Here is a 54759-nt window from a genome sequence, read left to right on the forward strand (position 1 = left end):
TGCTGCGCGACCAGCCGGACCTCTCCGGGCTGCCGGTGGAGCTGGTCGACCTGGTCCGGGCCTGCATGCGGCCCGCCCCCGAGCACCGGCCGACGACCGACAAGGGGAGGAAACACCATGCAGAACTTCACCGACTTCGAGACCGACCTCGCGGCCCTGCAGGAGCTGCCGGAGACCGAGTCCGTCGAGCTGACCGGCCAGGGTGGCGGCTGCCAGTACACCTGCCTGATCCTGACCTGCCTGCTCTTCACGATCGCCTAGTAGGTCTCCGATCGGCCGTGCCGCTCCCCTGCGGGGGTGGCACGGCCGATCACGTGTATCCGGGCCCAGGGCTCTTGGCGCGTGCTGTCGGCGTGCGACAGGGAGGCCCTCGTGGCGGAGCTGCTCGGGCCCCGCGAAGGAGGGCGCGTCCCGAGGGGGCACCTCCCGGCCGAAGGCTGGGGGAGGCAGGGACCCGGTGGGAAGTGTCGGACAAGCCCGGAAGGGGAAGTGAGCGGCGTGCGGGGCTGGCGGGTGGCTTTGGGGGTGGCGGTGCCGGTGGAGGCTGCGGCCACGCTGGCCGTGCCCGGCGTGGTGGCCGGGGCGATCGACGGTGGCAGGGGGGTCTGGGCCGTGGCCGGGGTGCTGGTGGCGGGGGCGGTGGCGAGTGCGGTCGCGGCGGCCGCCGGTCCGGCCTGCGGGGCGGCGGCCACGGTGGAGCTGCGCAGCCGGCTGCTCGGGCACGTGCTCGCGCTCGGCCCGGCGCAGGGCCGGGCACCCGGCGATCTGACGGCCCGGCTGGTGGGCGCCGCCGCCGACGCCGGCGGCGGCTTCGCGGCCCGGCTCGGCGCGGTGGCCGCGCTGCTCACCTCACTGGGGGCGGTGGTCGGCCTCGGGGTGCTCTCGCCCTGGCTGGCGCTGGCCTTCTTCGCCGGGGTCGTCCCCGGGGTGGTGGTGATCCGGCTCTTCCTGGTCCAGGCCGGTACGGCTTTCCAGCGTTACCAGGAGGTGCAGTCCCGGCTGGCCGCCGGACTGACTCAGGCGCTCGGCGGTCTGCGCAGCATCCGCGCCGCCGGGGCCGAACAGCGGGAGACCGCACGGGTGTTGCGACCCCTGCCCGAACTCTCCGCCGCCGGGCACGCGTTGTGGGCCACCCAGCGGCGGACCGTCTGGCAGGCCACCGCGCTGGTGGCCGTGGTGGAGCTGGCGGTGCTGGGCACGGCCGGGCTGCTGGTCGCACACGGCACCCTGCCGCCGGGGGCGCTGGCGGCAGCGGCCGGGTGGACGGCGCTCGGGGTCGGCTTCTTCGAGCAGGTCGAGGCGCTGGCCGGGGTGGCCCACGCGCGGGCCGGGCAGGCCCGGGTGGACGAGGTGCTGGCCGATCCTCTGCCATCGCTCGGTTCCAGAGAACTTCCGGACGGGCCTGGCGAGTTGGTCTTCGAGGAAGTGGTGGTCCGGGAGGGCGGGCAGGTGCTGCTCGGGCCGCTCTCGCTGACCGTGCCGGGCGGGCGGACGGTCGCCCTGGTGGGGCGGTCGGGCTCGGGCAAGTCGCTGCTGACCGAGCTGGCCGGGCGGCTGCGGGAGCCGAGCGAGGGGCGGGTGCTGATCGACGGCGCGCCGGTGGACGGCCTCTCCGTCGAGGCGCTGCGGCGGGCCGTCGGGTACGCCTTCGAGCGGCCGGTGCTGGTCGGGGCCACCGTGGCGGAGGCCCTGGAGGGGGCGGGCGCCGAGCAGCTCCGGGCCGCCCGGGCCGACGGCTTCCTGGCCCGCCTCCCGGCCGGGCGCCGCACTCCCCCGCACGAACTCCGACTCTCCGGCGGCGAGTTGCAGCGCCTCGGCCTGGCCCGGCTGCTCGGGCAGGGCCCGCGCGTGATGGTCCTCGACGACGCGACCTCCAGCCTCGACCTCGCCACCGAGCACCAGGTCTCCCAGGCCCTGGCCGAGACCACCCGGGGCCGCACCCGCCTGATCGTCGCCCACCGCGCCCGCGCCGCCGCCGAAGCCGACCTGGTCGCCTGGCTCGACCACGGCCGCCTCCGCGCCCTGGCCCCGCACGCCACCCTGCTCACCGACCCCGCCTACCGCGCCACCCTCGCGGGCGCCCACCTCGAACAGGAACTCTCGTGACGCACGCCACCGGCCGGAGCCCGGGCCACCTCCGCAAGTTGCACTCTCCAGGGGCGCGGGGAACTGCGCGAGTGCGGAAGACGACAGGTCTCTGCCTTCCGCCCTCGCGCAGTTCCCCGCGCCCCTTGCAAAGTGCAACTGGCTCTCTGCGGAAGCGAACTGCCACGCCTCTTCCGGCTTCGCGCAGTTCCTCGCGCCCATGGAGAGTGCAACTCGCGGAGGTGGCCCGGTGAAGGTCTCTCCTGGTTGGGCGCTGCTCGGGCGGCAACTGCGCAGTACCCGGCCCGCCGTGGTGCGGGTGCTGGTGTGGTCCGGGGTGGAGGCGCTGCCCGCGCTGCTGGGCGGGTTGTTGGTGTCGGGGGCGGTGGACCAGGGGTTCCTGGCCGGACGGCCGGTGGTGGGGTGCGGGTGGCTGGCCGGGCTCGGGGTGGCGTACGGGGTGCGGGCGTACGCGACCCGCGCGGCGTTCCCGTACGTGGCGGCCGTGGTGGAGCCGCTGCGGGACGCGCTGGTGGCCAGGGTGGTCGGCAGTGCGCTCACCCGGCCGGAGCCGGACCCGGCGGCCGTCGCCCGGCTGACCGAACAGGTCGAGTCGGTCCGGCAGTTGACCGCCACCCTGCTGCGCACCCTGCGCGGGGTGGGCATGACACTGGCCGCCGCCCTGCTCGGCCTCGCCCTGCTGGCTCCGGTCACCATGCCGCTGGTCCTGCCGCCGCTGCTGCTCGGCGGGCTGCTCTTCGCCAGGCTGCTGCGCCCGCTGCTGGCCCGCCGCCGGGCGGTCGTGCTGGCGGACGAGCGGGTGGCGGCGGAGACCACCCGGGCCTTCGAGGGCCTGCGGGACATCGCCGCCTGCGGCGCACAGCAGCGCGTCGGGGCAGCCCTGACCGCCGCTGTCCGCGAACAGGGCGCAGCCGTGCGGGCGTTGGGCCGGGCCACGGCACTGCGCACGCTCGCCGTGGCGCTGGCCGGCCGGGCCCCGGTGCTGGCCGTCGTGCTGGCCGCCCCCTGGCTGGTCCACTCCGGCCGGCTCACCCTCGGCCAGGCGCTCGGCGTGGCCGCCTACCTGCTGCAGCAACTGGAGCCGGCGGTGCGGACCTTGGCGGGCACGGTCGGCGGCTGGGTGCTGGAGCTGGCCGTCACCCTGGACCGCCTGGCCACCCTGCCGGGGGCCGCCGCCCAGCCCCCGGCAGCCGTACCAGCCGTACCAGCCGTACCAGCCGCATCTGACGCGACCGTCCGGGTGCGCGGGCTCGGGCATGCGTACGGGCCCGCCGCGCAGCCCGTGCTCGACGATTTCGAGCTGGAGTTGGCGCCCGGGGAGCACCTGGCGGTGGTCGGGCCGAGCGGTACCGGCAAGTCGACCCTGGCGGCGCTGCTGGCCGGGCTGTTGGTGCCGCAGCGGGGAGAGGTGCTGGTCGGCGGCGTCCGGCCGCACGAGGTGACCGGGCCGGAGCGGGCCGGGCTGCTGGCGCTGGTGCCGCAGGAGGCGTACGTCTTCACCGGGACGGTGCGGGAGAACCTGTGCTGGCCGGCCCCGGTGGCGCCGGAGCTGCTGGCGGAGGTGGTCGAGCTGCTCGGCGCGGGTGAACTGGTGGCACGGCTGGGCGGGTTGGACGCGGAGCTGGGCGAGGGGCTGTCCGCCGGGGAGCGCCAGCTGCTCGCCCTGGTGCGCACCTACCTCTCCCCCGCGCCGGTGGTGATCCTGGACGAGGCGACCAGCCGGCTCGACGCGGCCGCCGAGGCCCGGGTGGAGGCGGCCTTCGCGGCCCGCCCGGGCACCCTGGTGGTGATCGCCCACCGGCTCGGCTCGGCGCTGCGCGCCGATCGCGTCCTGATCCTCGACGCCGGCCGCGGCGTCACCGCCCGCCACGGCGACCTGCAGGTGCTCTCCCCCCGCTACCGCGACCTGGTCGGCCACTGGCGCAGCCAGGACACGGCCACCGCCTGCTGACCGCGGAACCCCTACCCGCCCCGGACACGTCAGCGGGCAGGCGATTCGGGCCGCTATGGTGGCCCACGTACCAGGACCCTTTGCACGGAGAAGACGAACGACGATGTCCGAGACCCTCACCGACACCCCCGAGCACGAGACCACGGCTCCCGGCACCGACGAGGCCTCCACCCCGGACGCCCCGCACGGCCGCCACCGCGGCTCCACCGCACCCGACGACACCGCCGAGGCGGACCCGCACGGCCGCCACCGCCGCTGACCAACAAATCCGGCCCCTACCGGGGCCGTTCGCCTGCCAACTGGTCTCCCGCCGCCGTGCGGCGGTAGACCACGCGGCGGCCCACCCGGGCGTTGGTGACCAGTTCGGCATCCCGCAGCACCGCCAGGTGACCGCCGATCGTGCCCAGCGACACACCGAGCTGGGCGGCCAGTTCGCTGCTGGTCGCCGGGCGCTCCAGCTCACGCAGCACCGCGGCCCGGCCACGCCCGATCAGCCGGTCCAGTGCCCCCGGCGGGCGCTCCGCAGGCAGGGCCGCCTGCTCGGCGCCCGTCCCCCGCGCGGGGTACACCAGCGCGTACCGGCCGGACGGCGCCTCCCCCAGCCAGGTGCCGCTGCAGGCGCTGACCGGGACGAAGAGCAGGCCGGCCTCCCCCACCTCCCGGACCGGCCCCGGCCGGGTCGTGAAGCGGATCTGGTCGGCGCCCACCCAGGCGCTGAACTTGTTCATCCGCTCCAGCGCCCTGGGCCAGCCGTACGCGGCCAGCAGACCCGCCCGGTAGGTGACGTCCCGTTCGAGCAGGGCCCGGCGGCGGGGCCAGTCCGCGGCGATGTGCCGCCGCCAGACCTCGCCGAGCAGCTCGGCGGTGCGCGGCGCCAGGTCACGGCCGGTCAGCCAACCGAGGTCGTGGCGCTGCCAGCTGTGCTCCACCGACCGCGCGAGATCCTCCCGCACCCGCTCGTCCGGCACCGCCGCCAGCCGCGCCAGCTCCCCGGCCAGCGCGGTCCGCATGCCGCCCTCCGGTGGGAAGGTGACATACGTGGGCAGCCACTTGGTGGAGCCGACCAGGGCGACCAGACCGCGGGCGAACGGGTCGGCCGCGAGCAGCTCCAGATAGGCGGCGTGGTGCCGGGCGTGCCAGGGCGCGATCCAGGGGTCCACACAGGCGCGGCTGAGCAGGATGGCCGAGGCCAGCGTCTCGGCCATCGGGGAGAGCGCGAACCGGGAGTGCGCGAGCGCCGTGGGGGTCAGCCGCAGCAGTGACACCGACTCCCCCCCTTTCTTTCGCCTGGGGGCGAAAGAATAGTGCTCGCCGGACCAGGCCCACCAGACTCGGCCCGGTGACCACTCCACTCCCTTCACCCCTGCGCAGCCCTGCCTTCCGCCGGTTCTTCGCCGGGCGGCTGGTCTCGCTGCTCGGCAGCGCGATGGCCCCCGTGGCGCTGGCCTTCGCCGTGCTGGACGCCGCGCCCGGCATCACCGATCTCGGGATCGTGCTCGCCACCCGGACGGTGCCGATGCTGGCCTTCCTGCTGCTCGGCGGCGCGGCCGCCGACCGCTTCTCCCGCCGCACCGTGCTGCTGGTGGCCCATCTCGGCTCGGGGCTCACCCAAGGCGCCTTCGCCGTACTGCTGTTGACCCACCACTACACCCTCCTCTCGGCCTCCGCGCTCGCCCTGCTGAACGGCGTCCTGGCGGCCTTCACCTCCCCGGCGCTGCGCGGGGTGGTGCCGCAGCTGGTCGACCGGGAGCAGCTGCGGCAGGCCAATGCGCTGCTCGGCTCGCTGGCCAACGCCGCCAAGATCCTCGGCCCGAGCGCGGCCGGTCTGCTGGTCGCCGCCAGCAACGGAGGGGTGGCGGTGGCGGCCGACGCGGCCAGCTACCTGCTCGCCGCCGTCTTCCTGGCCCGCCTGCCCATCGCCGGCACCGCCGAACGCCCGAAGTCCCGGCTGCTGGCCGAACTCCGTTCGGGCTGGGCCGAGTTCACCCGGCAGGGCTGGGTGTGGCGGGTGACGACGGCATTCTTCCTGATGAACCTGGTGCAGACCGGCACCTGGCAGATCCTCGGCCCGCAGCTGACCAGGGAGGTCAGCTCGACCGCCGGCTGGGGGCTGCTGCTCAGCGTCCGGGGCGCCGGGATGCTGCTGGCCAGCGCGCTGGCCTACCGGCTGGCGGTGCGGCACCTGCTGCGGACGGGCGTGGCGGTGAGCGTGCTCGGCGCACTGCCGCTGCTCGCCCTCGGCGCCGGGCTGTCGCTGCCCGCCCTGTTGGCCGCCGCGTTCGCCGGCGGCTGCGGCTCGGGCCTGGCCGCCGTCAGCTGGGACACCTCCCTGCAGGAGCACGTGCCCGGCGAGGCCCTCTCCCGGGTCTCCTCCTACGACGACCTGCTCTCCTATCTCGCCATCCCCGTCGGCCAGTTGAGTGTCGGCCCGCTCGCGGCGGCGATCGGCGGCAGGGAGCTGGCCACGGTGACCGCCCTGCTCTACGCCGTCGCGGCACTGTCCCCGCTGGTCTTCACCAGCGTCCGCACCCTCCCGCACGCCGCCGCCCGTACCGCCTGAGCGGCACCCACCTGGCCGGTCGGCGGCTGCTCGGCCCCGAGCTCGACCGGCTGCCGACCGGCGGTGTCGCCGTCACCCGGGCCTGCGCCGCCCAGGGCCTCGGCCTGGCCCTGCTCCCCGAGTTCGCCGTCCACGACGACCTCGCCGCCGGCGTCCTGACCCGCCTCGCGCTGGCCGCTCCGGCGCTGCGCCTGCGCCTGGTCTGGCGCGCCGGCCGGGAGGCCGCCCCGGGCCTGCGGGAGCTGCTCTACGCAGCGGCCGCCTGACTCACCCGGCGGAGGCGGCCGCGCGGGCGAAGCGGGCCGACCAGTCGGCGAGGTGGCTGCGCAGCTCCGGCGGGGCGAGGACGCGGAACTCCGCGCCCAGGCTGCCGAGGGCCATCATCGGCCAGTCGAGGGAGTCGGCGGTCATCCGCAGCCGGCAGTGGCCGGGGGTGTCGCTCTCCTCGATCTCGCCCCAGCGGCCGACCTGGGCGCGGACGGTCTCGGCCGGGGCGGCGACCAGTGCCTCCACCAGGTACGGGCGCGGCACGCCCTCGATCCGGGCCCGGACGAACTCGGCGGCGTCGGCGGCCGGGAGCGCCCGGGGCCGGAAGCGGGCCCCGCCGCCCTGCGGCGTGCTGATCCGGTCGACCCGGAAGGTGCGCCAGTCCTGCCGGGTGAGGTCGTAGGCGACCAGGTACCAGCGGCGGTGCAGGCAGACCAGCCGGTGCGGCTCGACCAGCCGGTCGCTGCGGCGGCCGTCGGCGGTGGCGTAGCCGAAGCCGAGCTGCTCGCTGTCGCGGCAGGCCAGTGCGAGCACCGTGAGTCCGTCCGGGTCGACCGCCGCACCGGCCCCGCCGAACCGGTCGGCCACCGGCACCGTCATCGCCCGCAGCGCCTCCACCCGCCGCCGCAGCCGCCCGGGCATCACCTGCACCACCTTGGCGAGCACCCGTACCGAGGCCTCCGCGATGCCCTCCACCGCCCCCTCGGCCGCCGCCTGCAGCCCGACCGCGAGGGCCACCGCCTCCTCGTCGTCGATCACCAGCGGCGGCAGCGCGGCCCCGGCGGCCAGCTGGTACCCGCCGTCCACGCCGCGCTGCGCCTCGACGGGGTAGCCGAGCTCGCGCAGCCGGTCCACGTCCCGCCGCAGCGTCCGGACGGAGACGCCGAGCCGGTCGGCCAGCTCCTCCCCCGGCCAGTACCGGTGGGTCTGGAGCAGGGAGAGCAGCCGCAGCGTCCGTGCGGAGGTGTTCGCCATGGCGCCGATTCTCCTCGCAATTCAGGACAGGAACTGACCGGAGGTCTCCGTACCGTAGTTCTCGAAGGCAGACAGCGAACGAGCCGACGGAGGCCACCATGACCACGACCACCCCTGCCCAGCTGACCGGTGAGCGCGCCGACCTGCTGGTGGCCCTGGCCAAGCAGCGCAAGTTCCTCCGCCTGACCACCCGTGACCTGACGGACGAGCAGGCGGGGGCCCGCACCACGGTGAGCGAGCTCTGCCTGGGCGGCCTGGTCAAGCACGTGACCAACGTCGAGCGGCTCTGGGCGGAGTTCGTCGTGACCGGCCCCTCGGCGATGCCGGACTTCACCACCTGGACGGAGGAGGACTTCGCCCGCCGGGCCGACGAGTTCCGCCTGCTGCCCGGCGAGACGCTGGCGGGCGTGCTCGCCGCCTACGAGGAAGTGGCCGCCCGCACGGACGAGTTGGTCGCCACCCTGCCCGACCTGGACGCCACCCAGCCGCTGCCGAAGGCTCCGTGGTTCGAGGCCGACGCGAGCTGGTCGGCCCGCCGGGTGCTGATGCACATCGTGGCCGAGACGGCCCAGCACGCGGGCCACGCCGACATCATCCGTGAGGCGATCGACGGCGCGAAGAGCATGGGCTGACGGCTCAGCCCGGCTGCCTCGCCGTCCGCCGGGCCGTGCGGACGGCGAGGGCGGCGAGCAGCACCGTCAGCGGCACCTCCGCGACCAGGGCGAAGGTCCAGGCGGCGTACCAGTCGGCGCCGGCCAGGGCCGTCATGGTGTCGAACCAGGCGTCGATGCCGAAGAGCGTGGCCGAGGCGGCGGCGACGGGGGCCAGGTAGGCCGGGTGCTTCGGATATAGCAGGGCGGTGGCCAGCAGGCCGAGCAGTTCGAGGATGTCGAGCCCGATCCAGGAGCTGGACCAGTTGCGCACCTCCGCGTGCCCCTGCGGGTGCGCGCCCAGCAGGAAGATCCACACTCCCAGGGCCACCGCCAGCGCGACCAGCCCCAGGCGCAGCCGCCCCTCGTACCGCTGCTCGAAGATCTTCAACCGGCCCGCCCCCGTGATCCGTCCGGGCGCCCCCGTGCGCCCGCTCATGATCATCGTACGGGCGTCCGACCCGGGGAGGTCAGTCCAAGGTGAGCACCGTGCGCAGCGCCTCGCCGGTGCGCATCTGGGTGACGGCCTCGTTGACCTCGGCGAGCGGGAGGCGGTGGGTGATCATGCCCGCGAGGTCGAGGCGGCCGGCGCGCCAGAGGTCGACCACCAGTGCGGCGGTGCGGCGGACGTCGCCGCCGCCGTACATCGAGGTCAGCATCCGCTTCTCGTTGAAGAACAACTCGCCCATGCTGAAGGAGACCTGGTCGTCCTTGGCCCCGGCGCCGATCACCACCACGGCGCCGCCGCGCCGGGCCGCGTCGTAGCCCGCGCGGACGGTGGCGCCGCGGCCGACGGCCTCGAAGACGTAGTCGTAGCCGCCGGCCGCCTGGCTCTTCGCGGCGGCCTTGAGCCCTTCCGGCGCCACGGCGTCGGTCGCGCCGAAGGCCAGCGCCCGCTCCCGGCGGGACTCGACCGGGTCGACCACGGTGATCCGGGCCGCGCCGCAGATCCGCGCCCCCTGGACGGCGGCGATGCCGACCCCGCCCGCGCCGATCACCGCGACCGAGGAGCCGGGCTCGACCCGCGCGGTGTTGACCGCGGCGCCGACCCCGGTGGTGACCCCGCAGCCGATCAACGCAGCCAGGTCGTAGGGGAGTTCGTCGGTCACCTTGATCACGCTGTCCGCCGTGACCACCACCTCCTGCGCGAAGGTGCCGGTGCCGTAGAAGCCTGCGGCCGTCCGGCCGTCGCCGAAGGCGAAGCCCGGTGCGCCGAGCCGGCGCAGGCTGCTGACGCACAGGTGGGTGGCGCCCCGGCGGCAGAGCTCGCACACCCCGCAGGACGGCATCCAGCAGAGCACCACCCGGTCGCCCACGGCGACCCCGGTGACTCCCTCGCCGACCTCGACCACATCCCCCGCACCCTCGTGCCCCGGCACGAACGGCGCGGGCTGCGGCAGCACCCCGCTCATCGCGGAGAGGTCCGAGTGGCACAGACTGGTGGCGCGCAGCCGCACCCGCACCCGGCCGGGCCCGAAGCCCACCGCCTCGACGTCGTCGCGGACCTCGAGCTTCTCCTGGCCGGTCTCGTGCAGGACGGCAGCGCGCATGGTGACTCCCCGGACGTCGGCGGAACGCGCCAGCCGCACCTGCTAGAACGCGTTCTAGAAAGGCCGACCTTACCCACCCGTCCGCCGCCGCGCCACGGTGCCCCGCCCCGGCCCGCCGACCTGGGGAAAATCCCTCCACCGGATCTTCGCCGCTCTGGCATGATCGCTCACCATGTCGACCCCTGTCCTCCACGGCACCCGCGCCTGCCCCAGCTGCGGCACCGACCTCCCCGACTCGGGGAACCACGTCTCCTGGTGCCCCGCCTGCGAGTGGAACCTCTCCCCCGCCCCCATCGAGGCCACCCCGCACCGCACCCGCCGCCAGCAGCGCAAGGCGGCCCGCGCCGAGCGCCGCGAGGAGGCCCGGAAGAAGGCCGTCCGGGCCCGGGTCGAGCAGCTGTACGACGCCCTGGCCGCCGACCCGGCCGGCCGAGGCGGCTCGGCCGGGCTCGCCGCCCTGACCCTGGCGACCCTGATCCACCTGGCCAGCCTGGTCGCGTTCGCCGGCTGTGCGGCCCTGCTGGCGCTCGGCACCCTGCCGCTGCGGGCGGTCGGCCTGCTCGGGCTCGCCGTCCTCGCCGTCGGCACCCGCCCCTCCCTCGGGCGGGCCCCGGAGCGCGGCACCGTCCTCGCCCGGGACAAGGCCCCGGCGCTGTACGGCCTGGCCGACCGGGTGGCCCAGGTGCTCGGGGCGCAGCCCGTCCACCTGATCCGCACCAACGGCAGGTTCAACGCCTCCTTCGGCCGGGTCGGGCTGCGCCGCCGCAGCGTACTGACCATCGGCATACCGCTCTGGCAGGCGCTCACCCCCCAGCAGCGGGTCGCGCTGCTGGCCCACGAGCTCGGCCACTCCGTCAACGGCGACACCCGCCGGGGCCTGTGGCTCGGCTCCGCCCTGGCCACCCTGGACTCCTGGTACCGCATCCTGCGCCCGGCGCGGGTCCGTCGGGCCTCCACCCTCGACGTGCTCTCCAAGGCGCTGCTGCGCCCGGGCGCCTGGCTGGTGGAGCGACTGCTGCTCCTGCTCGACCGGCTGACCACCCGCTCCGGCCAGGCGGCCGAGTACCGGGCGGACGCCCTCGCCGCCACCACCGCCTCCACCGAGGCCGCCCGCGGCATGCTGGAGACCCTGCTGCTCGGCACCAGCGCCCGCACCGTGCTCGACCGCTTCCGCAACTCCGCCGTGGGCCGCGCCGGTTCGCGCCAGCGCCAGCAGCAGCCCGCCGACCTCTGGACGGCACTGGGCGACCACCTCGCCGCCGTGCCGCGGCTGGAGCGGGAGCGGCTGCTGCGGGTCTCGATCCGCGAGCTGGGCGCGGTGGACGTCAGCCACCCGCCGACCTACCTGCGGCTGCGGATGCTCGACCACCGGCCGGTCACCGAGGCCGCCGTGGTGCTGGGCACCGCCGAGGGCAGGGCCGTCGAGGCCGAGCTGGCCCCGGCCCGGGCCCGGGTCGCCGCCAACCTGCTCGGCTAGGGTCTGCCCCTACCGTCCAGTAGGGTCCCAGGGACCGTCCGCCGCCAGCGCCGCAGGGAGCAGCACCATGACCGACAGCCCGCGCCCCACCCCGGAGGTGCTCGCCGCCTTCGAACAGGCCACCGGCTTCATGCCGCTGGACGAGGGGCTCGCCCTGTACGCGGCGGCGGCCGAGGCGGCCGGCCGGACGGGCCTGCCGGTGCTGGAGATCGGCACCTACTGCGGGCGCTCGGCGATCCTGCTGGCGGACGCGGCCCGGGCGGCGGGCACCGTCGCCCTCACCGTGGACCACCACCGCGGTTCGGAGGAGCAGCAGCCGGGCTGGGAGTACCACGACCCGGGCCTGGTCGACCCCGAGGTCGGGCTGATGGACACGCTGCCGTTCTTCCGCCGCACCCTGCACCGGGCCGGCCTGGAGGACCACGTGATCGCCCTGGTCGGCCGCTCCCCGCAGATCGCGGCCGTCTGGGGCGGCCAGCTCGCCCTGGTCTTCATCGACGGCGGCCACACCGACGAGCACGCCACCGGCGACTACGAGAGCTGGACCCCGCACCTGGCCGACGGCGGCCTGCTGGTGATCCACGACGTCTTCCCGGACCCGGCGGACGGCGGCCAGGCGCCGTACCGGGTCTACCTCCGCGCCCTCGCCGAGGGCTTCGAGGAGCTCTCCGTCACGGGCTCCCTGCGGGTGCTGCGCCGCAGGTAGCCCGCTCGGCGGCCCTCGGAGCTCACCGGGCCGCGGTCGAGACCAGCACGCCGTGCCAGACCCGCCGGTAGCCCGCCGAGAGCGGGCCGCCGACCAGGTCGAGCACCGCCGCGGCGGCCGCGGCCAGCGGGGCCGGGTCGCCGGCTCCGCACAGGGTCAGGTGCCCGGCCAGCAGCGCGCCGCCCAGCTCGGCGTCGGCGGCCAGCAGCCGGCGGGGGAACCACTTGCCGCTGCCCGTCCAGGCCCGGCGGTGGTCGCAGAGCAGGTCGGCCGCCAGGGCGAGCACGTCGGCGCCGATGGCCAGGGCCTCGACCCGGTCGGTGGCGTCGACGAGGTCGGCCAGCAGATCGGTCAGCCCGTACCGGCGGGCCTGGACCACCTCGGCCGTGAACGGCGCCGGCCCGGCGGCCAGTTCGGCCACCGCCCGGGCCCGCGCGGCGGCGGCGTGGCCGTGCGGGTCGAACAGCGGCAGCCCGGTCGCGTACATGCTCTGCATGACGCCGCGCCGGCCGGCCAGATCGGCCGCCAGCAGCTCGACGAGACCCTCCCGGGTGTGGACGAACAACTCGGCCGTCCGCCCCTCGAACCGCACCGTCTCGCGGTAGGTCTCCCCGTCCGCGACCAGCACCGCCAGGTCGAGGTCGCTGCTCGCGGTCGCCCGCCCCGAAGCGGCCGAACCGGCCAGCACCACCGCGAGCGCCTCGGGGAAGCGCTCGGTCACCAACCGTCGGGCCTGGGCTACGAAGTCCGTGTTCACGACGGACACGTTCGCACACTTGCGCAGACTGCCGACAGGGGATTAGCTGCGCGGCTGATCGCCGATGGCCTACCGTCGACCGGGTGCCGACGTACCGGCGACCGGCTCCGGCCGGTACGGTGTCGGCGAACAACCCGGACGGTACGGCCGTGAACGACGCGACACGACAGCGGGGGCGAGCCAGGCATGAGCGACCAGGAGAACACCGCTCCGGCGGTCTGGGATCCGACCGCGCGCGGCGGTGCGGGCGGCTGGGTCCGCCGCCCGGGCCAGCAGCCCCCGGCGCCCACCGCCCCGATCGCCCGCCCGTACATCCCCCCGGCCCAGAACCCCGGCCCCCCGCCGCCAAGCGCCCCGCAGTACCCCGGCTACGGCTTCCCGCCCGCCGCCGGCGCCCCGACCGGCCCGGGCCCCGGCGGGCCGGCCCCGCAGGCTGCCCGGCCCGCCGCCAACGGCTTCCCGCCCGGCCCCGGGCAGCCGCCCGTCCAGGCCGGGTACGGCTTCCCCCCGGCCGCCGGCGCCCCGGCGGCCCCGGGCGGTGGCTACGGCTTCCCGCCGGCCGACCCGGCCGGTGACTTCCCGCTCGCCGCCCCCAACTCCGCCGCCGCGCCGACCAGCGTGCTCCCGCCCGTCCCGGGCGGACCGCAGGGGCCCGGCCAGGGCGGACGCCCCCCGTACCCCGGCTTCCAGCCGCCCGGCGCCCCGGCGCCCCGGTTCGGGCAGCAGCAGTTCCCGAACCAGCCCGGCGGCCAGTTCCCGTCCTACGCCCAGCAGCAGCCGGGCTCCTACGGCCAGTACAGCCAGTACGAGGACCTGAGCACCGACCCCGAGCCCCGCGGCGGCGGCAACCGCAAGGTGCTGCTGGCCGCGCTCGGCGCCGTCGTGGTGCTGCTCGCCGGGGCGGGTGCGGTGTGGGCGATGCAGGGCGACGACAAGAACGCGGCGGCCGCCGCGCCCGCGCACAGCTCCGCCCCCGCGCCGGCCCCGCAGAGCGCGAGCTCCGCCCCGGCCGGCCAGGCCCCCGCCGACCCGGGCTCCGGCCCGCCCACCGCCGCCTCCACCGCGCCGGGCGCCGGCCCCGACGCCGCCGCCCAGGCCAAGGCCCTGGACGACCTGCTCGCCCAGGGCGAGAACGCCAAGGCCCCGATCGGCAACGCCGTGGCCCAGGTCCGCTCCTGCACCGCCGGCTCCGCGGCGGCCGCCGTGAAGGTGCTGGACGCGGGCGCCACCCAGCGCGACCAGCTGGTCGCCTCCCTCGCGAAGCTCAGCGTGAGCGACCTCCCGGGCGGCGCCGACCTCAGCCAGCTGCTCAAGACGGCCTGGCAGCGCTCGGCCGAGGTGGATCGTGCGTATGCTGCCTGGGCACGTACGGTCGCCTCGCAGGGCTGCGCCAACGGCAAGGCGCCGGTCACGGCCGACCTGCAGCGGACCACCGACCTCAACCCGCAGGCGACCCAGGCCAAGCAGGCCTTCGTCGCCAAGTGGAACCCACTGGCCGGCAGTCTGGGCCTGACGCCCCGCACCGACGACAGGATCTGACCACCTCGTGAACAGCACCACCCCGCACCGCCCCGGACGCTCGGCCGCTTTCCGGCTCACCGTGCTGGCCTGCGTCCTGCTTCCGCTGTGCTTCGCGGGGTGGCTCGGCTGGCAGGCCGTGGCCGGGGGCGGCTCCGAGCACCCGCCGGCCCTGCCGGCCGCACTGCCCCCGGCGGTCACGCCCACGCTCGGCCCGCTCGATCCGGACACCCCGAGCGCCACGCCGAGCACGCCCGGCGCCTCGGCGACCGCCCCGGACCAGCACCAGCAGCCCCTCAGCGGCCGCACGATCCTGCTCGACCCGGGCCACAACACCGCCAACGGCCGGCACAGCGCCGAGATCAACCGCCAGGTCGACATCGGCAACGGCCACAAGGAGTGCGACACCACCGGCACCGAGACCGACGCCGGGTACACCGAGGCCGAGTACACCTTGGACGTGGTCCACCGGGCCCGCGCCATCCTCCAGGGCCTCGGCGCGAAGGTGGTGCTCACCCAGGACGGCGACCGCCCGTGGGGCCCCTGCGTGGACGAGCGGGCCCGGATCGGCAACGAGGCGCACGCCGACGCGGCGGTCTCGGTGCACGGCGACGGCGCCCCGGCCTCCGGCAGCGGCTTCCACGTGATCATGCCCGCCAGGGTCACGGCCGGGAAGGCGGACACCTCCGCGATCGTCGCGCCCTCCCGCCGCCTGGGCCTGCTGCTCCGTCAGGACTTCAAGGCGGCCACCGGCGAGCCCTACGCCGACTACATCGCCGAACAGGGCCTGGACACCCGTTCGGATCTGGGCGGACTCAACCTCTCGACCGTGCCGAAGGTGTTCATCGAGTGCGGCAACATGCGAAACTCGGGCGATGCCAAGCGGATGACGGACCCACAGTGGCGCCAGCGGGCCGCCCAGGGGATCGCCGATGCCCTGACGGCCTATCTGACCACCACCGGCACGCCGGTCGCAGGCTGAGACCAGGCCGGTCTCCGGCATGATCGCGGAGGGCGCTGTGCGGGCTGAAGTGGCAAGCCTCTAGGCTTTTGCCCCGAATACCGACGTCCATGACAGACCAACGAGGGGAACGTACGTGAATCTGCGCGCTCTCACCAGGGGAGACGCCGCCGTCGCAGGTGCGGCGCTCCTGCTGCTCATCGCCTCCTTCCTGCCGTACCGTTCCTTCAGCATCTGCTTCGGGAAGACCTGCAGCACGACCTCCAGCAATGCCTGGTCGACGGACTCCTTCCCGATCTTCACCTCGGTCTTCCTGCTCGGCCTGGTCTCGGCCGCGCTGGTGCTGCTGCACCGCTTCCAGGGCGAGGCGGTGGCCGGGCGCCAGGTGTTCGGCCTGCGGCTCGACCAGTGGGGCACCGCGCTCTCGGTCGCCGCGCTGTGGACCGGCCTGACCGCGCTGGCCGGTGGCGGCTCGGCCACCAGCAACGGGTTCGGCGCCTGGCTCTCCGTGCTCGCGCTGCTGGTGCTCTCCGGCGCCGCCGCGGCCGGCCCGCTCATCCCCGCCCTGAAGGCTCCGCTGCTGACCGACAAGCCTGCCCCCGCGCCGCAGGCCTACCCGGGCGCGCCGCTCGGCTTCCAGGGCCCCGGCGCCGGCCAGCCCGGCCAGCCCGGCGCTCCGGGTGCTCCCGGCCAGCCCGGCCAGTTCGACTACGGCTTCCAGCCTGGCGCCCAGCAGCAGCCCCCGGCCTTCGGCGGCCAGCCGCAGCCTCAGGCCGGCGGCTACGGCTACCCGACCGGCGGCCACGACCCGGCCCCGCCGACCCAGGCGCTGCCCCCGATCGCCGCGACCACCCCGCTGCCGAACCCGAACGCCCCGGCTCCGGCGCCCGCCCCGGCCGCCGACTTCGCGCCGTTCTGGTTCGCCGTCCCGGTCCCCCGCCAGCTGACCCCGAAGGACAGCCCGGCCGGCCCCCCGATCGGCGAGCTCCTCCCCGGCACCTGGTACCTCGCCGTCGAGCAGCGCGGCACCGCCCTGGTCGCCCAGCTCCCCGACGGCACCCACGGCCTCCTGTCGGACACCTCCGGCATCCAGCGAGGCTGACCACCTCAGGGGTGCGAGGAACCGCGCGGCCAACCACCGACTCGGCCACGCCGCTCGGCGCTCTCAGTCGGTTGCACTACCCAGGGGCGCGGGGAACTGCGCGGAGTCGGAAGGCGACAGGTCCGCTGTCTTCCGCTCTCGCGCAGTTCCCCGCGCCCCTTGGGTAGTGCAACCGACTCTCTGCGGGAAAAGCTCTCAGCAGCAGTCGCTGACGACCAGCCCGCTCGGCAGCTGCTCCCCGCCGAACACCGCGACCGTCGCCGGGTCGCCCCCGAGCGCCGCCACGGCGAGCAGCAGTGCCCCCGCCGTCCACGTCGTCCGCTCCTCCGGCCAGATCGCATCGTCCTCGAACACGTACCCGGTCCAGTACGACCCGTCCGCGTGCCGCAGATGCTGGATCCACCGCAGGATCTCGACGGCCCGGTCCGACTGCCCGACGGCCCAGAGCGCGAGCGCGAGTTCGGCGCTCTCGCCGCCCGTCACCCACGGCCGGTCGCTGACACACCGCACGCCGAGCCCGGGCACGACGAACTTCTCCCACGCCCCGGCGATCCGCTCCGCCGCCTCGGCCCCGCGCAGCGCCGTCCCGAGCACGGGGTAGTACCAGTCCATCGAGTAGCGGTCCTTGTCGAGGAACCGCTCCGGGTGCCGCGCGATCGCGTGCTGCAGCCGGCCGGCGGCCAACTCCCAGTCGGGCTGCGGCTCTTCGAGGTAGTCCGCGATGGCAAGACCGCACCGCAACGCGTGCAGGATGCTGCACGAACCGGTGAGCAGCGCCTCCTGCACGGCGGTGCCGTCCTCGTCGAGGCGCCAGGCGATCGGACCGCCCGGCAGCCGCAGGCCGACGGTGAAGTCCAGCGCCCGCCGGACGGCCGGCCAGAGCAGCTCGAGGAACGCGTCGTCCCCCGTGCTGAGGTGGTGGTGCCAGGCGCCGACCGCGATGTACGCGCAGAAGTTGGTCTCCTTGGACGCGTTGGAGACCTCGCCGTCCGTGTAGCCGGCGTACCAGGAGCCGTCGGCGTTCTGGGTGGCCATCAGCCAGCGGTAGGCGGCCTCGGCGGCGGCGTGCTCGCCGGCCGTGTCGAGGGCCATCGCGGCCTCGGTGTGGTCCCACGGGTCGAGGTGGCCGCCCTGGAACCACGGCACGGCGCCGTCGGCCTGCTGGTCGGCGAGGATGCTCCGCACCGTCGCGGCGGCCTGCTCGGCGTCCAGCACACCGTCGAGCAGCAGCACCTCGGGGACGGCGGCGGTCACGCGCCGGGCCGGTTCGGCTTGGTGGCGTACGCGACGAAGCTCTTGCCGATCGCCGGGTTGAGCGCCTTCTCGGCCGCCTTGGTGAGCTTGCCGATCACCGGGGTGCCGACGATGTCCCACACCAGCAGCTGGTGGTACGCGCGGACCGGCAGCGCCTTGTCGTTGTTGACGCCCACCGCGCACTTGATCCACCAGTACGGCGAGTGCAGCGCGTGCGCGTGGTGGGTGCCGTACGGCTCGAGACCGGCCTCGCGGAGCTTGCCGAGCAGCTCGTCGCCCCGGTAGATCCGGATGTGGCCGCCCTCGTTCGCGTGGTACTCGTCGGAGAGCGCCCAGCAGATCTTCTCGGGCAGCCAGCGCGGCACCGTGACGGCGAGCACGCCGCCCGGCTTCAGCACGCGCACCATCTCGGCGAGCACGCCCTTGTCGTCCGGGATGTGCTCCATCACCTCGGAGATGATGATCTTGTCAAAGCTCTCGTCCTCGAAGGGCAGCTCCAGCGCGTTGCCCTCCATCGCCACCGCCGAGGCGCCGGCCGGGGCCTCCCCGGCCTGCTCCATGGCGGCGAACCACTTGCGGACCTCGGCGATCTCCTCGGCGTTCTGGTCCAGCGCCACCACGTTGGCCCCGCGCCGGTAGCACTCGAACGCGTGCCGGCCTCCACCGCAGCCGAGGTCGAGCACCCGGTCGCCGGGGGCGAGCGGGAAGCGGGAGAAATCGACGGTCAGCACTGTGGGGCTCCCAATCTCAGTGGCTGGACAAGCAGTTGGCGATGCGTCAGAGGTAGTGGTCGGTCAGGCGACGTAGCGCCAGCCGGCGCCCGAGCGGGCCCGCTGCCCGACGCCGGTGGCGATCGCCGCCCGGTAGCGCTCGACGGTCAGCTCGGCCGCCCGCTCCCAGGTGAAGCCGGCCAGCACCCGCTCCCGCCCGGCCGCGCCGAGGGCGGCCCGCAGCTCGGGGTCGTCGAGGAGCCGGCCCAGGGCCGCCGCGAGCGCACCCGCGTCGCCCGGCGGCACGGCCAGGCAGGTCTCGCCGTCGGGGCCGGCCACCTCGGGGATCGCCCCGCCGGTGGTGGCGACCAGCGGCGTACCGGTGGCCATCGCCTCCGCGGCCGGCAGCGAGAAGCCTTCGTACAGCGAGGGCACGCAGGCCACCTCGGCCGAGCGGTAGAGGTCCACCAGCTCCTGGTCGGTCAGCCCGCTGCGGAACTCGATCGCCGACTCGAGCCCGAAGCGGCGCACCGCCTCGGCGACCGGACCGTCCGCCTTCTGCTTGCAGACCACCACCAGGTGCGCGTCCCGCTCGGTGCGGACCTTGGCGAGCGCCTCGACCAAGTGCACCAGCCCCTTGAGCGGCACGTCCGCGCTGGAGGTGGCCACGATCCGGCCGGGCACCACCGGGATCTCGTCGTTCGGCGACCAGAGCCTGGTGTCGGCGCCGATCGGCACCACCGAGATCGCGCCCGGGGCCGCGCCCAGGTGCTCGGCGATCTCCGCCTTCGAGCTGCCCGAGACGGTGATGATGTGCTCGAGCCGCCGGGCCACCCGGCGCTGCATCCGGGTGAAGGCGTACCAGCGGCGCAGGCTCAGCTTCTTGACCCGGGTGGTCGCGGCGTCCAGCTCCAGCTGCCGGTCCACCGTGATCGGGTGGTGCACGGTGGTGACCAGCGGGAAGCCGTGCCGGGCCAGGCCCAGCAGGCCGTAGCCGAGGGTCTGGTTGTCGTGCACCACGTCGTAGCGGCCCTTGTGCGCGGCCAGGTACTGCCGGGCGCGCAGCGAGAAGGTGAGCGGCTCGGGGAAGCCGCCGGTGCGCATGGTGGCGACCTCGAGCACGTCCACCGGGCCGCGGTACTCGCTCAGGGCCGGGGTGCGGAAGGGGTCGTCGGCCCGGTAGAGGTCCAGGCTGGGCAGCTCCACCAGCCGGACCGAGCCGGGGCCCTCGACCTCGTCCAGCACCGGGAAGGGCTGGGCGCCGATCACGTCCACGTGGTGCCCGAGCCGGGCCAGCTCACGGGAGAGGTGGCGCACGTAGACGCCCTGGCCGCCGCAGAACGGGTCACCCCGGTAGGAGAGCAGGGCGATCCGCAGCGGTGGCGGCAGCGCGGTCATCCTGGGCCCCTATTCCCTACCTCACAGCGCCGGGTGCGCAGCGGTAAAGTAGATCACGTTTCATGTGCGGTGCGGAGATCGTCGTCGGGCTGGTGAACGACGAGAGACCTCGAAGATACCGGCCCGTAGCGTGCTCCTCGGAGCCAGGGCTGGTGATTCACGCCACGCTGCGCAGCACTCCGCCCGGCCCTCGCACCGACTGGAGCTCCCTTGACCACCGCCACCCCTCCAGGGCTCCCGCTCACGCCCCGTCAGGCCGAGCGGCGACGGCGCATCCTGCGCGCGTCCACCGCGCTGGCCGCCCGGGGCGGGTACGAAGCGGTGCAGATGCGGGAGGTCGCGGAGGGCGCGGAGGTCGCCCTCGGCACGCTGTACCGCTACTTCCCCTCCAAGGTGCACCTGCTGGTCGCGGTGATGCGCGAGCAGCTGGAACAGCTCCACGAGCAGGTCCGGCGCCGTCCGCCGGCCGGCGAGACCTCCGCCGCGCGGGTCGCCGAGACGCTCACGCTCGCCTTCCAGGCGCTCCAGCGCGAGCCCCGGCTGGCCGAGGCGATGGTCCGCGCGCTCTCCTTCGCCGACCGCTCGGTCAGCACCGAGGTCGACCAGGTGAGCTCGCTCACCGCCGCCATCGTGCTCGACGCCGCCCGGCTGCCGGCCCCGCCCTCCGCCGACCAGCAGGCCGCGCTGCGCGTGATCGCCCACACCTGGCACGCCACCCTGCTCGGCTGGCTCTCCGGCCGCGCCTCGCTGGCCGAAGTCCGCTCCGACCTCCACACGGCGGCCCGGCTGCTCACTCTGGGCGCCTAGAACTGGTACCGGTTCTACTCTCCCGATTTGCCGCCTGCCACCGCCGCCCCTCGCGGCGTCGCCGTCCGGCGTGGGGCGGCCGGATAGAGTCGGGCCGCACCGCTCTTCGAAAGGCTCCGCGCGCATGCAGACGACCACCGGCCCGGCCGCTGCGGGCTCCCTGGCGGCCCGGCTCGGCGCCGCCGCGCTGGCCGCGCTGCTGCTCACCGGCGCCGCCTCGCCCTCCGCCACCCCGCCCGCCGGCCTGTACGGCAAGGGGGACCCGACGGCCGACGGGGTCTGGCGGCAGTCCCTGGCGCTGACCGCGCTCTCGGCCGGCCAGGTCGTCCCGGCCGACTCGGCCGTGAGCTGGCTCACCGGGCAGCAGTGCGCGGACGGCGGCTGGACCGCCTACCGGGCCGATCCGAACGTGCCCTGCGAGGCCACCGCGGAGGACAGCAACGCGACCGCCGTGGCGGTCCAGGCCCTGGCCCGGCTCGGCGGGCACGAGGAGGCCTTGGCCAAGGCCACCGGCTGGCTGCGGGACACCCAGAACGCGGACGGCAGCTGGCCGCTCCACCCGGGGCGCCCTGGCGACGCCGCCTCCACCGGTCTGGCCGTCAACGCCCTGCTCGCCGCCGGGACCGACCCGGCCACCGTCAGCGGCAAGGCCGGCAAGAACGGCTACGACGGCCTGGCCCTCTTCCAGCTGGGCTGCGCCGCCCCGGCCGAGCAGCGCGGCGCCTTCAGCAAGGCCGGTGCCTCGGCCGACGTACCGACCACCGCTTCGGCCCTCCTGGCGGCGGCGGGCGGCAGGCTGCCGGTCACCAACACCGACCGGGCGGACGCTGCGCCCAAGCCACTGACCTGCCCCAGCGGTTCTGCCGCCGTGCCGCACGCCGACTCCGGCGAGGCCGCCTCGGCCTACCTCAACGCCCAACTGGCCGCAGGAGGCCAGCACTTGGCGCATTCCGACACCACACCCGACTACGCCGCCACCGCCTGGGCCGTCCTCGGGCTGATCCAGGCCGGGCACCCGCACCAGGCCGCCAGCGCGGCCGACTGGCTGGGCGGCAACGCCTACACCTGGGCCGCCAAGGGCCCCTCGGGCACCGACGCCTCCGCCACGGCCCTCCTGCTGCTCACCGCCCAGGCGGCCCAGCTGGACCCGTACAACTTCGGCGGCACCAACATCCTCCAGCTCCTGGTGGACGCCGGCCCCGCCCCCAAGTCCGTCCCCAGCTCGGCCACTTCGGCCCTGGCCGAGAACCCCGACGGCACCAAGGCCCCCGGCTCCGGCATCACCGAGGCCGACGACAACGGCGGCTTCTCCCCGATCTGGCTGATCGGCATCGGCCTCCTGGTCGGCATCGGCGGCGGCCTCCTCCTGCGCCTGGGCCGCCGCCGCACCGCGGCCTCCTGAACGGGGCGGCGACGGGCTCAGCCCTCCGCCGCCCCCGCTCTCAAGCCTTCGGCCCGGCCGACTGCACCACCTCGAACGACCACAGCGCCGACCCCGAGGCCGCCGGCCGCTGCGGGGCCTGGCCCTCGCCGCCGCCCTGGTGCGCGGCCTTCATCGGGCCCTCCATCCAGGCCTGGAACGCGGCCTCGTCCCGCCACCGCGTGTACACCAGGTACTGGTCCGTCCCCTCCACCGGCCGCAGCAGCTCGAACCACTCGAACCCGTCCGACCCCTCCACGGCCCCCGCCCGCGAGGCGAACCGCGTCTCCAGCTGCTCCCGCATCTCCGTCGGCACCTGCAGCACATTGATCTTCACAACAGCCATCTGACCCGCCTCTCCCAACCACACCCCGAGCCCCACCGGCCCAGCTCACCCCAACCCTACGGACCCTCACACCGGAACCCTCACCGCGAACCGACCGTGGGGAGGAGGTAGCGGCGGCGGTCGCCCGAGGTGTCGAGGTAGCGGCCGCCGTTGGATTCGATGACGTGGCGGGAGGCGGTGTTGGATTCGGCGCAGGTGAGGAGGGCTTCGGTGATGCCGAGGGCGGCGGCGACGGGGAGGGCGGCGGCGAGGATGGCGGTGGCATGGCCCTGGCGGCGGGCGGTGGGGCGGACGTCGTAGCCGATGTGGCCGCCGAGGCGGGTGAGGTTGGGGGTGAGGCGGTGGCGGACGGCGAGGCGGCCGAGGAAGGTGGTGCCGTCGACCCACCAGAGGGTGGTCTGGGCGACGAAGCCGTCGGCGCGGACGCCGATCACCTGCCGTTCGGCGAGCAGGCGGTCGACGTACGCCGTGAACGCCGCTTCGCCGGTGAGCGCGGCCGGCTCGATGTCGTGGACGAACCACGGCAGTTCGCTCTCCCGGTCGGCCCGGTACTCCGCGACGGCGGAGCGGAAGGAGCTGCGCAGGGTGACGGTGGGATCCACGAGTTCGGGCATTCCGCCATCATGCCCCGACGGGAGCACTGCATGATCGGATCATGCGATCACAACTCCTGAGCATCGACGACGTGCGGGCCCTCGACCGCCCCGCCGAGGCGGCCGTCGTCATCGACGTCATGCGGGCCTTCACCACCGCGGCCTGGGCCTTCGGCCGCGGTGCCGAGCGGATCGTGCTCGCCGAGTCGGACCAGGAGGCGCTCGCGCTCAAGGCCGCGCACCCGCACTGGCTCTCCCTCAAGGACAGCGCCCCGACACCCGGCTTCGACCTCGTCAACTCACCCGGCAAGATCCGGCAGTTGGACCTGGCCGGCCGGACCATCGTCCAACGCACCACCGCGGGCACCGTCGGCGCCCGCGCCGCCCAGGGCGCCGGCTTGCTGCTCTGCGCGAGCTTCGCCGTGGCCGGCGCGACCGCCGAACTGCTGCGCCGCCACTCCCCCGCCGAGGTCACCTACGTGGTCACCGGCGAAGGCGGCCGCGCCGAGGAGGACCTCGCCTGCGCCGAGTACCTCGCCGCCGACCTCGAGGACGCCCTGCCCGACCCCACCCCCTACCTCCACCGCGTCGCCACCTCCGACGCCGCCGCCGACCTCGCCTCCGGCCGCCGCGCCGGGTACGACGGCATCCACGACGAGGACGTCCCGCTCTGCCTCGAGCTCGACACCTTCGACTTCGCGATGGCCGCCACCCTCGACCCCGACGGCCTGCTCGCCCTCCACCCGGTCCGGGTCGACCAGGGAGTGCTTCCCCCGGCGGGCTCCACCGTCAACTCCGAGCCTGCTACCAGGACTTCGCCGTCGCCCAGCCAGAGCAGCCAGTGGTCGTACCCGCCGTCCTCGGGGTCGGTCCGGTAGATCGGGAAGGTCTCCAGCCGGAGGCCGTCGAAGTCGAACCTGGTCTCCAAGGTGCCCGGCCTGATGGCGACTTCGGTCAGTGGCCGCCCTTCCAGCCGGGCGAGTGCGGCCTCGAGCCCGTCGTCCTCGGAGCCGGCCAGGACTTCTTCCGCCGTCTCCAGCCGCCAGGCGGCCATCATGATCCACAGGTGCCACTCCCCATGGACGTGACCCGACGGACCGGGCGGCAACGGCTGCCCGAACTCCATGGTCACGAAGCTGCCCCAGCCCCGCTCGACGCCCCAGGCAGGCTGTCCCAGCAGCGGGCCGATCAGCCGCCGGGCCTGCGCGAGGCCGACAACCCTCATGCCGCCACCCGCAGGCGCGGCCCCGGGCCGACCGCGAGCAGCCGGCCCGACGGCACCCGGAAGGTCCAGTCCGGGACGGCCGCCGGATCGCGGTGGCGGAGGGGAAAGACCGTCAGCTCGAACTCGCCGAAGCGGATCCGGGTGTCCCAGCCGGGCAGTCGTACGTCCAGTGCGGTGACCTCCCGGCCGACCAGCACGGTCAGGTCCTCGGCCAACCGCTGCTCGCGGTCACCGGAGGCGGCCACCACCACGGCCGCCGCGCCGGCCGCGACCTGGTCCAACCGCCAGGCCGGCGAGAACACGGTCAGCCACCCGCGCATCGGTACGCCCCCGAGCAGCAGGCCGAAGGCGCCCTCGCCGCCGGGCCGCACCGCCACCCGCTCCACCGTGGCGCCGACCAGGCGGCCCGCCTCCGCCCGCAACTGCTCGATCTCCGTCGATTCATCCATCGCGCACAGTATGGGGACAACGGAGGAGAACCCGCCGATCATTTTCCGCTGCGGGCCTCAGAGGCTGCGGGCGGTGATGTCGCCGCTGCCGGTGGTGGCGCGGATCTCGAGACCGGGGGTGCCGTCGTTGCGGAGCGCGTTGGTGATGCGGCCGAGGGTGGTGCCGGCGTCCAGGGTGGCGGAGACGCCGCCGGCGGCGCCGACCGAGATGTCGCCCAGCTGGGTGTGGAGGGTGACGGCGCCGTGGGCGGCCTCGGCGATCCGGATGCTGCCCCGGGCGGTGCTGATCAGGGCGGGGCCGCCCAGCCGGCCGACCTCCACGTCGCCGTCGATGGCGGTGAGGCGCAGGCTCGCGGCCTCGTCGATCTTGATCTGCCGGTAGGCGCCCTCGAAGGTGACGTCGCCGAGGCGGCCGACGCCGCGCAGTTCGGTGGCCTCGGTGCGGGCCTCCAGGCTGGAGCCGGCCGGCAGCTGGACGGTGACCTCCAGTGCGCCGGTGGAGCCGAAGTACCGGTTCTTGGTCTCGGTGCTGCGGATCCGCAGCACACCGTCGGCGTACTCGACGGCGACCTGCTCGGCCGCCTTGACGTCGCGGCTCTTGGCCGGGTCCGCGGGGCGGACCTCGACGGTGGCGTCGGTGCGGTCCGCGGCGATGACCTGGACGCGGCCGGCGGGGATCTCCAGGACGGCGGCGATCGGGGCGGTGGTGGCGAACTTCTGCATGATGCTCTCCGGTGTGCGTCGCTTCGTTTCTGACATCGAGAACGCTACGTTGCGTTCATGAATCACGCAACAAGCTTGTTGCGATGAGATCCAATAATTGCAGGTGGATGCCACTTTTTCGTTGCAACGAGTGGGAATCTAACGCAATGGCAGATCACCCAAGCGTTGCAACGAGCCTGGAGTGAACGCTATGCTGGCGGGCATCAGGAGCAGCACGGAGGGAGACCGCGGTGCCGGGAGGCAGACTCACCCAGCAGGAACGCCAGAAGATCGCCCTGGGGCTGGCCGAGGACCTCCCCTACGCGGAGATCGCCCGGCGGCTCGACCGCCCGACCTCGACCGTCACCCGCGAGGTCGACCGCAACGGCGGCCCCACCGCGTACCGGGCCGACCAGGCCCACCGGGCCACCGAGCACCGGGCCCGCCGCCGCAAGCAGGCCCAGCCCCAGGGGCAGCAGCCGCTCGGGCGCCGCGAGGAGGCCGTGCGCGCGTACGAGGAGAGCTTCACCGCGCTGCTGGTGCACCAGGGCCTGCCGCGGATGACGGCCCGGGTGCTGACCAGCCTGTTCGTCGCCGACACCGGCAGCCTGACGGCGGCCGAACTCGCCCGGCACCTGGACGTCAGCCCGGCGTCCGTCTCCAAGGCGATCGCGTTCCTGGACGAGCAGGGGCTGATCCGCCGCGAGCGCGACGAGCGCCGCCGCGAGCGGTACTTCGTGGACGAGGACGTCTGGTACCAGTCCACGATCGCCGCCGCCCAGGGCGTCGCCCAGGTCGCCCGGACGGCCCGGGAGGGCGTCACCGTCCTCGGCCGCGAGAGCGCGGCCGCCGCCCGGCTGGAGAACATCGCCCGCTTCAGCGACTTCATCAGCGAGAGCATGCTCCGCGCCGCCGAACAGGTCCGCGACATCCTCCACACCAAGCCCGAGCCGGCCGGCGGCTGACGCCGGGCCGGCCGGGCGAGCCGGCCCATGGCCGGTGCGCATACGGCCTGCCCGGGGACGGGGCCCGCGCAAATCCGGTGCCGTCCGTTGGGGCGGCCGTTACGGTGATCGCGTGACAGATTTTCATATCATCAGCGATCACTCTGCCTGGCTCCCCGCCTTCGAGGAGCGGGAGCGTTCTCCCCTTCGCCGGGCCGGCCTCAGGGAGGAGGCCGTCACCACTCGGGTCGAGCGGACCCTGAAGGCCGCGGCCGAGGCCACCGTCGCCGAGATCACCGAGGCCGGTGAGGTGCTCGGGTACGTGGCGGTGCGGCTGGAGCCGCAGGCCAGCGGCAACCCGACTGGTCAGATCTTCGAGGTCTGGGTGCGGCCGGGCGCCGAGGGCCACCGGCCGGCCGCCCGGGAGTGGGCCGAGCGCTGGTGCGTCGAGCAGGGCGTGAGCCGGATCCGGGTCCGGACGTCCTCGGCGGACGAGCTGTACGCGCACTGGGCGGTCGGCGGCCAGACCAGGCTGCGCCGGGCCGACCGCACGCCGGAGCACCTCACCGCGCGCCCGCTCACCGAGGCCGAGTACGGGGAGTGGCTGGCCATCGAGAAGGCGGGCTACGTCGCCAACATGGTCGACACCGGGACGTGGACCGAGGCCGAGGCCCGCAGCAAGTCCGACCAGGACTTCGCCGAGCTGCTCCCCGAGGGCCTGGCCACCGCCGGGCACACCCTGCTGATGCTGCTCGCGGAGGGGGAACCGGTCGGCTCGGCCTGGCTGCACCACGGCCACCTGCCGGGCGTGACGTACGGATACTCGCTGCACGTCCAGCCGGAGTTCCGGGGCAAGGGCTACGGCCGCGACGCGATGGCGGTCGGCGAGCAGGCCACCCGCGCGGGCGGCGACGAGATGATGATGTTCAACGTCTTCGGCGCCAACACCGTCGCCATCAGCCTCTACGAGAGCGCCGGTTACACCGTGCTGGACGAGGTCCGCAGCTTCGAGCTCTGAGCCCTGGACGTAGCAGGGGCTCAGAAGGAGCGGCCCTCGCTGTGCGGGGCGGGCCTGGGCGGGGTGCGGTCGGGCCGGTCGCCGCCGAGGGAGGTGGAGAGGCGGGTGAGGAGTTCGGCGAGGTCGGCGAACTGCTGCTCGTCGTAGTCACCGAGCAGCTGGCCGAGCTGGACCCGGCGGGCGGCGACCAGCTGCTCGGCGGCCTCGGCCCCGGCCTCGGTGAGGCGCAGCGGCAGGCCGTTGCGCACGGCCAGGCCCCGGCTCTCCACCTGCCGGGCGGCCTCCTCGATCACGTCGATCGGCACGATCCGCCGCTCGGCCAGTTCGGCGGGCTCGGCGGAGCCGTGGTGGTGCATCACCAGGAGCAGCCAGCTGGAGGCGGGGTGCAGGTCGAGCCCCGCCTCGGCGGTGATCCGGCGGAAGAGGTCGCGCCGGGCGTCCCGGCTGCTGAGCACGGACATCGCGCGGGCGATCTCGTCCAGCGAGGAACGCTCGACGGGGTTGAGGCCGATCGACTCGCTGAGGTCGGGGGCGGTGACGGTGGAGCGCAGCTTCTGCTCGCGGATGAAGAGGGAGAGCACGAAGGCGAACGCCGCGACCGGCACGGCGTAGAGGAAGACCTCGGTGATCGACTTGGCGTACGCGTGGTAGATCCCGTTCTGCAGGGCCGGCGGCAGCGCGGCGATCACCCGGGGGTCGGAGCTGATCGCGGCGGCGTCGAAGCGCGGTGGCAGCTGCGCCCCGCGCAGCGCGTCGGCCAGCCGGTCCTTGAGGCCGCCGGCGAAGATGGTGCCGAAGATCGAGACGCCGAAGGAGGCGCCGATCGAGCGGAAGAAGGTCGCGCCGGCGGTGGCCACGCCCAGGTCCTCGTAGCCGACCGAGTTCTGCACGATGAGCACCAGGACCTGCATCACCAGGCCGAGCCCGAGGCCGAAGACCAGGAAGTAGAGGCTCATCACGGTGGTGCTGGTGTGCTCGGTGAGCCGGGAGAGCAGCAGCAGGCCCACCGTGGTGACGGCGGTGCCCAGGATCGGGAAGATCCGGTACCGCCCGGTGCGGGCCACGATCTGGCCGGAGCCGATCGAGGTGAGCAGCATGCCGAGCACCATCGGCAGCATGTGGATGCCGGACATGGTGGGTGAGACCTGCATGACCACCTGCAGGTAGGTCGGCAGGTAGGTGAGCGCGCCGAACATCGCGAAGCCGACCACGAAGGAGACCACCGCGACCAGGCTGAAGGTCTGCGAGCCGAACAGCCGCAGCGGCAGCACCGGCTCGACGGCGGCGCGCTCGACGGCGACGAAGGCGACGAGCAGCACGACGCCGAGTACGCCCAGGCCGATCACCTGCCAGGAGCTCCAGGGCCAGGTGGTGCCGCCGAGCGAGGTCATCAGCACCAGGCAGGTGGCGACGGAGGCGATCAGGAAGGTGCCCAGGTAGTCGATCCTGTGCTGCCGCTTGATCTCGGCGGTGTGCAGCACGGCGGCGATCACCACCAGGGCGACGGCGCCGATCGGCAGATTGATGTAGAAGACCCAGCGCCAGCTCAGGTGGTCGACGAACAACCCGCCGAGCAGCGGCCCGAGCACGCTCGTGACGCCGAACACCGCGCCGAACAGGCCTTGGTAGCGGCCGCGGTCCCGGGGTGAGACGAGGTCGCCGACGATGGCCTGGGAGAGCACCATCAGGCCGCCGCCGCCCAGGCCCTGGAGGGCGCGGAAGGCGATCAGCTCGCCCATGTTCTGGGCGATGCCGCACAGCGCCGAGCCGATCAGGAAGATCACGATCGAGGCCTGGAAGAAGCGCTTGCGACCGTACATGTCGCCGAGCTTGCCCCAGAGCGGGGTGGCGGCCGTGGAGGCCAGCATGTACGCGGTGACCACCCAGGAGAGGTGGTCGAGCCCGCCGAGGTCGCTGACGATGGTGGGCAGCGCGGTGGAGACGATGGTCTGGTCGAGCGCGGCGAGCAGCATGGCCAGCAGCAGTGCGCCGATCGGCACCCAGAGGCGGTGCGGGGTGACGGTCGGGGGTCCGGTCTCCGGGGTCAGGGTGCGCTCGGCCGCCGCGTCCGCCATCGCCGCTCCTCGGGCTCAGGTCTGATGAGAGATGCAGGTCTGATGATCATTCAGTCCGACGACCATCATGGCGCGATTTGCCCGGTTTCATGGCGTTACGTTAGCCCGATGGTGGCCGGCTGCCACCGCCCTTGCCTGTGCTCCCGCAGGGACCTGCTGCATAATCAGGCGCGTTCGCCAGCCCGACCGAGGAGGACCGGCCATGCCGGCAGAGCATCCGGCGCAGCAGGAGTACCCGAGACCGGCCGGGAACCCGGACTTCGAGGACACCGCCGTCCTCCCCCACACCGAGGGCCCGCCGCTGGTGCGCCCGTACGTCGGTGGCGGCGCCCCCTCGGTACCGGACCAGGGGCCGCAGACCGACGTGCTGCCGCCGGCCCAGGAGCCGAGGCCGTACCTGCCGCCGCAGCGGACCGTCGGCGCGGCCTACAGCTACCACGGCGGACGGGCCGAGCGGCGCCAGCAGCAGCGGCGCAGCAGCGGGCGCAGACGGGCCGTCATCCTCGCCGCCGGGGCCGGGATAGCCGCCGTCGGCGCCGGGCTGGCGCTGACCCTGCCGGGCTCCGACGCCGGGAACCGTACGGTGGCCGGGGCGGCCGACAGCTACCAGCCGGACGCCGGGATCGCCTACCCGAGCCTCACCCCCGCCACCGCCTCGAGGAGCGCGAGCCCCTCCCCGTCGAAGGCCTCACCGAGCCACAAGCCGAGCCCGAGCCCCAGCCCCAGCCACTCGGCCACCCCCTCGCCCAGCCCGACGCCGAGCACCCCGAGCATCGCCCCCTCGCCCAGCCCGACGCCGAGCACCCCGAGCATCGCCCCCTCCCCGGCCGGGCCCCGAACCCTCTCGATGGGGATGTCCGGCGCCGACGTCAGCGCGATGCAGCAGCAGCTGGCCGACGCCATGTACTGGAAGTACGACGACTCGCTGGTCACCGGCACCTTCGACCCCGCGACCCGCAAGGCCGTCCAGTACTTCCAGCGGCTGGCCGCCGTGACCGACGACCCGTCCGGGGTGTTCGGCCCCGCCACCCGGGCCTCGCTCGCCAACTACGCGTAGCGCGGCGCTCAGCCCGTCACGGCCTTGAAGACGCTGAAGGCGGCCATCAGCAGCATGATCGCCGCCGCGACCCGCACGATCACCTTCATCGGGACGTACTGCAGCAGCTTCTGCCCGCCGACGATCGCGATGCCGCCCACCGCGCAGAGCGCCAGCCAGGCGCCGAGGCCCACCGCGAGCGGGTCGGCGTACTTGGCGGCCAGGTTGGCGGTCATGATCTGGGTCAGGTCACCGAACTCGGCCACCGCGACCACGGCGAAGCTCGCGCCCGCGACCTTCCAGAAGCTCGCCGAGGAGGGCTCCTTGGCGGCGTGGCCGTCCTCCTCCTCGTCCTTGTGCCAGAGCAGCATCAGGGCGCCGAGCAGGAAGAGCGCGCCGGTCACTCCCTCCACCCAGCGCTGGGGCAGCATGGCCAGCAGGCTGCCGGCCGCCAGCGCGAGGCCCACCTGCAGGGCGAAGGCGGCGGCGATACCGGCGAAGACGTAGCCGGCGCGGTAGCGGGTGCCGAGCACCAGGCTGGCCAGCGCGGTCTTGTCGGGCAGCTCGGCCAGGAAGATGATGCCGAAGGTCAGGGCGGCTACGGTCAGGCTCATCGGTCGCGAAAATCCCTCAGGTCAAGGGCTGGCGGGCCGGTGCTCCGTCAGGGGACGCCTCGGCCCGCCAGCACTGGTCATGGTCACAGCACTGCGGCCGAAGGTCTCGCCAACACCCCGGACGGGCGGGATGTCCCGGGCGCCGGGCCCACGGATGGGCCAGTATGTCGACGAGCCGGTGGAGGGCTACTCCCCTTCAACGCCGACCAGCCTACCCGACGACCTTGCCCCGCCCGACCAGTTCCAGCACCACCACGATCGCCACCGACTCCACCGCGAGCAGCGCGACCAGCACGAACAGCTGCACCGCCCCGGCCTGCACCGGGCTCGCCCCGCCCAGCAGCATGCCGACGAACGCCCCGGGCAGGGTGACCAGGCCCACGGTGCGGGTCTGGTCCAGGGCCGGGACGAGCGAGGTCGCGGCGGCGGTGCGGCAGATCTCGAGCCGGGCGTCCCGCTCCTCGAAGCCGAGCGCCAGCGCCGCCTCCACCTCGCCGCGCCGCTGGCGCAGCTCGTCCAGCGCCCGGCGGCCGGCCAGCGAGGTGGCGGTCAGCCCGCCGCCGATCAGGATGCCCGCGACCGGGATCACCGACAGCCCCTGCCGGGGCAGCAGACCGGTGCCGAGCAGCAGCGCGAGCACCGGCAGCACCCCGAGCCCGATCGGCGCCGCCGCCCAGACCCACTCGGGGCCGGGCGTCATCCGCCGCCCGGCGGTGCGCACGGCCACCGCGAACATCAGCAGCACGAACAGCGCCGAGGTCCAGAGCGAGCCCACCACCCAGGCGATCACCAGCGCGACCGCCGCGAGCTGCACCACCGCTCGCAGCCCCGCCCGCAGCACGTCCCACCCGTGCCCGAGCAGCCCCCACCCGGCCGCCGCCACGGCGCCGACCAGCAGGAGACCGGTGACCACCCCGAGCAGCGGGGTGACCGGCAGCAGCTGGCCGGCGGCCACTCGGGTCAGATCCAGCTGGTGAACCACATCCGGGCCTGCCAGTCCGTCATCGGGATCACCTCCGCCGTGTACAGCGGGTAGAAGAAGAGGAAGCAGATCATGATCGCCAGCACCACCGTGCCGGCCGCCACCGCACCGTACTGGCGCCGCTTCAGCGAGCAGCCGGGCGGGCCGAGCACCGCACCGAGCAGCTGCGCCACGGCCAGGCAGAGGAAGGGCACCAGGATCACCATGTAGAACGAGAAGATCGTCCGGTGCTGGTACTGGAACCACGGCAGATAGGTGGCCGCCACCCCGGCGAGCACCGCGCCCGAGCGCCAGTCCCGCCGGAAGCCCCAGCGCCAGAGCAGGTAGACCAGCGCGGCGCAGGCCGTCCACCACAGCAGCGGGGTGCCGAGCGCCAGGATCTGGCTCGCGCAGCCGCCCGCGGCGTGGCAGCCCTGCTGCCCGTCCGGGACCTGCTGCCAGTACATCGAGACCGGGCGGCCCTGGACCAGCCAGCTCCACGGGTTGGACTGGTAGGTGTGCGGGGTGCTCAGGCCGGTGTTGAAGTCGTACATCTGCGCCTGGTAGTGCCACCAGCTGCGCAGCGGGGCGGGCACCCAGCTCATCGGGACCTGGGGCAGCGGGAGGTCGACGAGCGGTGTGCGCGGCGGGGAGAGACCGGCGCGGGCGTCGGCCCACCGGCGGTCGTAGCCGCCGGTGCCGGCGAACCAGCCGGACCAGGCGGCGGTGTACACCGCCCCGGCCACCAGGACCAGGGAGGCGAAGGCGGGCAGCGCGTCACGCCGCAGCATCGAGCGCAGCGGGCGGCGGGCGCCGGCCCCGCGGCGGGCGGCCTGGTCCCACACCACGGTGAGCAGGCCGAAGACGGCCAGCACCTGGGCGCCGTTCCACTTCACCGAGCAGGCCGCGCCGAGCAGCAGACCGGCGGCCAGCCGCCAGGGCCTGAGGCCGAGGTTCGCGGCGTCGGGGTCCGGTGCCTTCCGCAGGCGGGCCCGGGCGTGGTCGCGGTCGACCAGCAGGCAGCCGAAGGCACCGAGCACGAAGAACATCAGCACGCCGTCGAGCAGACCGACCCGGCTCATCACGAACTGCAGGCCGTCCACCGCCATCAGCAGCCCGGCCACGCAGCCGAGCAGGGTGGAGGAGAACAGCCGGCGCCCGATCCGGCAGAGCATCAGCACGGTGACGGTGCCGAGCAGCGCGACCATCACCCGCCAGCCGAAGGGGTGCAGCCCGAAGGCCCACTCCCCCAGCGAGATCACCCACTTGCCGAGCGGCGGGTGGGCGATGAACTCGGGGGAGGCGGTGAGCGGGATCTCCTGCGGGACACCGAGGATCTCGGGGTTGGCGTTCTCCGGCCAGACCCCTTCGTAGCCCTGCTGCAGCAGCGACCAGGCGTCCTTGGGGTAGTACGTCTCGTCGAAGACGAAGGCGTTGGGGTGCTGCAGGTCCCAGAACCGCAGCAGCCCGGCGAAGAGCGCGACGGCGGCCGGGCCCAGCCACGCCGCATGACGGATCGCCCAGCTCACGCCCGGCCACGAGCGCAGCACCGCGAGCGGGCCGGGCACGGCCAGCCCGGATGGACCGGCCCCCGTGGTCGGTGTGTCGGTCACTGCCAGCTGCGCCATGCCATCGCCGATCCGTCCGTACTGGTGCCACCGGGCCGGTCGGACCGTGCGCTGACGGTACGGCGGCCCCGGCCGACCCTATGTGCTGCCGCCCGGGTTCACCTAGCCACCGCACGCCCGGGCGAGCCGGACTGATGCCCCGTTACCCCTGGACGACATATGCCGGTCGACGGTATATCTAGGTGACATGACGGAACGTTCGATGCAGGAGCCCACGCTGCTCCTGCTCACCGCGTTGGCGGACGCACCACGCCACGGGTACGCACTGCTCCAGGAGATCGAGGCGATCTCCTGCGGCCGGGTCAGGATGCGGACCGGCACCCTGTACGGCGCCCTCGACCGACTGCTCGGCCAGGGCCTGATCCGGGTCGCCAGCGAGGAGATCGTCGAGGGCCGGGCCCGCCGCACCTACGCGCTCGCCGACCCCGGCCGCAGCGCCCTGCGGGCCGAGACCGAGCGGCTGCGCACCGTGGTGGCCGAGGCCGAGCGCCGACTGTCCATCCCAAGGCTCAGGGGGGCCTTCGCATGACCCAGCGCGCACTACGACTGGCCCTTGGGATCCACCCGGCGGGCTACCGGCGGGAGATGGGCGCCGAGCTGGCCGCGGTCTTCGCCGACTCCACCGCCGGAGCCGGCCGCTGGGCCACCGGCCGCGAACTGCTCGACCTGGCCGCCCACGGCCTGCGGCTGCGCCTCGGACTCGGCTCGCACGGCCTGATCGCCCGCGCCGCGGGCCTGGCCGCACCGTTCGCGGCGGGGGCGCTGGCGAGCGGGCTGGCCGTGGACCCCCTGCTCCGGGACCTGATCCGGCCCCGCCCCTACTCGGACCCGCTGCACCCGACCGCTCCGTACCTGCTGGAGCTGATCGCCGCGGTCCTCGCCGCCCTGACGGCTCTCGCAGCTGTCCGCGGACGCTGGACCGCCACCCGGCTGCTGGTACCACCCGCCATGCTGGCCCTGCTCGGGGCCACGGTGCTGCTCCTGCAGGACGACCCCGGGCCCTGGAAGCAGGTGGTGTTCTACGGGGCGCTGTACTGCGGGCCGCGCGCACTGTGGATGCTGATCCTGCTGGCCGCCCCCCGCGATCTGCTCGGGCCGTCCAACCGGTGGAGCGCCCTGAGCGCCGTCTGCGGCCTGCTGGTCGGCGTCGTACTGCTCTGCGTGTCCACACACAGCGCGCCGCTGCGGAGCCTGGAACCCTTCCTCTACGGACCGGCCCCGCTGCTGGCGCTCCTGACCCCGGTGCTGACCCTCATGGTCGCCACCCTGCCCGGACTGCTCCGAGGCCATCTCCGGCTGGCGGCCGTGGCCCTGGCGGCCTCTCCGGCAGGTGCCGTGGCACTGACCTACCTGACCGCCTACCTCTGGGTCACCACCCGTCTGCTGGCGCTCCTCCCGCCCGCCGCGGCCGCCGCCACGGGCGTCGCCCTGGCGCTGGCGGGCCGCCGGCGCCTGCAGCCGGCCCAGCACTAGCACCTGGACTGCATATGTCGCCTGACGGTATATCTAGATCCATGACAGAACGTCCGATGCAGGAGCCCACCCTGCTCCTGCTCACCGCCCTGGCCGATGCGCCACGCCACGGCTACGCCCTCCTCCAGGAGGTCGCCACGATCTCCGGCGGCCGGGTCAAGATGCGGACCGGCACCCTGTACGGAGCCCTCGACCGGCTCCTCGGCCAGGGGCTGATCCACGTGGTCGGCGAGGAGATCGTCGACGGCCGGGCCCGCCGCACCTACGCACTCACCCACTCCGGCCGGGAAATCCTCACCGCTGAGGCGGAGCGGCTGCGCACCGTCGCGGCCGAGGCCGAACGCCGACTGTCCATGCCGAGGCTCAGGGGGGCCTACTCCACATGAGTGACAACGTGTTAAGGATCGCCCTGCGGCTCCACCCGGCCGGCTACCGACGGGAGATGGCCGCCGAACTGGCCACGGTCTTCGCCGACTCCACCGCCGGAGCCGGCCGCTGGGCCACCGGCCGCGAACTGCTCGACCTCGCCGCCCACGGGCTGCGCCTGCGCCTCGGGCTCGGCTCGGCCGGCGCGCTCGGGCGGGCCGCGGGCCTGGCCGCGCCGTTCGCGGCGGGGACGGTGGCGGCCGGGGTGGCGTACACGCTGTCGTGGTCACTGTGGAGCCGGGACGCCAACGGGTACCACCTGGCCCACTCGCTGTCCTTCGGAGGGACGGACCAGTACGGCGCGATCGTCAGCGTGCTCGCCGTGCTGTCGGCCCTCTTCGGCCGGTGGACGGCCGCCCGGCTGCTCGCGCCGGTCAGCGTGCTCGTCGCGCTCTGGACCTTCGTGTCCGACGAGACGGCCTACCCGCCGCTGCACCTGACCGCCTACACCGCCACCAACTTCGGCCCCCGCCTGCTCTGGCTGCTGATCCTGCTCGCCGCCCCGCGCGACCTGCTCGGGCCGCGCTCCTGGCGCGGTGCGCTCCAGGTCGGCGCCGGCCTGGTGGTCGGGAGCGTGCTGTTCTCGGAGACGAGCGGCTTCTGGCCGGTGGACTTCGTCCGCCCCGTCCTCGAGGGCCCGGGCTTCGCCCTGGTGCTCTTCACGGCGGAGCTGACGCTGCTCCTGCTGGCCCGGTCCGCCCTGCAGCGTGGGCAGTACGGCCCGGCGGGCGCCGCACTGGCGGGGGCACCCGTCCTGCTGCTGGTGCTCGTCCTGGCCGCCGGCCAGCTGTGGAAGGACTTCCTGCCGACCGTCCTGGTCATGCTCGGCGTGGTCGCCGCCGCCCTGCTGGCGGCGCGCCGGCTGAGTCCGACGGTCGGCACCGGCGGGCAGCGCCCGCCGACGGCGGGCTGAGGCCCGCCACCCGTGACGGGTCGGTGCTCCGGACGGCGGGTCCGGGGCACCGGCCACACACGTGCGGCCGGCTCCCTCCCACGGGGGTGGGGGGAGCCGGCCGCACGTCCGTGATCCGTCAGGCCGCGATCTGCAGCGCCCGGGCCGGGGCCGCCACGGAGACGGCCGGGGCCTGCGCGTTGTCCTGCGCCGGGGTCAGGTAGCGGCGCAGGCGCAGGGCCAGCGCGACGACGCCCAGCGTGCAGAGCGCCATGACCGCCAGGTAGAGCGGCCAGGTGCCGGAGCCGACCAGCAGCACGCCGACGGCCGGGCCGACCGCGACGGCGATCTGCTTCACCATCGCGTAGCCGGAGTTGTAGGTGCCGAGCAGCCGGGCCGGGGCCAGCTCCGCGACGATCGGGCCCATGGTGGGCGCGAGCAGCGACTCGCCGACGCCGAACAGCGCGTAGACCGCGACGATCGCCACGGTGGCGACCATCGCCTCGCCCCGGACCAGGCCGGCGACCAACGCGGTGGCCCAGGCGCCCAGCCAGACCACACCGGCGGCGGCCATCGCCGTGGTGCGGCGGCGCTTCTCGGTGAGCCGGACGACGAACATCTGCAGGGCCACGATGGTCAGTCCGTTGACCCCGATCGCCAGGCCGAGCACGGCGGGCGCGGTGCCCACGGTGTCGGTGGCGAAGGCGGCGACGCCGGACTCGAACTGGCCGTAGCAGGTGAAGAAGATCAGCCCGGCGAGCAGGCACAGGCGCAGCATCGCCTTGTCGGCGACCAGCGCGCGCAGCCCGTTCGGGCCCTTGCCCTGCTCCGGCACCAGCACGGGGGCGGCGGCCGGGATCCGGGCGCTGCCGGTGACGGCGGCCAGGCCCAGGAAGGTGAGCGCCTCGATGGTGAACAGCCGCGTCATGCTGGCGGCGTCGGCCGCGTGCACGATCTGGCCGCCGACCAGCGCGCCGATGCTCATGCCCAGGTTGACCAGGGTGAACTGCAGCGCGAAGGCCCGCGAGCGGGTCGCCCTGGTGGAGCAGCGGACGATCATCGTGGCCAGCGCGGGCTGGCAGGTGGTGACACCGCCGCCGAACAGGAAGGCGGAGACCAGCAGCGCCGGGGTGCTGGTGGCGTGACCGAAGGCGAACGCCCCGGTGGCGGCCAGGCCGGCGCCCGCCAGCAGCACCGGGCGAGGACCGTACCGGTCGATCCCGCGGCCGGTGAAGGGGAGCACGGCCAGCGCCGCGAGCGCGAAGACGGTGAACACCATCCCGGCCGCGAGCGAGCCCAGGCCCCGCACCTGGTCCACGTAGACGAACATGTACGGCATCGTGAATCCGCTGCCGAAGGCGCTGAGCGCATTGCCGATCTGGACGCGGCGCAGCGGGCCGCCCGCCCCATGACGCCGCTGCCTCTGCTGCTTCACCGTGCCGGTCACCGTGCACACCCTTTCGAGTCGATCTTTCTCTGGATACTCTTAAGCCCAGAAGATTTCAGAGCTAAAGTCTTAGCTCATGAAGATTAAGGCTTCGTAGCTTCAGGAGTCAAAGGCTTAACTGCTGCACTCCTCCGTGGGACACTGGGGCCATGAGCGCACCCAGACCTGCCCCGACCGACGGGCCCGCCTCCTCCGGCGAGCTCGGCATCGCCGAGCAGGTGGCCGTCTACCAGCGGGAATTCCCCGATGTCGACCCCCAGGTGGAGACGATCGTCTCCACCCTGTCCCGGGTCGCCCGGCGGATGAGCGTGGCCTACGGGCGGCAGCTGACTGTGCTGGGGATCACCCCCGCCGAGTGGGAGGTGCTCAAGGCCCTGGTGGTCGCGGGCAGCCCGTATCAGCTCGGCCCCGGCGAGCTGGCCAAGCGGCTCGGCCTCACCCCGGCCGCGATGACGCACCGGATCGACCGGATGGTGGCCGAGGGCCTGGTCACCCGGGAGCGGGACGAGGCCAACCGGGTCCGCGTGATCATCGAGCTCACCGAGACCGGTCGCGACAAGTGGCTGGAGTCCATGCGGATGGCCGCCGTCTTCGAGGAGGAGCTCCTCCAGGACGTCACCCCCGAGGACCGCCCCGGCCTGTCCACCGTGCTCGGCCGGATGCTCCGCCGGATCGAGCAGTCCCAGCCCGACGCCCTCGGCCGTACCGACGACCTGGACTGAGGCCCCCGCCCGACCCGCCGGGAGATTGTTTGAAACATCCCGCCACCCCCAGGCCGTCATAGGGCGGACAACACAAGGGGATGGGAGACAGCAGTGGGCGCAGCTCGACGGCGGGCCGCCTTCGAGGAGGAGTTCGCCGCCTTCGCGGCGGCCCGCTCGGGGCAGCTCTACCGGTCGGCGTTCTTCCTGACCGGGGGTGACGCCCATCTGGCCGAGGACTTGGTGCAGGACACCCTGAGCCGGATGTACACCCAATGGCACCGGCTGCACCGGCCCGGCTGGGCCGGCGGGATCGAGAACGCGGCGGGGTACGCGCAGACCGTCCTGGTCCGCGCCTTCCTGACCCACTGGCGCCGGCGCAGCAGCAGCGAGCTGCCCAGCCAGGTGCTGCCCGAACCGCCCGCGCGCGAGCGGGACCAGGACCTTCGGCTCGTCCTGGTCAACGCGCTGGCGGGGCTGCCCCCGCGCGACCGGGCGGTGGTGGTGCTCCGCTACTGGGAGGACCGCAGCATCGAGGAGACCGCGGCCATCGTCAAGGACAGTTCGGCGGCGGTCCGCAGCAGGTGCACCCGGGCGCTGGCCCGACTGCGGGCCCAACTCGGCTCCGAACTGGCGGAGTTGGTGGCGCCATGAGCGGACCGGGCAATTCGGTGACCTGGGGCGGGACTGCGGCGAGCGGAGTGGTGAAGTGACGGGCGGGGACGAGGAGTTCGAGACTCGGCTGAGTGCGGCGTTCGGGCAGGCGGCCGTCGGCCTGGGGCCGGCCGAGCCGGTCGTTCTGCTGGACGGCGCCATGGCGGCCGGGCGGCGGCGCAAGCGGGGGCGGCGGACGGTGCTGCTGGCCGGCGCGATGACGCTGGCCGTCGCGGCGGGGGCGAGCGCGCTGACCCTCCCCTCCGGCCTGCCGGGGCGGACCTCGGGGGCCCTGGCCGCCGCCTCGGCCAGCGCGCCGCCGCCGCTCGACCACGGGGTGACCGTCCTGCTGGTCGGGCTGGACTCGACCACCGACGCCCAGGGTCGCCCCGCACCGGCCGACCTGCGCAGCGGGGAGCTGCACATCTCCAACGACGACGTGGACACGGCGGACACCCTGATCCTGCTGCACATCCCGCCCGGCGGCGGCTCGGCACGCCAACTCTCCGTCCCCCGGGACGTGCTGGTCGACACGGGTGACGGCGGGCAGGTGACCGTCAACAAGGTGTACACCCGGGCCGAGGCTGTCGAGACGACGCGGCTGCGGGGCCTGGGCGTCACCGGACCGGACCTGCGCTGGCGGGCGCGGGAGGCCGGTCGGACGGCGCTGATCCGGTCGGTGCAGCAGCTGGCCGGGGTGCCGGTGGACCACTTCGCGGAGATCTCGATGACCGGGTTCTACCGGGTGGCGCAGGCGGTCGGCCCGGTGCCGGTCTGCCTGAACCACGCGGTGGACGACCACATGAGCGGCGCCCGGCTGCCGGCCGGCCGGTCGCAGCTCGGGCCCGCCCAGGCGCTGGCCTTCGTACGGCAGCGGCACGGGATCGTCGGCGACGGCTCGGACCTGCAACGGACCTACCGGGCCCAGGCCTTCCTCGCCGGAGTGCTGCAGAAGCTGCGCAGCGGCGGGGTGCTGGCGGACCCGGCCAGGCTGAGCACGCTGTACGACGCGCTGAAGGACGACCTGGTGGTCGACCAGGGCTGGAACCCGGCCGACTTCGTCCGCCAGGTACCCGCGTTCGCACAGGGCCGGTCGACCGCCTCCACCCTCCCGATCCGGTGGCAGGGCGAGGCGGCAGCGGCGAAGCAGGGCGAGGCGAAGGACATCCTCACCGCCGAGCCGACCACAGCCCCGGCCGGCGGCGAAGTCCCCTGCGTCGACTGAGCGTCACACACCGACGGACGCGGCGGCCTGCTCAGGCCGTCGCGCCCAGCGGCTCCGCCGTGGGCAGCGGCGGGGTCATGGCACGCTGGCGGGCCGTCAGCGCACGGACGAGCACCAGGTCCAGACCGGTCTGCACCGACAGCGCCACCAGGTCGAAGGCCGAGTAGCCCAGCGCACCGGCGCCCGAGGCGGACTCGACGAGGATGCCGACCAGCCGGACCAGCAGGCAGACCGTGAAGGCGTTCACCAGCCACTCCCCCGCCGGGGCGCCGCTGGAACGCCACAGGTCCGAGAGCGCCCGCCGGAGCACCCAGAAGCCCGGAACCGCGAACAGCCAGGCGGCGAGCGCCCCGCCCACCGAGTACTTGTGCGCCCCCGGCGCCAGCACCTCGCCGTTGGAGCGGCAGCGCCAGAACCACCGGGCCGACACCACGACGTCGGCGATCACCAGCGGCCCGACCGCCAGGGCGAGCAGTGGGAACACCGCGCTCCTGGGGCCACCGGTCACCGCCACCACGAGCACCGCCACCAGCCGCAGCACCATCAGCACCTGCGCGGCCACCGCCACGGCCTGCGGATCCACCAGCCGTCTGACCGGCCCCTGAGCCACTGCGCCGTCCGTCATCGTTCCCCCTCGACCGCCCGCGGTGCCGTTCACCTGCGGGATCGCCACACTGTAGGGCATCCGGGGGAAGGCCTCGGCCCCGGGCGAGGGCTCTCGTCCGGGGCCGAAGGTGCGTCAGGCGGGTCCGTCGGACCCTGGGGTCAGGAGGTCAGCAGGGGCCGTTGTCGGCCCAGACGCCCCACTGGCCGCTGGCGGTCGGGTCCTCGTTCGTGGTCCACCACTTGTTGGTGTAGTAGTGGCCCTTCCAGGAGACCTTGGTGCCGGCCGTGGCGTAGACCGCGGTGGCGCTCCAGCTCGGCGCCGTGCAGGTGCCGGTCGAGGAGGAGGGGCTGCTGGAGGGGGAGGTCGACGGGCTGCTCGAGGGCGAGCTGGAGGGGCTGCTCGACGGGGAGGAACTCGGCGAGGAGGTCGGGCTGTTCGACGGGCTCGGGGAGGAGGACTGCGTCGGGGCCGGGCAGCTCGCGGCGGAGCCGTCGGTGGCGCTGGCCATCTTGTCGAAGAGCGCGGTCTGGGTGCCCAGGTCGTAGAGCGAGAAGGCGAAGGAGCCGCCGAGGCCGTTGCAGTGCGCGTAGTCCAGCTTGGCCTGGATCGACTGGGCGTTCTCACCCGTCCAGAAGGTGGTGCCGTCGTAGAAGTACGCGGCCTTCGCGGTGTCGTCCCAGTAGGTGTCGGCCGCGTTGTCGACGAAGCCGTTCAGCTCCTTGTACATCCGGATGCCGTTGACGTTGCCGGACATCGCCGCGCCGGTGGCCGGGCCCGTCGCGCTCTGGAAGAGCCCGTGGTTGGCGCCGGCGGGCACGCCCGTCCAGCCGCGGTAGTAGAACGGCACGCCGATGTTGATCTTCTTGGCGGGGAAGCCGCCCGCGATGCCGTACTGCGGGTCGCCGACCGTCCAGGCCTTGATGGCGTTGTCGATCGAGTACTTGCCGTTGCCCGGCTTGACCGGCGTCATCGGGTCGTTCGGGCCCGAGTAGAGCGGCGCCTGGTGGTTGGTCGGGCCGGTCGCGTCCCACGCGCCGTGCATGTCGTAGGTCATGACGTCCAGGAACGTGAGGTACTGGCCGAGCTTGTCGGTCTCCACGTTCTGGATCTTGTCCTGGCCCGCGCCGACCGCCGCCGAGAGGGCGTAGGTCTTGCCGTCCGCCTTGCCCTGGGCGTCGAGCTGCGAGCGCAGCTCGGCCATCAGCAGCGTGTAGTTCTGCTTGTCGGCCGCCGAGGAGTGGTTGCCGGTGTGGCCGCCGCCGCCCGGGTACTCCCAGTCGATGTCGAAGCCGTCGAAGATGCCGGCCGCCGAGCCCGGGCCGCCGAAGCCGGCGTCCACCGGGAGGTTGCCCTTGATGAACATGTCGATGCAGGAGGAGGCGAAGGCCTTGCGGTTGGCGTCCGAGGAGGCGACGTCCGAGAAGTACTTGGAGTAGGTCCAACCACCGATGGACATCAGGATCTTGAGCTTCGGGTTCTTCGCCTTCAGCTTCTTCAGCTGGTTGAAGTTGCCCGTGATCGGCTGGTTCCAGGTGTCGGCGACGCCGTCCACGCTGATGTCCGAGCCGAAGGACTTCTGGTAGTCCGCGAAGGCGTCCGCCGCGCCGTCACCGGCGTTGGGGTCGTCCTCGTTCTGGGAGGCGGCCTTGGTGGCCTCGAAACACTTCAGCGAAGTCGGGTTGATGTTCGCGAAGTCATAAATGAGGTAGTCGAGTTTGCCCGCGACCCCGGTGTCCTGGATGGTCTTGGGGTAGTACGCGTTGCCGTACACCGACCACTGGTCGAAGTAGGCGACCTTGATGCCGCCGCTGGTCGCGGGGGCACCGGTGGAGTTGGTGGCGGCGGCCTGGGCGGTGGCACCGGCCGAGAGCGACAGGCCGACGCCGAGCAGCAGGCTGGCGGCGGTGCCGGCCGCGAGCGCGACCAGGCTCTTCGGGCGGCGCCGCGCGGGCACGGCGGCCCGGGGCGTGGGGACGGCACGATTCATGGGTGCATGACTCCTGGTTGTGGGGGGACTGCCGTACCTCGTCGGGGCGGGACACACGGGGTGGGGCCGTATGGCCAGGGGCATGACAGCTGGGAATCGAGCATGGACCGGTCTGACGGATGCGAACTGACAGTCGTGAGCAGGGCCGAACCGGCGCCGGAGGTCTGGACCACCGGCGCCGGCCCAGGGGCTCCCTGCACCTGGCACAAAAATGGACTAGACCAACTCCCGCGTCAAGAGCCCGGATTGCCCCTTGAGGCCCCGTTAAGGTTCGGCCCGGCTCCACCGGGAGCGGCCCCGACCAGCAGAACACCGGCCCGCCGAGAGGGCGGGCCGGTGCGGCGGACGATCAGATCGAGTCCGGATGACTCAGAGGCGGTCGATCTCCGTCAGATCGATGGCCACGGGGAACGGCTCGGCTGCCCTGAGCTCACCGCGGAATTCGCCCTTGGCGACATACTCGCCCGCCTCGGGGTCCAACTCGTAGACGTACACCACCGGGTGCAGCCCCACCTCACTCTGCTCCACCCGCCAGAAGTACGGGACTCCGGCTCGGGCGTACTTGCGCGGCTTGAGCTCGCGGTCGCGCTCGACCGAATCCGGCGATACGACCTCGACAGCCAGCAGGACGTCGCTGGGCCGGTAGCTGGTCTCGTCCCCGTTCCCTCTGTTGACCGCCTCGGCCCGGATCACCGAGACATCCGGCTCGGGACGGTCCCGCTTGCTCAGCACCACGCTCATCTCCCGCACCACCCGGAGGTGCTGCGGGCAGTGGATCCGGAGGCCTTGGATCAGGAGATCGATCGCCACCGAGTGGAAGTACCTCTGTGGACTCATGAAGACCAGACTCCCGTCGAGCAGCTCCGTGTGCGGCGGGAGGCCGGGCATGTTGTCGAGATCGTCGGCGGTGAATCCGCCGACCGGCGGGATGAGCCAGTCTGGAACGGCCGTCATCGTTGCTCCCCTGGGCGCGATTTTCGCCGACAGTGCCAGCCTACCCAGCTTGAGCGTCCGGATTTCAGCTGTTCGAGTGACATTCCGTAACGCACACTGACCTCGGCGCTCAGTACCGCACCGCTGCGCCGACGGCGGCCGTCACTGTGCCGCTGAGGGTGCGGTTGCTCTTGGCGCTCGCCTGGGCGGTGGCACCGGCCGCGACCTCGGGGACCTGCACCACCACGGCGTCCGCGACCTGGCCGGAGTCGTCCTTGAAGGTCACCTCGACGCTGTAGCGGTAGGGCTTGCCCCCGCTGTTGGTGACGGTCACGGGCACGTCCTGGCGGCCGTCCGAACCGGCGACGACGTTACCGAGCGTCACGTCCGACTTGGCGTCCACCCCGCCCTTGACCCCGGCGATCGCCGAGGCCGCCGCCGACTGCGCCGAGGCGGCGGCCGACTCCGCCCCGCCCGCGAGGGACTCCACCGAGGAGGCGAGGGCGCTCGCGGCCGACTGGGCGGAGGAGGCCAGCCCGCCCGCGGCCGAGGCGGCGGCGGAGGCCGCGGACTGCGCGGCGGCGGCAGCCGAGGAGGCGGCCGAGCTCGCCTTGTCGGTGGAGCTGGAGGAGCAGCTGGTCAGCAGCAGGGCGGCGGCTCCGGCGAGGGAGGCGGCGGCGAGAGCGGTACGGCGGTGCATGGGAGCTCCGTAGGTGTTGGTCGGCCCGGGGGTCAGGAGGTGCCGGCGCCGGCCTGGAGGTCGGCCTGGTCGGCGGCCTGGGCCTCGCGGCGGCGGACGACCTCCTGGCGGCGGGTGACCACGCTGGCCGCCCCGAGGGCGCTGGCGCCGAAGGCGAGCAGGCCGACCCAGGAGCGGTCGAGGAGGTGGCCGGTGAAGTGGTCGAGCGAGTAGCGGCCGGAGCCGGAGACCGCGAGGGCGACGCCGCAGGCGCCGAGGAAGGCCGGGTACTCGAAGCCGCCGCCGGTGGCGAAGAAGCCGCCCGGCGCGTGCACCGAGATCGCCCCCGCCATGGTGCCCGCGACGATCGCCCCGGCAGCCGGGGTGGCCAGTCCGGCGATCAGCAGGGCTCCGCCGCCCGCCTCGCCGAGGCCCGCCGCCAGCGCGCTCTCCCGGCCGGGGACGAAGCCCATGTGCTCCATCGCCTGGGCGGTGCCCTCGAGACCGCCCCCGCCGAACCAGCCGAACAGCTTCTGCGTCCCGTGCGCCACGAGCACACCGCCCACGGCGGCCCGCAGCGCCAGCAGACCCAGGTCCTTGCGGTTGAGACAGGTCATGATCGCACCCTCGCGTCCTCGCCCCGACTGGTGACGGCCCGTCGGCGACGGTCCTGCGCCCATCCCAACCCAGGCGGCCGCACCCCGCCATCTGAGCGAACCCATCCGCGCGACCCCCCAGCGGCGCGGGCTGGGCCGGTCCGGGCCGGGGGTGCCGCCCAACCGGACCAAGGAGACCGATGCCGTCACCAGGGCGATCGCGGTGGGCTCCGACGGCACGCAGCTGATTCTCGGGCAGTGAGCTCCCCGGTAGCACGCTGAGCCGGGCCGCAGTCCTCAAGTCCGGCCCGGCTCAGCCGATCGCCGCCGTGAACTCCGCCGCCCGCCGGGTGATCTCCGGCCAGTCCCCGGCCGCCACCAGGGCCGGGGCGACCACCTCGCTGCCCGCGCAGACGGCGAGGGCGCCGGCGGCGAGGAAGTCCGGGGCGTTGGCCGCGTTGACGCCGCCGGAGGCGACCAGGGGGATGTCGGGGTAAGGGCCGCGGAGGTCGCGGAGGTAGCCGGGGCCGAAGGCGCGGGCCGGAAAGATCTTGACGGCCGCCGCGCCGAGGTCCACGGCCTGGGCCACCTCGGTCGGAGTGAGGGCGCCGAGCACCACCGGCACCGGCACCGCCGCCACCTCGGCCCGGACCCCGGGGGTGACCAGGTACTCCGCACCGGCCGCCACCGCCTCGGCGGCCTGCCGGCCGGTGAGCACGGTGCCCACCCCGATCCGGCAGCCGGTCCGCGCGCCGACCGCCCGCCGCAGGTGGCCGAGCACGCCCGGAGTGGTGAAGGTGAACTCGACCCAGCGGATGCCGCCCGCCGCCAGCGCCGCGCAGAGCGCCGCCGGATCGGGTACGAAGGGCGCCCGCACCACGGCGATCACCCGGTCCGCGGCGAGGGCGGTGATCGCGTCCCGTCCGGCGGCGGCCGCGCCCCCACCGGTCTCTTCGGCCCGGCGCTGCCTGGGCAGGGGCGGTATCGAGGGTGGCTGTTCGGGGCTGGTCAACGGACGGCTCCTCGGGGCTGGCGGCGCAGGGTGCGGCCGGGGCGGGCGCCGGTGGGGCGGCCGCCGTCGATCACGGGGGTGCCCGCGACGAAGACGTACGGGATGCCCTCGGGCCGGCGGCGGGGGTCTTCGAAGGTGGCGGTGTCGCGGACGGCGCCCGGGTCGAGCAGGACGAGGTCGGCCGCGTACCCCGGGCGGATCAGGCCGCGGCGGTGCAGGCCGAGCCGGCGGGCCGGGCGGCCGGTCATCCGGGCGATGGTCTCCTCCAGCGTGAGCACCCCCAACTCGCGGCTGTAGTGGCCAAGGTAGCGGGGGAAGGTACCCCAGCCGCGCGGGTGCGGACGGGCCCCGGTGAGCAGTCCGTCGCTGCCGACGGTGTGGGCCGGGTGCCGCATGATCGCCCGTACGTTCGCCTCGTGGCCGACGTGCTGCAGGATCGTGGTGGCCAGCTCGTCGGCCAGCAGCAGGTCGAGGAAGGCCGTGGTGCCGCGGACACCCCGCCGCGAGGCCAACTCGGCTACGGTGAGGCCGACTTCGGCCGTCCTACTGCCGGAGAGCTGGACGGTGGACCAGTCGGTGACCACGCCGTGGCAGCCGTCACTGCCGGTCTCCTCCACCGCGACCCGGATCAGCTCCCGGGCGGCCGGGTCGCGCAGCCGGGCCAGCGTCCCGGCCGGCCCGCCCGCCGTGGCCCAGGAGGGCAGCAGGGCGGCCAGGGTGGTGGAGCCGGGCAGGTAGGGGTAGCTGTCGAGGGTGAGGTCGACCCCGTCGGCGCGGGCGGCGTCGACCAGGGCCAGGAACTCGACCGCCCGGCCTTCGTTGACGCCGAAGTTCATGGTGGCGTGGGTGAGGTGGAGCGCGCAGCCGGTGCGCCGGGCCAGGTCGATCACCTCCGCGTAGGCCGCCAGCGCCCCGGCGCCGTAGCTGCGGGTGTGCGGGCAGTGGTAGGCGCCGTGGGCGGCCAGCACCCGGCAGAGCGCGGTGAGTTCGGCGCTGTCGGCGTACATGCCGGGGGTGTAGGTGAGCCCGGTGGAGAGCCCGACGGCGCCCTCGCGCAGGCCCTGGGCGAGCAGTTCGCACATCCGGGCCAGCTCGGCCGCCGTCGCCGGGCGGTCCTCCCAGCCGACCACCAGGGCGCGCAGGGTGCCGTGCGGCACCAGGTAGCAGGCGTTGGCCGCCAGGCCGGCGTCGTCCAGCCGGTCCAGGTACTCGCCGACGGTGCGCCAGCTCCAGTCGAAGCCCGCCGGATCGCCGTTCCAGCCCGCGAGTTGGCGGCGCAGCAGGGGCAGGGTGGTGTCGTCCACCGGGGCGTAGGAGAGGCCGTCCTGGCCGAGCACCTCGCAGGTGACGCCCTGGGCGGTCTTGGCCAGGTGGTCGGGCTCGGTGAGCACGGCGAGGTCGGAGTGGGCGTGCATGTCGATGAAGCCGGGGGCGAGCACCAGCCCGTCCGCCTCGACCACCCGGCGGGCGGCGCCCGAGGCCTCGGGGGTAATCACCCCGCCGGTGACGGCCGTGTCGGCGCGGTAGCGCGCGGCGCCGGTGCCGTCCACCACCCACGCGCCGCGCACCAGTAGGTCGTGCATCAGAAGAAGGTCCGCACCAGGTCGACCACGCGCGGGAGTTCGGCGTCGGCGGAGTCGAGCACCGGGAGCAGCGTCCAGCGGTCGAAGGCCGTGCAGGGGTGGGAGAGGCCGAGCCTGACCACGTCGCCGACGGCCACCTCGGCCTCGCGCAGGAAGGCGTGCTGGTCGTTCATGGCGGCCACTCGGGAATGTTGCAGCTTCCCGGCATCCAACTGGCCGCCGCCCCGGACGAGTTGGGGCTCGGGGTAGCCCAGGTCGAAGTTGAAGTCGCGCTTGCCGCCGTCCAGCAGGGCCAGGCCCGGTTCCGGCTGGGAGACCACCCGGGCCCAGCCGTGCAGAGCGGAGCGGAAAGGGACGGCGGTGGTGCGGGCCAGCGGGGAGATCGAGCGGTAGAAGCCGTCGTCGTGGGCCAGGTAGGCCCCGGAGCGGAGCACCACCTTGGTCCGGTCGGTGCCGAGCGGGGCCAGCCGCTCGGTGACGGCGTCGAAGTAGGCGCTGCCACCGGCGGTCAGCCACACCTCCGCGGTCTCGAACAGGTCTGCCTCGAGCAGCAGTTGGTGCAGTTCGGCGAGCTGGTCCAGGTAGCGGCCGACGGCGGCCAGCGAGTCGGGGGTGGCATCGTGGGCGATCGCGCCTTCGTAGCCGCTGACGCCCGCGAGGCGCAGCTCGGGGGCCGCGTGCACGGCCCGGGCCACGGCCTCGGCCTCGGCGAGGGTGCGGCAGCCCGTCCGGGCGCCGGGGGCGCCGAGCTCGACGCAGACGGCGACGGGAGCCGGGGCACCGCGCAGGGCCTCGGCCATCAGCTCGACGGAGCGCACCGAGTCGACCCAGGAGGCGAAGCGCAGCTCGGGGTCGGCGGCCAGTTCGGCGCTGAGCCAGCGCAGGCCGGCCGGGTCGAGCAGGGTGTTGGCCAGGTGGATGCGGCGCAGGCCGAAGGCGCGGGCCACGTGCAGCTGCGGGAGGTTGGCGAGGGTGATGGCCACGGCTCCGGCGTCCAGCTGACGCAGCCACAGGGCGGGGGCCATGGTGGTCTTGCCGTGCGGGGCGAGGCCGACGCCGGCCTCGGCGCACCAGGCGGCCATGGTGGCGAGGTTGTGCTCGAGGGCGCCCGCGTCGAGGGTGACCAGCGGGGTGCCCAGATCGTCCAGGGTCGGCCCGCCCGCCAGGTACTCGGCCGTACTGCGGCCCCAGGCGGCGGCCGGGGCGGCCTTGAACCGCCAGTCGAGCCGCTCCTCGGCGAGGGCCGCCACCTTCGCACGATCCATCAGCTGCACCAGGACCAGCCTCCCTAGCCGTTGCGTCATCCGCAACGGTCGTTGCACTGCTGCCACCGCTGATCTAACCTCAGGTCCAGACCAATGGTCAACGACCGCCACCGCTGCCGCCCTGGAGTCCTCAGGTGACCCCTCGCACCGCCTCCGCCGCACCTGCCGTCTGCCTCGGCGAGTCGATGGCCATGCTGATCCCCGAACCGCCCGGCCCGCTGGAGCTGGCCGAGAGCTTCCGGCACAGCTACGGCGGCGCCGAGTCCAACACCGCCTGCACGCTCGCCGCGCTCGGCGTGCCCGCCGCCTGGATCAGCCGGGTCGGCGCGGACGGCTTCGGCCGCCGCCTGGTCGAGCGGATCGCGGCGCACGGCGTGGACGTCTCCGGCGTGGTGACCGACCCGGCCCGGCCGACCGGCCTGTACGTCAAGGAGACCGGCGCCGGCGCGGACCACCCGTACGACCTCGGCGCCGGGCGCAGCCGGCTGCACTACTACCGGCGCGGCTCGGCGGCCAGTGCGATGGGCCCGGAGCTGCTGGCCGACCCGGCGGCCGAACCGCTGTTCGCCGCGGCCGGCCTGGTGCACCTGACGGGGATAACGCCCGCGCTCTCCGACAGCTGCCACCGGCTGGTCCGCACCCTGCTCGCCACCCCGGGCCGCCTGGTCAGCTTCGACCTCAACTGGCGGCCCGCGCTCTGGGCCGGGCGGGACAGACAGGCGCTGCGCTTCCTGATGAACGCGGCTGATGTGGTCCTTCTCGGCGCCGACGAGGCGCGCGAGGTGCTCGGCACGGACGAACCGGCGGCGCTGCGGAAGCTCCTCCCCCGGCCGGGCGTGCTGGTGCTCAAGGACGACGCCCGCCAGGCCACCGCGATCGCCCCGGACGGCACGCTCACCACCGAACCCGCCCTGCGGGTCGAGGTGGTGGAACCCACCGGCGCCGGGGACGCATTCGCGGCCGGCTACCTCGCGGGCACCCTGCGCGGCCTGCCCGAAGCCGCCCGGCTGCGCCTGGGCCACCTGACGGCCGCCGCCGCCCTCACCTCCCGCGGCGACCTCGGCACCCCGCCGCCGGCCGAACTGGTCGACCAGCTGCTGGAGTTGGACGCGCCAGGATGGGCCGCGACGACGGTCGGCACCGACGGCTACCACCTGGGCGGCGGAGCGGCCGCCTCCGGTGAAGGCGAGGGCGAGGGCGAGGGCGCCTCCGGCGGAGGCCACGGAGCTCCCGGCGGCCCCGCCGGAGCTCGCGTCCTCGGCGCGGCCTCCACCGGCCGCGCCCACACGCCCCCCGGCGGCGGCCGGTGAGCAGCACCACGGTGGCCCGGGCCGTCCAGCTGCTCGGCGAACTCGCCCAGGGCGAGCGGACCTTGGATCAGCTGGCCACCGCGCTCGGGGTGCACAAGTCCACCGTGCTGCGGCTGCTGCGGCCGATGGCGGACGAGCGGATCGTGCAGCACGACGCCGCGCACCGGTACCGGCTCGGGCCGCAGCTGTTCGCGCTGGCCGGCCAGGCGCTGGACCAGCGCGGCATCCGGGCGGTGGCCGCGCCGCACCTGGCCGAGCTGAACGCCGCCACCGGCCAGACCGTCCACCTGGCCGCCTACGAAGGCGGCGAGGTGGTCTACATCGACAAGTACGAGTCCCGGCAGCCGGTGCGGATGTACTCCCGGATCGGCCTGCGGGCCGCACTGCACTGCGCCGCCGTCGCCAAGGTGCTGCTCGCCGACCTCCCGCCGGCCGCCCGCGAGGAGCTGGCCCGCTCGATCGAGTACACCCCGTTCACCCCCAACACGCTCACCACCCCCGAGGCCCTGCTGGCCGAACTGGCCACCGTGGCCGCGCAGGGCTGGGCCCAGGACCACGCCGAGCACGAGTCCTTCGTCAACTGCCTGGCCGTGCCGGTCCACGACGCCACCCGCCGGGTGGTCGCCGCCGTCTCGGTCTCCGTCCCGGACGTCCTGCTCGACCACCGTCAGGTCCTCGCCCTGCTCCCCCGTCTGCAGACCACCGCCGCCGCCGTCTCCGCCGACTGCGGCTTCACCCCGAGCACCACCTAAGGAACACCGATGAAGTTCGAGATCCGCACCGACGGCGCCCCGGCCCCCGCCTGGGTCTTCTCCCAGGGCGTGCGCAAGGGCCCGATCCTCCAGGTCTCCGGCCAGGGCCCGCAGGACCCGGCGACCTCCGAGTACCTGCACCCCGGGGACGTGAAGGCGCAGACGCTGCGGACGCTGGAGAACGTGCGGGCGGTGCTCGAGGCGGGCGGCGCCACCGTCGAGGACGTGGTGATGTTCCGGGTCTACCTGACCAAGCGGGAGGACTTCGCGGCGATGAACGAGGTGTACGGCGAGTTCATCGACAAGCACCTGCGGGGCGGGGTCAAGCCCTGCCGCACCACCGTCTTCGTCGAGCTGCCGCACGAGGCGATGCTGGTCGAGATCGACGCCCAGGCCGTGATCGGCTGACACCACTGACGTCGGGTCACCGTGCCCCGGCCCGACTGGGGCATGATGGCCGGTATGTCCGCTTTCAACCTGAGCAGCGCGTTCATCACCTTCTTCGCGGTGGTCGGCCCGCCCAAGGTGCTGCTCGCCTTCGCGCACGCCGCCAAGACCCGCGAACCGGCCGAGCTGCGCCGGCTCACCGTGGTCTCCACCGTGATCGCGGCCGTGGTCGGCGTGGTGATGGCCATCGCGGCGGACTTCCTGACCTCGTTCTTCCACATCAGCGACCAGTCGCTGCAGCTGGCGGGCGGGGTCATCTTCTTCATCTACGCCGTCGCCCTGGTGCTCGGCGTCCACCTCGGCGGCTCGGACGAGGAGGGCGAGGAGGAGGGCTACCTCTCCGGCCCGCTGGCCGCCGGGCTGCGCGAGCTGCTGCTGCCGTACGTGGCCAGCCCGCTGGCGATCACCGCCGTGCTGGTCGAGTCGCTGGAGAAGGACACCTGGTCCTGGCGGTTCACCATCGCCGGCGCCTACGTCTCGGTGGTCGCCATCAACTGCGTCTGCGTCCTGCTGCTCTCCTTCGTCCTGCGCCGCACCCACCAGACCTCGCTGGAGGTGCTCTCCCGGCTGCTCGGCCTGCTGCTGGCGGCCGTCGGCGTCGAGCTGTTCCTCACCGGCCTGGAGAACCTGGGCGTGCACTTCCCCGGCGCCGGCCACTGAGTCAGGCGGCGGGCGTCACCGGCCGCCAGGGCACCGGGGTGGAGAGGATCATCGAGCTGGCCGGCTGGCCGTAGGCGCCGAGGCGGTCGATCAGGCCCTCGAACTCGGGCATGCCCGGCACCGCCACCAGCAGCGCGCAGCAGGCGCCGCCGGTCACCCGGTGCAGTTGCAGCACCTCCGGCCAGGCCGCCACCTCGGGGTCGCGCAGCACGCAGCGCGGGCCGTAGCACTGGATCTGCACGATCGCCGTGACGGTCAGCCCGGCCCGGGCCAGGTCGATGTGGGCGTGGTAGCCGCTGATCACCCCGTCCGCCTCCAGACGCCGCACCCGCTCGGCCACGGCGGGTGGCGAGAGGTTCACCCGCCGTGAGAGCTCGTTGTAGGAGAGCCGGGCATCGCCCTGGAGTTCGGCGAGCAGAAGGCGGTCGACGGCGTCCACGGAGGGCTCCCGGTGGCTGGTTTTCGGTTCGTAAGGCCGGAACGGTCCAAGACCTTCCGATCGTAAACCGCAGGCCCCGATCCCGTGCTCACCAGCCATTCAAGCCACCCGGGCCACCGCCGCACAATGGTGGCCGGCCCCAGGACGGGCCGTGCGAAACAGGGTGCGCCGGGAGGAAACATCATGGTCCAGGCCGTTGTCAGTACACCGAATCTGTCGTTCGGCCCGGAGGACGAACCGGAGACCGGCACCCCGTACGCCCAGTACGTCCGCCTCGACACGCTGCACAGCCTCCAGCAGCCGCGCAGCAAGGTCGACGCCGAGCTGTCGTTCATCATCACCACCCAGGTGATGGAGCTGCTCTTCGACCTGCTGCGGCACGAGTGGACCAGCGCCTCCCACGCCCTGCGCGAGGACGACCTCACCGCCGCGATCGCCGCCCTGCGCCGCGGCCAGCACGTCCAGGACGTCCTGGTCAGCTCCTGGGACCTGCTCGCCACCATGACGCCGGCCGAGTTCAACGCCTTCCGCCCGGTGCTCGGCGAGGCCTCCGGCTTCCAGTCCTCGGCCTTCCTGCGGCTGGAGTTCATGCTCGGCAACAAGGCCGAGTCGCTGCTGAAGATGTACCAGGGCGTGCCGAGCGTGCTCGCCGAGCTGAACGCCGCCCTGCACGCGCCGAGCCTGTACGACGAGGCGCTCGCCTTCCTCGACCGCCGCGGCGTCACCACCCCGCACGAGCCCAGCACCGCCCGCCACAAGGCCCTGCCCGAGGTCGAGGCCGCCTGGCGCCAGGTCTACACCGACCCGGCCCACACCGACCTCACCCGCCTCGGCGAGGCCCTCCTCGACACCGCCGAGCGCGTCACCCGCTGGCGCCAGCGCCACTACTCGTCGGTCAAGCGCACGATGGGCGCCAAGCCCGGCACCGGCGGCTCCAGCGGCCTGAGCTGGCTCAAGCAGTCCGCCGACCAGGACGTCTTCCCCGAGCTGTGGAACGTGAGGAACGAGCTGTGAGCCTGACGCGGGAGGAGTGCCAGGCACTCGACGCCGCCGATCCGCTGGCGCACTTCCGGGCGGAGTTCACGCTGCCCGAGGGTGTGATCTACCTGGACGGGAACTCGCTGGGCGCGCTGCCGGTGCGGACCTCGGCCCGGGTGCGGGAGCTGGTCGAGGTCGAGTGGGGCCAGGAGCTGATCAAGAGCTGGAACGACGCCGGGTGGTTCCGGCTGCCGCACACGCTCGGCGCCCGGGTGGCGCCGTTGGTGGGGGCGGCGCCGGGGCAGGTGGTGGTCTGTGACACCACCTCGGTGAACCTGTTCAAGGTGCTGGCCGCCGCGCTGCGGCTGCGCCCGGGGCGCGGGGTGGTGCTGGCCGAGCGGGCCGCCTTCCCGACCGATCTGTACATCGCCGAGGGCGTGACCTCGCTGACCGAGGGCTCGCGGCTCGAACTGCTCGACCACGCCGACCAGTTGGACGAGCTGCTCGGTGACGGCACGGCGGTCGTGGTGCTCAGCCACGTCGACTACCGCACCGGCGAACTGCTCGACATGCCGGGCATCACCCGGCGGGTGCAGGCCGCGGGCGCCCTGATGATCTGGGACGTCTGCCACTCGGTGGGCGCGCTGCCGATCGAACTCGACGCCTGCGGCGTGGACTTCGCCATCGGCTGCACCTACAAGTACCTCAACGGCGGCCCCGGCTCCCCCGCGTTCCTGTACGTGGCCGAGCGCCACCAGGCCGATGCCGCCCAGCCGTTGAGCGGCTGGTTCGGCCACGCCCGCCCGTTCGCCTTCGAGCCGGGGTACGAGCCGCTGGACGGCATCGGCCGCTTCCTCACCAGCTCGCCCTCGATGCTGGGCCAGACCGCCCTCGGCGCCAGCCTGGACGTCTGGGAGAAGGCCGACCTGCAGG

Annotated in this window: 56 protein-coding genes (1 of these 56 only partly in view); 30 read left to right on the forward strand and 26 right to left on the reverse strand. The window is 74.0% G+C overall.

Going from position 1 to position 54759, the window contains the following annotated elements; translation table 11 throughout:
* Positions 1-117 precede the first annotated feature (117 nt).
* The 4 genes from ABT095_RS09340 to ABT095_RS09355 all read left to right on the forward strand — a co-directional run bounded on the left by ABT095_RS09340 (position 118) and on the right by ABT095_RS09355 (position 4316).
* Entirely contained in the window at positions 118-261 is a 144-nt protein-coding gene (locus ABT095_RS09340; protein ID WP_158702126.1) for a VenA family class IV lanthipeptide, read from the forward strand.
* Positions 262-489: 228 nt separating this feature from the next.
* Complete coding sequence (locus ABT095_RS09345; RefSeq protein ID WP_350528719.1) at positions 490-2106, forward strand: ATP-binding cassette domain-containing protein; 1617 nt, start codon at positions 490-492, stop codon at positions 2104-2106.
* 229 nt (positions 2107-2335) lie between these two features.
* Positions 2336-4057: an ATP-binding cassette domain-containing protein gene (locus ABT095_RS09350; protein WP_350528720.1), complete on the forward strand. Its 1722-nt coding sequence runs from the start codon at positions 2336-2338 to the stop codon at positions 4055-4057.
* Between the two features lie 103 nt (positions 4058-4160).
* Complete coding sequence (locus ABT095_RS09355) at positions 4161-4316, forward strand: hypothetical protein (protein ID WP_350528721.1); 156 nt, start codon at positions 4161-4163, stop codon at positions 4314-4316.
* Positions 4317-4332: 16 nt separating this feature from the next.
* Here the strand turns inward: ABT095_RS09355 and ABT095_RS09360 are convergent, their stop codons facing one another.
* Positions 4333-5322: an ArsR/SmtB family transcription factor gene (locus tag ABT095_RS09360; protein ID WP_350528722.1), complete on the reverse strand. Its 990-nt coding sequence runs from the start codon at positions 5320-5322 to the stop codon at positions 4333-4335.
* Positions 5323-5396: 74 nt separating this feature from the next.
* Here ABT095_RS09360 and ABT095_RS09365 point away from each other — a divergent pair, with 74 nt between their 5' ends.
* A complete protein-coding gene (locus ABT095_RS09365) occupies positions 5397-6617 on the forward strand; it encodes an MFS transporter (RefSeq protein ID WP_350528723.1) in 1221 nt (406 codons plus the stop codon).
* A gap of 267 nt (positions 6618-6884) precedes the next feature.
* Here the strand turns inward: ABT095_RS09365 and ABT095_RS09370 are convergent, their stop codons facing one another.
* Positions 6885-7859, reverse strand: coding sequence for a helix-turn-helix transcriptional regulator (locus ABT095_RS09370; protein WP_350528724.1), 975 nt, complete (start codon positions 7857-7859; stop codon positions 6885-6887).
* Between the two features lie 98 nt (positions 7860-7957).
* Between ABT095_RS09370 and ABT095_RS09375 the strand changes: the two genes are divergently transcribed.
* Positions 7958-8491 (forward strand): DinB family protein, encoded by a 534-nt coding sequence (locus tag ABT095_RS09375; RefSeq protein ID WP_350528725.1) that lies wholly within the window; start codon positions 7958-7960, stop codon positions 8489-8491.
* 4 nt (positions 8492-8495) lie between these two features.
* On the opposite strand, the gene ABT095_RS09380 is transcribed toward ABT095_RS09375, so the two are convergent.
* Both ABT095_RS09380 and ABT095_RS09385 read right to left on the reverse strand, forming a co-directional pair.
* Positions 8496-8948, reverse strand: coding sequence for a hypothetical protein (locus ABT095_RS09380; RefSeq protein WP_350528726.1), 453 nt, complete (start codon positions 8946-8948; stop codon positions 8496-8498).
* A 31-nt stretch (positions 8949-8979) separates the two neighbouring features.
* Positions 8980-10059 carry a Zn-dependent alcohol dehydrogenase gene (locus tag ABT095_RS09385; RefSeq protein ID WP_350528727.1) on the reverse strand — a complete coding sequence of 360 codons (1080 nt, stop codon included), beginning with the start codon at positions 10057-10059 and terminating at the stop codon, positions 8980-8982.
* Positions 10060-10231: 172 nt separating this feature from the next.
* Between ABT095_RS09385 and ABT095_RS09390 the strand changes: the two genes are divergently transcribed.
* Together ABT095_RS09390 and ABT095_RS09395 are read left to right on the forward strand one after the other, a co-directional pair.
* Positions 10232-11536, forward strand: a complete 1305-nt coding sequence (locus ABT095_RS09390; RefSeq protein WP_350528728.1) for a M48 family metallopeptidase — start codon at positions 10232-10234, stop codon at positions 11534-11536.
* A gap of 67 nt (positions 11537-11603) precedes the next feature.
* Complete coding sequence (locus ABT095_RS09395; protein ID WP_350528729.1) at positions 11604-12242, forward strand: class I SAM-dependent methyltransferase; 639 nt, start codon at positions 11604-11606, stop codon at positions 12240-12242.
* 22 nt (positions 12243-12264) lie between these two features.
* Here ABT095_RS09395 and ABT095_RS09400 read toward each other — a convergent pair whose 3' ends face one another.
* Positions 12265-13008, reverse strand: a complete 744-nt coding sequence (locus ABT095_RS09400) for a nucleotidyltransferase domain-containing protein (protein ID WP_350528730.1) — start codon at positions 13006-13008, stop codon at positions 12265-12267.
* Positions 13009-13185: 177 nt separating this feature from the next.
* Here ABT095_RS09400 and ABT095_RS09405 point away from each other — a divergent pair, with 177 nt between their 5' ends.
* The 3 genes from ABT095_RS09405 to ABT095_RS09415 all read left to right on the forward strand — a co-directional run bounded on the left by ABT095_RS09405 (position 13186) and on the right by ABT095_RS09415 (position 16580).
* A complete protein-coding gene (locus tag ABT095_RS09405; RefSeq protein ID WP_350528731.1) occupies positions 13186-14538 on the forward strand; it encodes a hypothetical protein in 1353 nt (450 codons plus the stop codon).
* A gap of 7 nt (positions 14539-14545) precedes the next feature.
* Positions 14546-15499, forward strand: coding sequence for an N-acetylmuramoyl-L-alanine amidase (locus tag ABT095_RS09410; protein WP_350528732.1), 954 nt, complete (start codon positions 14546-14548; stop codon positions 15497-15499).
* A gap of 115 nt (positions 15500-15614) precedes the next feature.
* The gene (locus ABT095_RS09415; protein WP_350528733.1) at positions 15615-16580 is read left to right on the forward strand and encodes a hypothetical protein; all 966 of its coding nucleotides are present in this window, start codon (positions 15615-15617) and stop codon (positions 16578-16580) included.
* Between the two features lie 195 nt (positions 16581-16775).
* Here the strand turns inward: ABT095_RS09415 and ABT095_RS09420 are convergent, their stop codons facing one another.
* The 3 genes from ABT095_RS09420 to ABT095_RS09430 form a co-directional block, all read right to left on the reverse strand.
* On the reverse strand, positions 16776-17834 hold the full coding sequence (locus ABT095_RS09420; protein WP_350528734.1) for a prenyltransferase: 1059 nt from the start codon (positions 17832-17834) through the stop codon (positions 16776-16778).
* A complete protein-coding gene (locus tag ABT095_RS09425) occupies positions 17831-18565 on the reverse strand; it encodes a class I SAM-dependent methyltransferase (RefSeq protein ID WP_350528735.1) in 735 nt (244 codons plus the stop codon). The genes ABT095_RS09420 and ABT095_RS09425 overlap by 4 nt, the downstream gene beginning before the upstream one ends.
* A gap of 63 nt (positions 18566-18628) precedes the next feature.
* Complete coding sequence (locus tag ABT095_RS09430; protein WP_350528736.1) at positions 18629-19942, reverse strand: glycosyltransferase family 4 protein; 1314 nt, start codon at positions 19940-19942, stop codon at positions 18629-18631.
* A 210-nt stretch (positions 19943-20152) separates the two neighbouring features.
* On the opposite strand from ABT095_RS09430, the gene ABT095_RS09435 reads away from it, so the two are divergent.
* Both ABT095_RS09435 and ABT095_RS09440 read left to right on the forward strand, forming a co-directional pair.
* A complete protein-coding gene (locus ABT095_RS09435; protein ID WP_350528737.1) occupies positions 20153-20749 on the forward strand; it encodes a TetR family transcriptional regulator in 597 nt (198 codons plus the stop codon).
* 124 nt (positions 20750-20873) lie between these two features.
* Positions 20874-22151, forward strand: a complete 1278-nt coding sequence (locus ABT095_RS09440) for an SCO2321 family membrane protein (RefSeq protein ID WP_350528738.1) — start codon at positions 20874-20876, stop codon at positions 22149-22151.
* A 40-nt stretch (positions 22152-22191) separates the two neighbouring features.
* On the opposite strand, the gene ABT095_RS09445 is transcribed toward ABT095_RS09440, so the two are convergent.
* The gene (locus ABT095_RS09445) at positions 22192-22515 is read right to left on the reverse strand and encodes an antibiotic biosynthesis monooxygenase family protein (protein WP_350528739.1); all 324 of its coding nucleotides are present in this window, start codon (positions 22513-22515) and stop codon (positions 22192-22194) included.
* An 80-nt stretch (positions 22516-22595) separates the two neighbouring features.
* Positions 22596-23129, reverse strand: coding sequence for a GNAT family N-acetyltransferase (locus tag ABT095_RS09450; RefSeq protein WP_350528740.1), 534 nt, complete (start codon positions 23127-23129; stop codon positions 22596-22598).
* Positions 23130-23170: 41 nt separating this feature from the next.
* Between ABT095_RS09450 and ABT095_RS09455 the strand changes: the two genes are divergently transcribed.
* Complete coding sequence (locus tag ABT095_RS09455) at positions 23171-23986, forward strand: 2-phosphosulfolactate phosphatase (protein ID WP_350528741.1); 816 nt, start codon at positions 23171-23173, stop codon at positions 23984-23986.
* A 343-nt stretch (positions 23987-24329) separates the two neighbouring features.
* Here the strand turns inward: ABT095_RS09455 and ABT095_RS09460 are convergent, their stop codons facing one another.
* A complete protein-coding gene (locus tag ABT095_RS09460; RefSeq protein ID WP_350528742.1) occupies positions 24330-24782 on the reverse strand; it encodes a hypothetical protein in 453 nt (150 codons plus the stop codon).
* A 57-nt stretch (positions 24783-24839) separates the two neighbouring features.
* The gene (locus ABT095_RS09465) at positions 24840-25505 is read right to left on the reverse strand and encodes a DUF4097 family beta strand repeat-containing protein (protein ID WP_350528743.1); all 666 of its coding nucleotides are present in this window, start codon (positions 25503-25505) and stop codon (positions 24840-24842) included.
* 230 nt (positions 25506-25735) lie between these two features.
* Here ABT095_RS09465 and ABT095_RS09470 point away from each other — a divergent pair, with 230 nt between their 5' ends.
* Together ABT095_RS09470 and ABT095_RS09475 are read left to right on the forward strand one after the other, a co-directional pair.
* The gene (locus tag ABT095_RS09470) at positions 25736-26449 is read left to right on the forward strand and encodes a helix-turn-helix domain-containing protein (RefSeq protein ID WP_350528744.1); all 714 of its coding nucleotides are present in this window, start codon (positions 25736-25738) and stop codon (positions 26447-26449) included.
* Between the two features lie 112 nt (positions 26450-26561).
* Positions 26562-27446, forward strand: coding sequence for a GNAT family N-acetyltransferase (locus ABT095_RS09475; RefSeq protein WP_350528745.1), 885 nt, complete (start codon positions 26562-26564; stop codon positions 27444-27446).
* A 20-nt stretch (positions 27447-27466) separates the two neighbouring features.
* On the opposite strand, the gene ABT095_RS09480 is transcribed toward ABT095_RS09475, so the two are convergent.
* Positions 27467-29521 carry an MFS transporter gene (locus ABT095_RS09480; protein WP_350528746.1) on the reverse strand — a complete coding sequence of 685 codons (2055 nt, stop codon included), beginning with the start codon at positions 29519-29521 and terminating at the stop codon, positions 27467-27469.
* 202 nt (positions 29522-29723) lie between these two features.
* Here ABT095_RS09480 and ABT095_RS09485 point away from each other — a divergent pair, with 202 nt between their 5' ends.
* Positions 29724-30578, forward strand: a complete 855-nt coding sequence (locus tag ABT095_RS09485) for a peptidoglycan-binding domain-containing protein (RefSeq protein ID WP_350528747.1) — start codon at positions 29724-29726, stop codon at positions 30576-30578.
* A gap of 8 nt (positions 30579-30586) precedes the next feature.
* Here ABT095_RS09485 and ABT095_RS09490 read toward each other — a convergent pair whose 3' ends face one another.
* From ABT095_RS09490 to ABT095_RS09500, 3 genes are all read right to left on the reverse strand, one after another.
* Complete coding sequence (locus ABT095_RS09490; RefSeq protein ID WP_350528748.1) at positions 30587-31171, reverse strand: TMEM165/GDT1 family protein; 585 nt, start codon at positions 31169-31171, stop codon at positions 30587-30589.
* Between the two features lie 211 nt (positions 31172-31382).
* Complete coding sequence (locus ABT095_RS09495; protein ID WP_350528749.1) at positions 31383-32126, reverse strand: ABC transporter permease; 744 nt, start codon at positions 32124-32126, stop codon at positions 31383-31385.
* Between the two features lie 5 nt (positions 32127-32131).
* Complete coding sequence (locus ABT095_RS09500) at positions 32132-33760, reverse strand: dolichyl-phosphate-mannose--protein mannosyltransferase (RefSeq protein ID WP_350528750.1); 1629 nt, start codon at positions 33758-33760, stop codon at positions 32132-32134.
* Positions 33761-33947: 187 nt separating this feature from the next.
* Here ABT095_RS09500 and ABT095_RS09505 point away from each other — a divergent pair, with 187 nt between their 5' ends.
* The 4 genes from ABT095_RS09505 to ABT095_RS09520 are packed head-to-tail and all read left to right on the forward strand — an operon-like array spanning position 33948 to position 36572.
* Positions 33948-34289 (forward strand): PadR family transcriptional regulator, encoded by a 342-nt coding sequence (locus ABT095_RS09505; protein ID WP_350528751.1) that lies wholly within the window; start codon positions 33948-33950, stop codon positions 34287-34289.
* Entirely contained in the window at positions 34286-35233 is a 948-nt protein-coding gene (locus ABT095_RS09510; protein ID WP_350528752.1) for a hypothetical protein, read from the forward strand. Before ABT095_RS09505 ends, ABT095_RS09510 begins: the two co-directional genes overlap by 4 nt.
* 41 nt (positions 35234-35274) lie before the next feature.
* A complete protein-coding gene (locus ABT095_RS09515; RefSeq protein WP_350528753.1) occupies positions 35275-35619 on the forward strand; it encodes a PadR family transcriptional regulator in 345 nt (114 codons plus the stop codon).
* A complete protein-coding gene (locus ABT095_RS09520) occupies positions 35616-36572 on the forward strand; it encodes a hypothetical protein (RefSeq protein WP_350528754.1) in 957 nt (318 codons plus the stop codon). Before ABT095_RS09515 ends, ABT095_RS09520 begins: the two co-directional genes overlap by 4 nt.
* Positions 36573-36690: 118 nt before the next feature.
* Here the strand turns inward: ABT095_RS09520 and ABT095_RS09525 are convergent, their stop codons facing one another.
* The gene (locus ABT095_RS09525; protein ID WP_350528755.1) at positions 36691-37998 is read right to left on the reverse strand and encodes an MFS transporter; all 1308 of its coding nucleotides are present in this window, start codon (positions 37996-37998) and stop codon (positions 36691-36693) included.
* Between the two features lie 149 nt (positions 37999-38147).
* Between ABT095_RS09525 and ABT095_RS09530 the strand changes: the two genes are divergently transcribed.
* The 3 genes from ABT095_RS09530 to ABT095_RS09540 all read left to right on the forward strand — a co-directional run bounded on the left by ABT095_RS09530 (position 38148) and on the right by ABT095_RS09540 (position 40578).
* Positions 38148-38720, forward strand: a complete 573-nt coding sequence (locus tag ABT095_RS09530) for a MarR family winged helix-turn-helix transcriptional regulator (RefSeq protein WP_350528756.1) — start codon at positions 38148-38150, stop codon at positions 38718-38720.
* Positions 38721-38813: 93 nt separating this feature from the next.
* Positions 38814-39353 (forward strand): SigE family RNA polymerase sigma factor, encoded by a 540-nt coding sequence (locus ABT095_RS09535; RefSeq protein ID WP_350528757.1) that lies wholly within the window; start codon positions 38814-38816, stop codon positions 39351-39353.
* A 55-nt stretch (positions 39354-39408) separates the two neighbouring features.
* A complete protein-coding gene (locus ABT095_RS09540) occupies positions 39409-40578 on the forward strand; it encodes an LCP family protein (protein ID WP_350528758.1) in 1170 nt (389 codons plus the stop codon).
* 31 nt (positions 40579-40609) lie between these two features.
* Here ABT095_RS09540 and ABT095_RS09545 read toward each other — a convergent pair whose 3' ends face one another.
* From ABT095_RS09545 to ABT095_RS09580, 8 genes are all read right to left on the reverse strand, one after another.
* Complete coding sequence (locus ABT095_RS09545; RefSeq protein WP_350528759.1) at positions 40610-41203, reverse strand: DUF4328 domain-containing protein; 594 nt, start codon at positions 41201-41203, stop codon at positions 40610-40612.
* A gap of 148 nt (positions 41204-41351) precedes the next feature.
* Positions 41352-43172 (reverse strand): glycosyl hydrolase family 18 protein, encoded by a 1821-nt coding sequence (locus ABT095_RS09550; protein WP_350528760.1) that lies wholly within the window; start codon positions 43170-43172, stop codon positions 41352-41354.
* A gap of 369 nt (positions 43173-43541) precedes the next feature.
* Positions 43542-44126 carry a Uma2 family endonuclease gene (locus ABT095_RS09555; protein ID WP_350528761.1) on the reverse strand — a complete coding sequence of 195 codons (585 nt, stop codon included), beginning with the start codon at positions 44124-44126 and terminating at the stop codon, positions 43542-43544.
* Between the two features lie 109 nt (positions 44127-44235).
* The gene (locus ABT095_RS09560; protein WP_350528762.1) at positions 44236-44805 is read right to left on the reverse strand and encodes a hypothetical protein; all 570 of its coding nucleotides are present in this window, start codon (positions 44803-44805) and stop codon (positions 44236-44238) included.
* A gap of 32 nt (positions 44806-44837) precedes the next feature.
* On the reverse strand, positions 44838-45401 hold the full coding sequence (locus ABT095_RS09565; RefSeq protein WP_350528763.1) for a DoxX family protein: 564 nt from the start codon (positions 45399-45401) through the stop codon (positions 44838-44840).
* 292 nt (positions 45402-45693) lie between these two features.
* Positions 45694-46392, reverse strand: coding sequence for a bifunctional 4-hydroxy-2-oxoglutarate aldolase/2-dehydro-3-deoxy-phosphogluconate aldolase (locus ABT095_RS09570; RefSeq protein ID WP_350528764.1), 699 nt, complete (start codon positions 46390-46392; stop codon positions 45694-45696).
* On the reverse strand, positions 46389-47975 hold the full coding sequence (locus tag ABT095_RS09575) for an N-acyl-D-amino-acid deacylase family protein (RefSeq protein WP_350528765.1): 1587 nt from the start codon (positions 47973-47975) through the stop codon (positions 46389-46391). Before ABT095_RS09575 ends, ABT095_RS09570 begins: the two co-directional genes overlap by 4 nt.
* Entirely contained in the window at positions 47975-49240 is a 1266-nt protein-coding gene (locus ABT095_RS09580) for an alanine racemase (protein ID WP_350528766.1), read from the reverse strand. Before ABT095_RS09580 ends, ABT095_RS09575 begins: the two co-directional genes overlap by 1 nt.
* Before the next feature lie 134 nt (positions 49241-49374).
* Between ABT095_RS09580 and ABT095_RS09585 the strand changes: the two genes are divergently transcribed.
* Genes ABT095_RS09585 through ABT095_RS09600 form a run of 4 tightly spaced genes read left to right on the forward strand, consistent with a single transcriptional unit; the run spans position 49375 to position 52409 of the window.
* A complete protein-coding gene (locus ABT095_RS09585; protein WP_350528767.1) occupies positions 49375-50550 on the forward strand; it encodes a sugar kinase in 1176 nt (391 codons plus the stop codon).
* Positions 50547-51302: an IclR family transcriptional regulator gene (locus ABT095_RS09590; protein ID WP_350528768.1), complete on the forward strand. Its 756-nt coding sequence runs from the start codon at positions 50547-50549 to the stop codon at positions 51300-51302. Before ABT095_RS09585 ends, ABT095_RS09590 begins: the two co-directional genes overlap by 4 nt.
* A gap of 9 nt (positions 51303-51311) precedes the next feature.
* Positions 51312-51710 carry a RidA family protein gene (locus ABT095_RS09595; protein WP_350528769.1) on the forward strand — a complete coding sequence of 133 codons (399 nt, stop codon included), beginning with the start codon at positions 51312-51314 and terminating at the stop codon, positions 51708-51710.
* 54 nt (positions 51711-51764) lie between these two features.
* Complete coding sequence (locus tag ABT095_RS09600) at positions 51765-52409, forward strand: MarC family protein (protein WP_350528770.1); 645 nt, start codon at positions 51765-51767, stop codon at positions 52407-52409.
* Between the two features lies 1 nt (position 52410).
* Here ABT095_RS09600 and ABT095_RS09605 read toward each other — a convergent pair whose 3' ends face one another.
* A complete protein-coding gene (locus tag ABT095_RS09605) occupies positions 52411-52848 on the reverse strand; it encodes an Lrp/AsnC family transcriptional regulator (protein WP_350528771.1) in 438 nt (145 codons plus the stop codon).
* Between the two features lie 183 nt (positions 52849-53031).
* On the opposite strand from ABT095_RS09605, the gene ABT095_RS09610 reads away from it, so the two are divergent.
* Positions 53032-53862 (forward strand): tryptophan 2,3-dioxygenase, encoded by an 831-nt coding sequence (locus ABT095_RS09610; RefSeq protein WP_350528772.1) that lies wholly within the window; start codon positions 53032-53034, stop codon positions 53860-53862.
* Positions 53859-54759, forward strand: the 5' portion of a protein-coding gene (gene kynU, locus ABT095_RS09615; RefSeq protein WP_350528773.1) for a kynureninase. 329 nt of this gene lie beyond the right edge of the window; the window shows 901 of its 1230 coding nt (coding positions 1-901); the start codon lies at positions 53859-53861; its stop codon lies beyond the right edge, outside the window. The genes ABT095_RS09610 and kynU overlap by 4 nt, the downstream gene beginning before the upstream one ends.

The sequence above is a fragment of the Kitasatospora sp. NPDC002227 genome (assembly GCF_040296285.1).
Taxonomy (GTDB): Bacteria; Actinomycetota; Actinomycetes; order Streptomycetales; family Streptomycetaceae; genus Kitasatospora.

Bases quoted from the DNA above. Each gene is read 5' to 3' on its own strand.
- ABT095_RS09340 (WP_158702126.1), top strand. From the start codon at position 118: ATGCAGAACTTCACCGACTTCGAGACCGACCTCGCGGCCCTGCAGGAG.
- ABT095_RS09355 (WP_350528721.1), top strand. From the start codon at position 4,161: ATGTCCGAGACCCTCACCGACACCCCCGAGCACGAGACCACGGCTCCC.
- ABT095_RS09370 (WP_350528724.1), bottom strand. From the start codon at position 7,859: ATGGCGAACACCTCCGCACGGACGCTGCGGCTGCTCTCCCTGCTCCAG.
- ABT095_RS09375 (WP_350528725.1), top strand. From the start codon at position 7,958: ATGACCACGACCACCCCTGCCCAGCTGACCGGTGAGCGCGCCGACCTG.
- ABT095_RS09380 (WP_350528726.1), bottom strand. From the start codon at position 8,948: ATGAGCGGGCGCACGGGGGCGCCCGGACGGATCACGGGGGCGGGCCGG.
- ABT095_RS09385 (WP_350528727.1), bottom strand. From the start codon at position 10,059: ATGCGCGCTGCCGTCCTGCACGAGACCGGCCAGGAGAAGCTCGAGGTC.
- ABT095_RS09390 (WP_350528728.1), top strand. From the start codon at position 10,232: ATGTCGACCCCTGTCCTCCACGGCACCCGCGCCTGCCCCAGCTGCGGC.
- ABT095_RS09395 (WP_350528729.1), top strand. From the start codon at position 11,604: ATGACCGACAGCCCGCGCCCCACCCCGGAGGTGCTCGCCGCCTTCGAA.
- ABT095_RS09405 (WP_350528731.1), top strand. From the start codon at position 13,186: ATGAGCGACCAGGAGAACACCGCTCCGGCGGTCTGGGATCCGACCGCG.
- ABT095_RS09430 (WP_350528736.1), bottom strand. From the start codon at position 19,942: ATGACCGCGCTGCCGCCACCGCTGCGGATCGCCCTGCTCTCCTACCGG.
- ABT095_RS09440 (WP_350528738.1), top strand. From the start codon at position 20,874: ATGCAGACGACCACCGGCCCGGCCGCTGCGGGCTCCCTGGCGGCCCGG.
- ABT095_RS09445 (WP_350528739.1), bottom strand. From the start codon at position 22,515: ATGGCTGTTGTGAAGATCAATGTGCTGCAGGTGCCGACGGAGATGCGG.
- ABT095_RS09450 (WP_350528740.1), bottom strand. From the start codon at position 23,129: ATGCCCGAACTCGTGGATCCCACCGTCACCCTGCGCAGCTCCTTCCGC.
- ABT095_RS09455 (WP_350528741.1), top strand. From the start codon at position 23,171: ATGCGATCACAACTCCTGAGCATCGACGACGTGCGGGCCCTCGACCGC.
- ABT095_RS09460 (WP_350528742.1), bottom strand. From the start codon at position 24,782: ATGGATGAATCGACGGAGATCGAGCAGTTGCGGGCGGAGGCGGGCCGC.
- ABT095_RS09465 (WP_350528743.1), bottom strand. From the start codon at position 25,505: ATGCAGAAGTTCGCCACCACCGCCCCGATCGCCGCCGTCCTGGAGATC.
- ABT095_RS09480 (WP_350528746.1), bottom strand. From the start codon at position 29,521: ATGGCGGACGCGGCGGCCGAGCGCACCCTGACCCCGGAGACCGGACCC.
- ABT095_RS09485 (WP_350528747.1), top strand. From the start codon at position 29,724: ATGCCGGCAGAGCATCCGGCGCAGCAGGAGTACCCGAGACCGGCCGGG.
- ABT095_RS09490 (WP_350528748.1), bottom strand. From the start codon at position 31,171: ATGAGCCTGACCGTAGCCGCCCTGACCTTCGGCATCATCTTCCTGGCC.
- ABT095_RS09500 (WP_350528750.1), bottom strand. From the start codon at position 33,760: ATGGCGCAGCTGGCAGTGACCGACACACCGACCACGGGGGCCGGTCCA.
- ABT095_RS09505 (WP_350528751.1), top strand. From the start codon at position 33,948: ATGACGGAACGTTCGATGCAGGAGCCCACGCTGCTCCTGCTCACCGCG.
- ABT095_RS09510 (WP_350528752.1), top strand. From the start codon at position 34,286: ATGACCCAGCGCGCACTACGACTGGCCCTTGGGATCCACCCGGCGGGC.
- ABT095_RS09515 (WP_350528753.1), top strand. From the start codon at position 35,275: ATGACAGAACGTCCGATGCAGGAGCCCACCCTGCTCCTGCTCACCGCC.
- ABT095_RS09520 (WP_350528754.1), top strand. From the start codon at position 35,616: ATGAGTGACAACGTGTTAAGGATCGCCCTGCGGCTCCACCCGGCCGGC.
- ABT095_RS09530 (WP_350528756.1), top strand. From the start codon at position 38,148: ATGAGCGCACCCAGACCTGCCCCGACCGACGGGCCCGCCTCCTCCGGC.
- ABT095_RS09545 (WP_350528759.1), bottom strand. From the start codon at position 41,203: ATGACGGACGGCGCAGTGGCTCAGGGGCCGGTCAGACGGCTGGTGGAT.
- ABT095_RS09550 (WP_350528760.1), bottom strand. From the start codon at position 43,172: ATGAATCGTGCCGTCCCCACGCCCCGGGCCGCCGTGCCCGCGCGGCGC.
- ABT095_RS09555 (WP_350528761.1), bottom strand. From the start codon at position 44,126: ATGACGGCCGTTCCAGACTGGCTCATCCCGCCGGTCGGCGGATTCACC.
- ABT095_RS09560 (WP_350528762.1), bottom strand. From the start codon at position 44,805: ATGCACCGCCGTACCGCTCTCGCCGCCGCCTCCCTCGCCGGAGCCGCC.
- ABT095_RS09565 (WP_350528763.1), bottom strand. From the start codon at position 45,401: ATGACCTGTCTCAACCGCAAGGACCTGGGTCTGCTGGCGCTGCGGGCC.
- ABT095_RS09575 (WP_350528765.1), bottom strand. From the start codon at position 47,975: ATGCACGACCTACTGGTGCGCGGCGCGTGGGTGGTGGACGGCACCGGC.
- ABT095_RS09580 (WP_350528766.1), bottom strand. From the start codon at position 49,240: ATGGATCGTGCGAAGGTGGCGGCCCTCGCCGAGGAGCGGCTCGACTGG.
- ABT095_RS09595 (WP_350528769.1), top strand. From the start codon at position 51,312: ATGAAGTTCGAGATCCGCACCGACGGCGCCCCGGCCCCCGCCTGGGTC.
- ABT095_RS09600 (WP_350528770.1), top strand. From the start codon at position 51,765: ATGTCCGCTTTCAACCTGAGCAGCGCGTTCATCACCTTCTTCGCGGTG.
- ABT095_RS09610 (WP_350528772.1), top strand. From the start codon at position 53,032: ATGGTCCAGGCCGTTGTCAGTACACCGAATCTGTCGTTCGGCCCGGAG.